The organism is Streptomyces sp. NPDC026062 (assembly GCF_055568375.1).
Window position 1 is genome coordinate 170,608 of sequence record NZ_JBVHOQ010000008.1, and the last position, 55,056, is coordinate 225,663.

A 55,056-nucleotide genomic window follows, 5' to 3' on the forward strand; every position below is an offset into this window, starting at 1 on the left:
GCCAAGGACGACTCCTGCGAGGTCTCGAAGACCGAGCTGCCGGCCGGGCACATCGAGCTGGCCGTGCGGAACAAGGGCTCCAAGGTCACCGAGGTCTACGTCCTGTTCCCGGACGACCGCATCGTCGCCGAGCGCGAGAACATCGGGCCGGGCACCAAGGCCACCATCACCGCCGAGATCAAGGCCGGTTCGTACGAGATCGCCTGCAAGCCCGGCATGAAGGGCCACGGCATCCGGCAGAAGATCGAGATCAGCGGAGGCAAGGCGGCCAAGCGCAGCCCGGAGATGGACAAGGCCGTCGCCGCCTACCGCACCTACGTCCAGGCGCAGGCCGACGAGACGCTGCCGAAGGTCAAGGTCTTCACGGACGCCGTCGCCGCCGGTGACATCGAGGCCGCGAAGAAGGCGTACGCCGGCTCCCGTATCGGCTGGGAACGCACCGAGCCGGTCGCCGAGTCCTTCGGCGACATCGACCCGAAGGTCGACGTCCGCGAGGACGGTCTGGAGGACGGCCAGAAGTGGACCGGCTGGCACCGTCTGGAGAAGGCGCTGTGGCAGGACAGGAAGCTGGGCACCGAGGAGAAGGCTCTGGCGCCCGCTCTCTACAAGGACCTGCTCGACTGGCAGAAGCGGGTCGGCACGGCGGAGATCACCCCGACCTCGATGGCCAACGGCGCCAAGGAGCTTCTCGACGAGGTCGCCACCGGCAAGGTCACCGGTGAGGAGGAGCGCTACAGCCACACCGACCTGGTCGACTTCAAGGCCAACGTCGAAGGTGCGGAGAAGTCCTACGCGCTGCTGAAGCCGATCGCCACGAAGAACGACGCGGCGCTGACCTCCAGCCTGGACAAGCAGTTCGCGGCGCTGAACACGCTGCTCGACCAGTACCGGACGGACAAGAGCTCCTACGTGTTCACCTCGTACGAGAAGGTCGGCAAGGCGGACCGCAAGGAGCTGTCGGACGCGGTCAACGCCCTGGCCGAGCCCCTCTCGCGGCTCGCCGCCGCGGTGACGAAGTAACCGGCCGGGGAGAGGTTCCGGGCATGAGCGAGCAGTCCGAGAAGAACGGGCAGGCGCCGGCCGGCACCGCCCCGTCCCGTCGGGCGCTGCTCGGCTGGGGCGGTGCCGGGCTCGCACTCGGCGCGGTGGCGGCCGGCGGCGCGGTCGCGGCCGTGGGTTCCGGCGACACCCCGGTGACGGCTGCGGACAGCGGTGCGGCGGTGCCGTTCCACGGTGCGCACCAGGCCGGTATCGCCACGGCCGTCCAGGACCGGCTGCACTTCGCGGCGTTCGACGTGACGACCGAGGAGCGGGCCGAGCTGGTCGCGCTGCTCAAGGAGTGGACCAGGGCGGCCGAGCGGATGACGGCCGGCCACGCGGTCGGCGACGGCGCGTTCGGGGGTCTCCCCGAGGCGCCGCCGGACGACACGGGCGAGGCCCTGGGGCTCAAGCCGTCCCGGCTGACGCTGACGATCGGCTTCGGTCCGTCGCTGTTCGCCAAGGGGCGGTTCGGTCTGGAGGGCCGGCGCCCCGAGGCGCTGGTCGATCTGCCGAAGTTCCCGGGCGACAACCTCGACAAGGCCCGCAGCGGCGGCGATCTGTGCGTCCAGGCCTGTGCGGACGACCCGCAGGTGGCGGTGCACGCCATCCGCAATCTCGCCAGGATCGGCATGGGCCGCACCGCGATCCGCTGGTCCCAGCTGGGTTTCGGCAAGACGTCGTCGACGACGCCCGACGCCCAGACCCCGCGCAACATGATGGGTTTCAAGGACGGCACCAGGAACATCTCCGGCACCGACACCGCGGCCCTCGACCAGCACGTGTGGGTCGGCGAGAAGGACAAGGGCGGCTGGATGACCGGGGGTTCCTACCTGGTGGCCCGGCGCATCCGGATGCACATCGAGACCTGGGACCGGACCGGGCTCCAGGAGCAGGAGGACGTCTTCGGCCGCGACAAGGGCGAGGGCGCGCCGGTCGGGAAGGCCGCGGAGCGTGACGAGCCCTTCCTGAAGGCGATGCTGCCGACGGCGCATGTGCGGCTCGCGCACCCCGACACCAACGACGGGGCGACGATCCTGCGGCGCGGCTACTCCTTCACCGACGGCACCGACGGTCTGGGCCGGCTCGACGCCGGGCTGTTCTTCCTCGCCTACCAGCGCGACACCCGCAAGGCGTTCGTACCGCTGCAGCGGCGCCTGGCGGCACACGACGCACTCAACGAGTACATCCAGCACGTGGGTTCGGCGCACTTCGCCGTCCCGCCGGGCGTCCGCGACAAGGACGACTGGTGGGGCCGGGCGCTGTTCTCGTAACGGGACTCGAAGCGGAAAGGGAACCGAAACGTGTTCAGTAACTTCCTGATCGGCCTGCGCGAGGGCCTTGAGGCCAGCCTGGTCGTCTGCATTCTCATCGCGTACCTGGTGAAGACCGGCAACCGGAGCAAGCTGCTGCCGATCTGGGCCGGTGTCGGCAGCGCGGTCGTCGTCAGTCTGGCCTTCGGTGCCGGTCTCGAATTCGGCTCGCAGGAGATGACGTTCAAGGCCCAGGAGGCGCTGGGCGGTTCGCTGTCCATCCTCTCGGTCGGCCTGGTCACCTGGATGGTCTTCTGGATGCGGCGCACGGCGCGGCATCTGAAGACGGAGCTGCACGGCAAGCTCGACGCCGCGCTCGCGATGGGCACCGGCGCCCTGGTGGCCACGGCGCTGCTCGCGGTGGGCCGTGAGGGCCTGGAGACCTCGCTGTTCGTGTGGCGCGCGGTGCACGCGGCGGACGACGGCTGGCATCCGATGATCGGGGCGGTGCTGGGCATCGCCACGGCCGTCGTGCTGGGCTGGCTGTTCTACCGGGGTGCGCTGAGGATCAACCTGGCGAAGTTCTTCACCTGGACCGGCGGCATGCTGGTGGTCGTCGCGGCGGGTGTGCTCGCGTACGGCGTCCACGATCTCCAGGAGGCGGAGTTCCTGGGCGGCCTGCGGAACCGCGCGTTCGACATCAGTGCCACGATTCCGCCGGACAGCTGGTACGGCACGCTGCTCAAGGGGACGTTCAACTTCCAGCCCGACCCGACCGTTCTCCAGGTCACGGTGTGGGCGCTGTATCTGATCCCCACACTCGCGCTGTTCCTCTCCCCGGTAGGGTTCGGACGGTCAGTGGGAGCGACGGATCAGAAGGTGCGGAAAGCAACGGATGAGAAGCGTGAGGCCGGTTCGGCTGGCGACGGGGCTCGCGGCGGCGACGGTGCTGACCATGACGGCGAGCGGGTGCGTGACGGTGCACGGCGAGCTGGAAGTCGTACCGGCGGCGACGCGGTCTGAGGCCGCGCAGGCCCTGAAGGCCTTCACGGCCGCGTACAACTCGGCCGACAAGGCCTACGATCCCGCGCTGGACGCGGACCGGGTCACCGGTGCGCTCGGCGCGATCAACCAGGCGGGGCTGCGCGCACGGCGGAAGAACCACCCGGACGGCAACGCGAACCACCGGCCGCTGGAACTGACCGACGTGAACTACGTCATCCCGAAGAAGGCCGGCTGGCCCCGGTGGTTCCTCGCGGACACGGACTCCAACCGTGACCAGGACAGCGGGAAGCTGGACACCCGCTGGCTGTTCGTCTTCGTCAAGTCCGGTCCCGACGCGGGCTGGAAGGCCGCCTATCTGTCGGTCGTCACCCCGTCCCAGCTCCCGGGCTTCGCCGAGGACGGCGAGGGACGGGCTGTGCCGGTGGCCTCGGACAGTACGGAACTGGCGGTGGCTCCGAAGGACTTGAGCACGCACTACACGGGATACCTGCAGAACGGCGCACCGGACGTGTTCACGCCCGGAGGGGCCACGTCGCAATGGCGTGAAGCCCGCCGGAACACCCGCCGGGCCGGCTTCTCGTACCAGTACATCGACCAGCCGCTGAACAGCGGAACGTTCGGGCCGCTCGGCCTGGAGACGGCCGACGGCGGCGCGCTGGTCTTCTTCAGCAGCAAGCACTTCGAGCAGCAGACCGCGGCGAAGGGGCTGCGTCCGACGGTCTCCCAGGACGTCGCGGCGCTGCTGAGCGGTGAGGTCAGGAGCACGCTCACGAAGGAGCGCACCTCCAGCCAGCTGGTGTACGTCCCGAAGAAGGGCGCCGGGACGGGCAAGGTGACCGTGCTGAACCGCGTACCGGGGCTGACGGCGGCGAAGGGGTCCTGAGCGGATCCCGTACCGGGGCGGGCTGCGGCGAAGAGTCCCGGCGGATCCCGTACCGACCGGGGCCGGCTGCGGCGAAGGGTCCCGTGGGGACCCCTCTCCTCGCGCCCGCCCCGGCCAGGGCGTGTTTCGAAGCGTGCCCTAAGGGCTGTCCCGCAATACCTGGCGGGCGCACGACGACAGCTACGGCACCTCGCCGCGTTGTCGGAACGCCCGAATACATCCAGTATGCGGGCGCCCCTCCGCCTTGCGATGCACCGCATCTGACGCCGCGCGCTGATCCACCAGGTATTGCGGGACAGCCCTTAGCGGCTCAGCGGCCAGGCCACCGACTCGTGGTCGACATCACTCTGCTCCGCGGAGCCCACGAACCGCGCACACGCGTCCGTCAGGGTCTCCAGCAGGGTCAGCGGGTCGGGCAGCGGATTCTCCGGCCCCCGCACCCAGCGCACGTCCAGCTCACCCGGGAGCATGGCCGGCGGCAGCAGCACATAGCTGCCCCGGCAGTGCCACCGCAGTCCGGGGTGCTCGTCCATCGTCTCGGGGTGGCAGTCCAGCTCGCACGGCCACCACTCGTCCTCGTCCTCCGGCGTGCCGCGCGTCGCCGTGAAGAAGAGCATCCGGTCGTCGCCGGACCTGGCCACCGGTCCGACCTCGATACCGGCGGCGAGGAGCCGTTCCAGCGCCTGCGTGCCCGCCGAGAGCGGGACGTCGAGCACGTCGTGGATCATGCCGGTCGCCGTGATGAAGTTGGCCTGCGGCTGGCTGCGGGCCCAGCGCTCGATCTGTGCGCGGTCAGTCGTGGACTGCGTCTGCCAGGCGAAGGAGACGGGGTGCCTGGCGGGGGTGGGACAGCCGACGCGTTCGCACGAACATCGGTAGCCGACCGGATGGGCGGCGGGCGCGATCGGCATCCCGGCCTCGGCGACAGCCAGGAGCAGCGCCTCCCGTGCGGCGCCGTCGACATCGCTCTGCTGTGCTTTGGGCCGTCGGCGCAGCCAGTGGGAAAACCTGTTCTCTGAGCCGCGACCGCGGCTGAAATCGGCGCCCATCTATCCCCTTACCTCAAGCGTTGCTCCTGCCCATGGTCCCACCATCCTGCGCTTCGGGTGGCCAGAGTCCGGAAGCGGGGTAGGACGGCCGATGCCCCACAGCGGCCGAAGCTGCACCTTTTGTCATGAAATGGAAGATGAATCTCAGGTGACCGGGGCCCTGGAAGGGAGTGGCCACGGCCCTCGCGCGAAACGGCGCGCTCACAGGTCGCACTGCCGCGCGGAACCACCCGATCGGTCCACTGTGCCCAAGGCCCGAAACGGCGCACTATGGGCTCACGCACATACCCGTGCGACGCACCGGCCGCAGCGGTCACCAACGCCGCAGCGACGATTCGTGAGGAGCCCCTGTTGCCTCGTGAAGCCTCACCCCGCCGCTATCTCATGTGCCCCCCGACGCACTTCAAGGTGACGTACTCCATCAACCCCTGGATGGACCCCACCAAAACCGTCGACCTCCCGCTGGCACTGACCCAGTGGGAGGACCTGGTGGGCCGCTACCGCGCTCTCGGCCACACCGTCGAGCTGCTCACCCCCCATCCGGAGCTGCCGGACATGGTCTTCGCCGCCAACGGGGCCACCGTCATCGACGGCCGGGTGCTCGGGGCCCGCTTCGCGTACGAGGAACGGTTCCCGGAGGCGGCCGCCCACCGCGACTGGTTCCTCGGCCGCGGCTTCACCGAGATCCATGAACCGGTCCACGTCAACGAGGGCGAGGGCGACTTCGCGGTGACGTCCACGTACGTCCTGGCGGGGCGGGGTTTCCGGTCGAGTCCGCTCTCGCACGACGAGGCGCAGGAGTTCTTCGGACGGCCGGTGATCGGCCTCGATCTGGTCGACCCCCGCTACTACCACCTGGACACGGCGCTGAGCGTCCTGGACGACGCGGCCGACGAGATCATGTACTACCCGCCCGCCTTCTCGCCCGGCAGCAGGGCCGTGCTGAAGCGGCTCTACCCGGACGCGCTGATCGCCGGTGAGAAGGACGCGGCCGCGCTCGGCATGAACGCGGTGAGCGACGGGCTCCACGTCCTGCTGCCGCAGGCCGCCACGGGCCTGTTCGACCCTCTGCGGGAGCGCGGCTTCGAACCGGTGCCGATGGATCTCGGCGAGCTGCTCAAGGGCGGCGGCAGCGTGAAGTGCTGCACCCAGGAGCTGCGCGGCTAGCCGCCCGGCGGATCAGGGGCCGGCGGGCTCCTGGTCCGGGTCCTGCGGGGGCGGCCACGCGTCGCCCCAGTCGGTGTCCCGGGCGGCGCGGTACAGCTCGCCGTGCCGCTTGGTGACCGTGGCCCGCCGCAGCGCCTCGTCCCGGGTGCAGAGCTCCAGCAGCACCTGTCCCTTGCGGATCTGCGGCCTGCGCGTGACCCGCGCGTCCACGGGCCGGGGGGTGAAGCGGGTGGCCACGACGTAGCTGAACTTCTCGTCCTCGTACGGCAGCGAGCCACCCTTCACCTTCCGGTGCAGCGAGGAGCGGCTGACGCGGGCCGAGAAGTGGCACCAGTCCGTGCCCGGCTCGATGGGGCAGGCGTCGCTGTGCGGGCAGGGCGCGGCGACGGTGAGGCCGGCGGCGATCAGCCGGTCGCGGGCCTCGATGACGCGGGCGTAGCCGTCGGGGGTGCCGGGCTCGACGATCACGACGGCCTGCGCCGCGCGGGCCGCGGTGTCGACGAGGGCGGCGCGGGCCTCGGGGGTGAGTTCGTTGAGCACGTAGGAGACGGTCACCAGGTCGGTGGCGTCCAGGCCGAGGTCCTCGCCGATCCGGGCCCGGCGCCACTCGGCGTCGCGCAGTCCCGGGAGACCGGAGGCCCCGGCCAGTTCGCGGCCGAGCGCGAGGGCGGGCTCGGCCCAGTCCAGGACGGTGGTCCGCGGCCCCTCCCAGGCCCCGGCGACCGCCCAGCTCGCCGCTCCGGTGCCGCCGCCCACATCGGTGTGCGTGGCCGGCGCCCAGTCCGGGGCGGCGTCGCGCAGGGCGTCGAGTGCGGACCGTACCGCCTCGAAGGTCGCGGGCATCCGGTACGCGGCGTACGCGGCGACGTCCGAGCGGTCGCGGAGCAGCGGGGCGTCGGTGGGAGTGGTCCCCCGGTAGTTGGCGATGAGCCGGTCGACGGCCTGGGCGGCCTGCTTGGGCGGCAGCCCGTCGAGGAGTCCGGCCAGGGCCGCGCGCAGGGATTCCGCGGTGGGGAGGGTGACGTTCACCGAGGAAGTGTAGGCGGACGTGGGCAGGTCCGGGCTCCACGCTGGATCGGGACTGAATGGAAACGGAACCGAACTGTAAACGCATACACGCCAGTTGCTACGCTGACCGCCGCGAGGTCGTGTCGTGCCCATCGGGGGGACCATGAGACTGAAGTTCGGACGTCTGACTCCGGTCAGCGGTACTGGCACGAGGCTGCGGTTCGTGCGCCGGGCTCCGGTCGGCGGCAGCGGCGGCAGGAGGCAGCGGGTCGTGCGCCTGGCTCTGGTCGGCGGGCTGGTGGTGCTCGTTCTGCTGCTCCTGCTGTCCGCCGGCGGTGGTGACAGCGGCAACCGGAAGACCGACGCCAGGCCGAAGAAGCCGATTGCGCAGAGCGCGGGCCCCGCGACGCAGCTGACCGTCCCGTCCAGGTATACGACCCGACGCGGCTGGGAGCTCATCGGCACCTCTCCCGACTACGCGCTCTCCCGGACGACCGGGCGCCTCGCCTATCTGGTGCGGACGGCCGAGGGCGAGTACCAGCTGCGGACCATCGACCCGGAGACCGGGCGGGCCGGCTGGCGAGGGGATGCCTGGCGCCCGCCGGCCGCGCTGCACTTCCCGAAGCTGCTGACGGTGGCCACGGACGACCAGGAGTACTTCGTGACCTGGGCGTACGGGAAGGTCGGCGAGGACGCCCCGGCACCGGCCGACCGGATCGTCTCTCTCGACGTGTACAGCGTGGAGGACGGCAGCAGGCAGCGTGTCGAGGTGCCGTGGACCTCGGTGCCCACCATCAGCGTCACCGGCCCCGGGATCGTCATCGGCGACGGCCGGGCCACCAGTGTGGTCGTGGACCCGGAGACCGGCAGGATCACCAAGGTGCCCGCCAAGGCGCTGAAGTATCCGAAGGGCTGCACGGCCTGCAAGCAGCTCACCGAGGTGCGCGGCCTGACGTCGAAGGGCCTGCTGGTGAGCGGGGCGCGGGAGTTCTGGGTGCAGGGCGGCTGGTACAGCCGGAACGTGGCGCCCAAGGGCACCGACAAGAAGAGTGGCGTCCCGACGTCCGTGGCCCCCGGTGTGGTGCTGGCGCGGTGGCAGCTGGCGAAGGGCGCGAAGCTGGCCGCCAGCCATGAGCTGTGGACCGTGCACGACACGAAGACGGGCAAGGCGCTGGTCTCCGTGCAGTGCCACAAACCGGCGATCGCGCCGGGGCAGTACCCGCAGGCGGTCGTCTCGTCATCGGGCGACTACCTGGTGGCCGGGAACCTGGCCTTCGATCTGCAGGCCGGCAAGGGCTACTGCTTCGAGGACACCGAGGGGTCGAAGACCCTCGTGCTGGCGTCCGTGACCGACGGCGGAACGGCGTACGGGGCGACGAACGTGCGGAACGCGGGCGATGTGCTGGCCGGCGGCGGCTTCCCGGTCGAGGCGGACATCTCCTCGGGTGCGACGGAGATGCTGTCCCCGAATGTGCGGGTGCCGGGCGCGGAGGCCGCGGAGGGGGTCGGGCTGTTCCGCTGGACCGATGACAAGGACCGGCTGCATCTGATCGGCTACCCGCAGGCGGACTGACACCGGTGCCGGGCCCGGGGCGGACTGACACCGGTGCCGGGCCCGGCACTCCCGGTCGAGGCGGGCTGACACCCGCGGAGCGGGGCCGGCACTCCTTGTCGGGACGGGCGTCGGGCCCGCGCGGCCGGGCCCGACGCCCGCGTCCGGCCGGTTCAGGGCCGCACGGCCGCCTGCTGCCGGGGCCGGCACATGCCCAGGAAGCACGCCATCGCGCCCACCGCGCACACCAGCTGCACGACGGCCATCGGCACGGCCGTCGCCTCCCCGGCGATCCCGACGAGCGGCGAGGCGACGGCCCCGATCAGGAACTGGGAGGTGCCGAGCAGCGCCGAAGCGGAACCGGCGGCGTGCTTGGTGCGCATCAGCGCCTGTGTGTTGGTGTTCGGCATCGCCAGGCCCATCGCCGACATCAGCACGAAGAGTCCGGTCGCCACCGGTACGAGTCCGACGTCCCCGAAGACCCCGGACGTCATCAGCAGCAGCGCCGTGGCGGCCAGGACGATGACCACGAGCCCGAAACCGAGTGCCTTGTCGAGGCTGACCCGGCCGACCAGGATCTTGCCGTTGATCTGGCCCACGGCGATCAGCCCGACCGAGTTGATGCCGAAGAGCAGGCTGAAGGTCTGCGGCGAGGCGCCGTAGATCTCCTGGATGACGAACGGTGACGCGCTCACATAGGCGAAGAGCGCGGCGAAGGCGAGACTGCCCGCGATCATGTAACCGCTGAAGACCCGGTCGGCGAGCAGCCCGCGCATGGTGCGCAGCGCGTCCGGGATGCCGCCGGTGTGGCGTTCCGCGGGAGGCAGGGTCTCGTGCAGCCACTTCCAGACGACCAGGGTGAGCAGGACGCCGATGACGGTGAGTACGGCGAAGATGCCCCGCCAGTCGGTGAGCCGCAGGACCTGTCCGCCGATGACGGGGGCGATGACCGGGGCAACGCCGGAGATGAGCATCAGGGTCGAGAAGAACCTGGCCATCTCCACGCCGTCGTACAGGTCGCGCACGACGGCTCGGGCGATGACGATGCCGGCCGCGCCCGCGAGGCCCTGGATCAGGCGGAAGCCGATGAGAAGTCCGGCGGTCGGGGCGAAGACGCAGATGGCGGTGGCGAGTACGTAGACGATCATGCCGATGAGCAGCGGGCGGCGCCTGCCCCAGCGGTCGCTCATCGGGCCGACGACGACCTGGCCGAGCGCCATGCCGGTGAGGCAGGCGGTCAGGGTGAGCTGGACCGTCGCGGCGGGTGCGTGCAGCGCGTCGGTGACGGCGGGGAGCGCCGGGAGGTACATGTCCATGGACAGCGGCGGCAGCGCGGTCAGTCCGCCGAGGACCAGGGTGACGAGGAGTCCGGTGCGCCGGGCGGTGGCGGCGGGACCGGGGGAAAGGGGGGCGGGCCTGCCGGGAAGTCCGGTTCCGGCCCCGGTGACGGGCGTGGGTATCTGCTGGGCTCGGCTGACGCCGCTCTCCGGCATTCTCATCTCCATAGTTGTTGAATCCGCCTCTATGCTCTCAGCTCAGCCGGAATGGTCGACACATTTGTGGGAGCGTGCATGAGCAGGACAGTCCGTTGGGGCGTGCTGGCGACGGGTGGGATCGCGGCGACCTTCACCGCAGACCTGCTGGCGATGCCCGGTGCCGAGGTGGTGGCCGTGGCCTCCCGTACGGACGCCTCGGCGCAGGCGTTCGCGGAGCGTTTCGGGATCCCCCGGGCGTACGGGAACTGGGCGGCGCTCGTCGCCGACGAGGACGTCGACGTGGTGTACGTGGCGACGCCGCACTCCGCGCACCGGGAGGCGACCGCCCTCGCCCTGGAGGCCGGAAAGCACGTGCTGTGCGAGAAGGCGTTCACGATCAACGAGCGCGAGGCCCAGGAGCTGGTGAAGCTCGCCCGGGACCGGGGCCTCTTCCTGATGGAAGCCATGTGGACGTACTGCAACCCGGTCATCCGGCGGATGACGGAACTGGTGCGGGACGGGGCGATCGGCGAGATCCGCACCGTGCAGGCCGACTTCGGCTTCGCCGGCGACATCGGCCCCGGCCACCGGCTGCGCGATCCCGCGCTGGGCGGCGGGGCGCTGCTGGACCTCGGGGTCTATCCGGTGTCGTTCGCGCAGCTGCTGCTGGGCGAGCCGGACCGGGTGCAGGCCGACGCGCTGCTGTCACCGGAGGGCGTCGACCTGAGCACCGGCATGCTGCTGGGCTGGGAGTCGGGCGCGAACGCCCTGCTCTCCTGCTCGATCGTCGGGCACCACCCGACGACTGCCACGGTCATCGGGACGGCCGGCCGGATCGACTTCCCGGAGAGCTTCTTCTATCCGCGGCGCTTCGTGCTGAACCGGGCGGGCAAGGAGCCGGAGGAGATCACCTCGGGACCCGGGCCGCAGGGCCTGTCGGGGATGCAGTTCGAGGCGGCCGAGGTGATGCGGGCGGTCCGGGCGGGCGAGACGGAGTCCCCGCTGGTGCCGCTGGACGGTTCACTCGCGGTGATGCGGACGCTCGACGCGGTACGTGACCGCATCGGCGTCCGCTACCCCGTGGACGGCGTGGCGTCGTAGGACGTCCGGGCCGAGGCCGGGCCGGGCGCCGGATCATGCCCGGTCAGGCCGCCGGGTGGGACCGGGGCCGGACCGGCGTCGGACCTGCGTCGGGCCGGGGCCGGGCCGGAGTCAGGCCGGGGTCAGGCCCTGGTCGCCCACCTCCGTGACGAACGAGGCGGCCGTCGTCACGGGGGCGCCGGGCGTGGTGACGGCGGACACCGTGCGGTAGTCGGCGCGCGCCTGACGCTCCTGGAGGGTGACGAGGACGTAGCCACGGCGCCCGTTGTAGAACTTCATGTGCGGGTTGGCGGTCATCTGGTTCGTCCAGTTGGCCGGCTTCTCCGCGCCGTTCTTGCCGCTGGCGATGGAGGTGGCGACGATCTCGGTGCCGACCGTGCGGGAGGCGGGGTCGTCGAAGTCCCGCTTCAGGTCGAAGGCGTAGCCGACGTGCACATCACCGGTCAGCACCATGAGGTTGTCCACCCCGGCGGCCTCGGCGCCTCTCAGGACGCGGTCGCGGGACGCGGGGTAGCCGTCCCAGGAGTCCATGGAGAGCTTGAAGGCCTCGGTCGGCACGTCGCGGCGCTGGGCGAAGGTGACCTGCTGCGGGACGACGTTCCAGGTGGCCTTCGAGTGGCGCCAGCCGTCGATCAGCCAGCGCTCCTGGGCGGCGCCGGTCAGGGTGCGCGAGGGGTCCTCGGACTCGGGTCCGGGGGTCTGCCAGCCGTCGCCGTACGCCTGGTCGCTGCGGTACTGGCGGGTGTCGAGGATGTCGAACTGGGCGAGCCGGCCGAACTGCAGGCGGCGGTAGAGCTTCATGTCCGGGCCGTCCGGCCGCTGCGGGGTGCGCAGCGGCTGGTTCTCCCAGTACGCGCGGTAGGCGGCGGCCCGGCGGATCAGGAACTCCTCGGGCGGCACGCTGTTCTCGGGGATCTCACCCGCGTAGTTGTTCTCGGTCTCGTGGTCGTCCCAGGTGACGACGAAGGGGTGCGCGGCGTGGGCGGCGCGCAGATCGGGGTCGGACTTGTAGAGGGCGTACCGCAGCCGGTAGTCCTCCAGCGTGGTCGTCTCCCGGTTGAAGAGGGCGGGCAGGGTGCGGTCGGTGTAGTTGCGGGCCCCGCCGGTCGCGGTCACGGCGTACTCGTAGAGGTAGTCGCCGAGGTGGAAGACGGCGTCGACGTCCTCGTCGGCGAGGTGCTTGTACGCGGTGAAGTAGCCGTCGTGGTAGGCCTGGCAGGAGACGGCGGCCAGGCTCAGCTCGCGCTTGTGGGCGCCGGGGGCGGGGGCGGTGCGGGTCCGTCCGGCCGGGCTGGTCCACTGTCCGGCGCGGAAGCGGTAGTAGAGGAAGCGGTCCGGGGCGAGGCCCTTGACCTCCACATGGACGCTGTGGTGGAACTCCGGGTGGGCGATGGCGGTGCCGCGCCGGACGATGTGCCGGAAGCGCTCGTCGCGGGCCAGCTCCCAGCGCACCTCGACACGGGCGGCGGGCAGTCCGCTGTCGGGTTCGAACGGGCGGGGCGCGAGCCGCGTCCACAGCAGGACGGAGTCGGGCAGCGGGTCGCCGGACGCGACGCCGAGGGTGAACGGGTCCTCGACGATCTTCCGGGTGTCGAGCTCGGCGGCGCTCGCCGCTCCCGCGGCCGGCAGTCCGACGGAGAACGCGAGTGCGGCAGCGGCTCCGGTGACGGTGAGAAAGCGGCGGCGGCCGGTGTGCCGGGCCGCGTCGCGCAGCTCCTGCTGGTGCGATGAGTGCGTCATCTGTCCCTCCCCTGACTGGTGATGTGGGGGAAGTCCACCGGGCCGGCACATCGGGCGGTTGTCGTGCTCGCGTCGCACGGGCGTCGCCTGGATGAGGAATACGGCAGGAATGGATCCCCAGGGGCAAACTCCGCGTATGCGGCCGAAGCCATGATGATCAACTCCGGGCGGGGCGGCCCGGGAATCGCCGGAACCGGATGAGGCAATCACTCGCGGGACGCGAACACCCCACCCGGACGCGCCGTTTCCCCCCGTCCGCTCCCTCCGGAACGCGCCGCGTACGCTGCCGCACCATGAGCGACGAACCGTTGAACTCCATGACGAAGACGGCTGTGGTCACCGGCGCGGGCTCCGGGATCGGCCGCGCGGTGGCACTCGCCCTGAGCGGCGCCGGCTGGTCGGTGGCGCTCGCGGGCCGCCGCCCGGAGCCGCTCGCCGGGACCGCCGCACTGGCCGGGCCGGACGCCCGGGTGATCACCGTCCCCGCCGACGTGTCCCGCCCCGATGACGTGAACGCCCTGTTCTCCGTCGTACGGGAGAGCTTCGGCCGCCTCGATCTGCTCTTCAACAACGCGGGCACGTTCGGGCCGCGCGCGGTGCCGGTCGAGGACCTCTCGTACGACGACTGGCGCGCGGTGGTCGACGTGAACCTGACGGGAGCGTTCCTGTGCGCGCAGGCGGCGTACCGGCAGATGAAGGAACAGGACCCGCAGGGCGGGCGGATCATCAACAACGGCTCGGTCTCCGCTCACGCGCCGCGCCCGCACTCGGCCGCCTACACCGCGACCAAGCACGCGATGACCGGCCTCACGAAGTCGCTGTCGCTGGACGGCCGTCCGTACCGGATCGCCTGCGGGCAGATCGACATCGGCAACGCCGCGAGCGAGATGACGGAGCGGATGCGGACCGGGACACTCCAGGCCAACGGCGAACTGGCCGTGGAGCCGGTGATGGCGGCCGAGGACGTGGCCCGCACGGTGGTCCACATGGCGGAGCTGCCGCTGGAGGCCAACATCCCCTTCGTGACGGTGATGGCGACGGCGATGCCGTACGTGGGCCGGGGCTGACCGGTCCGCCGGGCGAGGGGCCGGGGCCGACCGGCCCGCCGGGAACACCACTGAGGGAATACCCCGGACCCCGGCTCGGTTGTGCCGCACATGACTGATCCCGCCAAGGCCGAGGTCCTGCGCTACACCGCCTTCTCCGCCGACCCCGAGGGCGGGAATCCCGCCGGGGTCGTGCTGGACGCCTCAGGTCTGGACGCGGCTGGCATGCTCGCCGTCGCGGCGGAGCTCGGCTACAGCGAGTCGGCGTTCCTGACCGGCCGGACCGAGGCGTCGGAGCCCGGTGCGCGCGGTTACGCGATCCGTTACTTCAGCCCGAAGGCCGAGGTCCCGTTCTGCGGCCACGCCACCGTGGCGACGGCCCTGGCCCTCGCCGAGCGGGACGGCCCCGGTGACGTGGAGTTCGCGACCGCGGCGGGCCCGGTGCCGGTCACCGTCGTCCGTGAGGGGAGCGAGCTGCGGGCGACCCTCACCAGCGTGGAACCGCACGTCGTGGACGTCGCGCCGGAGGACGTCACGGAAGCGCTGGCCGCACTGGACTGGCCGGCCACAGACCTCGACCCGGCCCTGCCGCCCCGGATCGCCTACGCGGGCGCCCGCCATCTGGTGCTGGCCGCCGCGAGCCGTGAGCGACTGGCCACGCTCTCCTACGACTTCGCGCGGCTCGAAGCCCTGATGCACCGACTGGACCTGACGACCGTTCAGCTGGCGTGGCGCGCGTCGGAGACCGTCTTCCACGTCCGGGACCCGTTCCCGGTCGGCGGTGTGGTCGAGGACCCGGCGACGGGCGCGGCGGCGGCCGCCTTCGGCGCGTACCTGCGCACCCTGTCCCTGGTGCCGGAGGCCGCCGTGCTCACCCTGCACCAGGGTGAGGACATGGGCCGCCCCGGCACACTGACCGTCACCCTGCGGGCGGGCGACGCGCGGGTACGGGTGAGCGGGACGGGCACCCGCATCCCGGACCCGGCTGACGGCTGACGGCTGACGGCTGACGGCGCGGATGTGTCGGAGGCGCTCGCGGCTCCAACACATCAACGGCGCCTGAACGCCCTCAACTCCCCAACTCCTCCAACTCCCTCTCCCTCTCCCTCTCCCTCTCCCTCAACGGCTGAGGAACTCCCGGTACCAGGGGGCGTGCTCCGCGAAGGAGGTCCGGAAGTCGGCGCCCGGGGCGCAGCCGAGGTCCTGACGGATCCGTTCGTCGGCGAACCAGTGGTCCACGGTGAGCATCCCGAAGTGGTGTGTGGCGTACGGGACGCCTGCCAGCCGGGCACGCGCCTCGTCCAGGGCGATCTCCGTGCCCGCCCAGGGCAGATCGAGCTCGCCGAGCACCGTGGACAGCAGGTCCGAGCAGGTCACGGGCTCGGGGTGATTGACGTGGTAGACGCCGGACGGCGGCTTCGGCGCGAGCGCCGCCCCGAGCAGCGCCCGGCCCAGGCTCGCCACGTCGATCATCGAATGGCGGGCGTCGCAGCCGGCCGGCGCCGCCTCCAGGTGGCGCAGCAGGGCGACCAGCCCGGGAATCGCCCACCGGTCCCCCGCCCCGTACACGATGTGCGGGCGCAGGACGGCCCCCCCGCCCGCAAGGACATGCTGTTCGGCGGCGACCCGGGTCAGGCTGGTGGCGGAGGCGGGGGCGGGCTCGGCCGCGCCGGGGAGCATCGCGGTGAAGGGGCCGCGGCCGTAGACGGAAGCGGTGCTCAACTGGACGATCCGGCCGACTCCGCTGCGTACGGCCTCGTCGACCAGCGCACGGGTTCCGTGATCGTTGACGGTCCGGGCGCTCTGTTCGTCGGAGCCGATCCGGGAGGCGCAGTGGATCACGGCGTCGACACCCTCGCAACTGCCGCGCAGCGATCCGGGGTCGGCGAGATCTCCGTACACCGTCTCGCAGCCGGAACCGGCCGCGGCGGCGTCGGGTTCGGTCCTGTGGGCCATCAGGCGCAGCCGGACCCCGGGGGTCGCACGGGCGGCGGCGGTCACCCGGCTGCCGATGAAGCCGGTGGCGCCGGTGATGAGGATGAGGGGGGTCATGAGAGATCGCTCCGGGCGTTGCCGGGCCCGGCCGGGCGGGAGGCCGGCGGGCGGAGGGCACAGGTGAAGGCGGGTTCGCCGTCCTGGACGGCCCGTACGAACACTCCCGCGGGCGAGAGGGCGTCGGCCGGGAGGGGTGCGGCCTCGATCCGGCAGGGCCGGTCGAGCTCCACGTACTGGAGGAAGTCTGCCTGAAGAGCCGTCGGCAGGAAGGCCGTGCCGGTGGCGGCGTGTGCGGCCTGGCGGGCAGCCTCCAGCAGCAGAATGCCCGGCACATGGTCGTTGGGGCGGCCGAAGAGTGTCGGGTGCCGGGTGTCGACGCGCAGCAGCCAGGTGCCCGGTTGCGCGCCGGGCGAGAGAACGACGTCCCGTTCGGAGGTCCTGCCGACCGTGCGCGGCGCGACGGCGGGCAGGACGGGTATCGGGGTGCCGAGCACGGTGCCGAGATGGCCGCGCAGCCGCTGGTACGCCGCTGCCGAGGTGCAGCTGATCCGGCCGCCGCCGGAGGCGAGCACGGTGCCGCGGCGGTGCAGGAGGAGTTCGACACGCATGGAGCCGAGGCTCCGGCCGCGGAGACGGATCCGGGAACAGGACACGTCCACCGTGATGTCCCACGGGTCGTCGCCCAGTTCGAGCCGGGCGGACGCGGAGGTGTACCGCAGTTCCCACATCACGAAGGCATCGCCGACCGGCACACCGAAATGGGCATGGGCGACCAGCATCGTCGTCTGGCGCATGGTCTCGGCTATGAGCAGGGGGTCCTGGTGGCGGCCGCCGACGGGGGCGAAGAAGCGATGGGTCCGCGGCCAGTGCGCCGAAACCGAGAACTGGGTGTCGGTGAGCCGGGTGAGGCCGGTGGGAAAGACGTCCTGGGGGTCGGTCCGGTGGACCAGCTGTCTCAGCCGGTCGGGCGACCCTCCTCTCGGGCCCGGATCCTCCCCGCCGACGGAGGCCGCCCCCGGAACGCCGGAGGAGCTGCCGGCGCCGTCGGCACCAGCGAAGGACCCGGCGTTCCCGACGCCGTCCACCGGCACCGCCCCTGCCACCGACACCGAAGCGCTGCGGGAGGTGAGCTGAACCATGACGTTCCCCCAGGAGGATCGGTGTCAGAGGGCCGAGCCGCCCCGCAGTAAGATACTGACAGCCCGGTTTTCCTTTCCAGCCAACCCCTTGTGGCACGATTCAAGCCACCATTAGAGAGAAGCTGATGGCACAGCAGGCGCGCGCGATCCAGACCCGTCGGTCGATCCTGGTGGCGGCTGCCGACGTGTTCGACGAGCGCGGTTACAGCAGCGCGACCATCAGCGAGATCCTGGCCCGGGCGGGGGCGACCAAGGGCGCGTTGTACTTCCACTTCGCCTCCAAGGAAGACCTCGCGCTCGGGGTGATGGACATACAGCTGGACAGCGATCCGCTGCCGCCCCAGCTGACCAAGCTTCAGGAACTGGTGGACCAGGGCATGCTCCTGGCCTACCGCCTGCGCCATGAGCCGCTGGTCCGTGCCAGTGTCGGCCTGGCCATGGACCAGGCCGTGGAAGGTCTGGACCGGGGCACGCCGTTCCGAGGCTGGATAGACCGGCTCGAACACATCCTGCTGGCCGCCAAGGGGCAGGGTGAGCTGCTGCCGCACGTCAATCCGCGCGAGGCGGCGGAAATGCTGGCGGGGTCCTTCTCGGGCATCCAGGTGATGTCCCAGGTCCTGTCCAACCGCGAGGACCTGGGCCGACGGATCTCGGTCCTGCTCCATTACATCCTGCCGAGCATCTCGACGCCGGCCGTTCTGGCCACGCTGGACATGGCCGAAGACCGCGGTGAGCGTCTGCTCCACAGCCTCGAAAACGTACCCAGCCAGGCCGGCGCCCCCAGTTGAGCGCCTGAGGTGGCCTCTCCTCCACCACATGCGGACCGACCGGTCCGCGATTGGCCGCCGCACCGCATGCGCGGCGCACCCGGCCACGCACCCTGCTGTCCGGCCCCATCGGCGTGCGCCGTTTCTTCGTACGCGGTCCGAGCGGGCGCGTCGTCGATGTCCTGAGCCACCGCTGATCCGGACGGCGTAAGCACACACACGCGGTCAACGCCCACCCGGTGGCATCACCCCGGCCCGACCGTCCCGGCAGGACCGCCGCAAGGCCGTGCCCTGGCACCACGGACCTGGCACCTGGCACCTGGCACCACGCCGGACAACGGATCCGCCGCCCCTGGGCATCGCCCTCTGTGGAGCGCCCCGGAGCGCCTACGTCTTCCACGGCACCGTCACCGCCGCAGGGATCCGGCTCTGGATCCGCCAGTGATCCACCGGCCGGGAGCTCCGTCGGACTGGCCTGACGCGACGGAACCTTCTCCACCCCCGCGTCTGCGTCACCGTCACCCGGCAGCGATTCGGCTGTGGCTCGTATCGTGATCTTCCGTGCGTCGCCGACCGCATCAAGTCACTTTGTCCGCTGTTCCGGCCTGCTCTTCGCGCTCAGCGCGGAGGACGCGAGGAGGACGACCAGTCCAGCTGCGGGGAAAGCGAGCAGTCCCACCCGGAGGGAGGACGCGTCCGCAGCCTCAACCGCGGGCTCGGGCTGGTTATGCATCGCATGGCTCGGGATATCAATCGGACGCTCATGGGGTTCTCGTCCAGGACATGGCGGATGCGTGGGCCTCCGAAGTGGCCGGCCGCGGTGGATGAGGCGGACCGGCCGCAATGGGCAGAGGCGAAAGCGGTACAACTCGCTTCTCCTACAGGAACCTTGCGCACTCCCGTGGATCCGCCGGCCGGGCGGGGGTACCGCGTGAGCCGGCGAAGAGCGACGCCAACGCCTACCCGACGCCAATGGCCGCCGGACGCTTCCGACAGCGTCCAGCGGTACACCCGGCGCGACCGTGACCCGTGCATTGCGGCCCGGTCGGGCTGTGCGGCTGACAGCAGGGCGACGCCGGTGGGACACTCCGAGGCAAGGGACAGTTGACCGGGGAGTGGTGAGGCGAAGCGAGCGGCGGGGGCGCAACCATGGACCAAGGGAATGTGCATCAGCGGAAGATCATCGCCGGGGTGAACAACGCCACGCGAATCCTGACGGTGGGGTCGCTGCTGGTGGTCTCCATCACTGCCATTCGCCTCTTGTCGGGCGGCAAGTCCGTGACGGTGGCACAGGTTTCGGTCTCGGTGGACCGAGCATGGACCATCTTCGGCGCTCTCGCGGTCGCGCATCTGTTCATCGCTGTTTTCCTTGTCCGAACCATTGAGGACTATCGCTGCCTATTGCCTTCGGGCGATCGGGCGGGATGGGTCTTCGATGAAGTCGCGGCGGGAAGCAACGGCTTTGTGCACGGGCTGGTGTCCAGAGCGCTCCCGCGGAAGCCTGGTGGGCACTACTACCCGATGTCGTGGGCCGATCCGTCAGCCTGGGTCGCCCGTGGCACCGCACTGCTCGCAGTCACCGCCATGTCGCCCTGGTGGTGGGAGGAGACCGGGCTCACTTGGCGCGGACCGTGGTGGGTGGCACCGGTCGGGCTGATCATCGTTGTCGTCCATTGGAAGGCCGGCAGTCACTGGCTGATCGCCCTGTCCCAGCTGGATCAAATTCGGCTCAACGAACGAAAGGCAAGAGGGCATCCGGTCAGCGAAGAGGACATGCTGCGCATCCTTTCCATGCACAATGCCATGCAAGAACCGGGGCTTACCTGTTCCGAGTTCGAATGGCTGACCCTGGGCTACCGCAGCCTCATCGCGCATGACTTTCGCATCCAGACCGGTTTACAAGGACAGACGCAGGTCGCATACGGCATCCGAATGCGATCCATGTCCCCGCCCGAGCACATTTCAATCACACATCACTACGGAGCTGTCAGGCGAGAGTTCCCGGACTGCGATCTCCCCGAGGAACCCTGGACTGACGCGGGCAACAGAACGTCGCCAAACGCCGGACGGCAGGGTGAACCCACATGAGACGACTTCCTGTCCACCGCCTTCTCGCACCGTCGGCCAGCCGACTTCAGCGGTCCCGCTCGAACTCCGTGCGCGAGCAGAGACGCGCACCCCAAAGACGGGTCCAGCCCAGACTGACGCGCCCGGAGCGGCAGTTAAGGGGAATAGTGCAGATAGTGAGAGCAATTTGGGAAATACTCAGGTCCGGTTCCTGACAACTGCCGTCTCCATGCACAGGAACGGAAGCGGGGTGCTCGGGCGGATGCCGGGCCGAGCCACCCCGCAAGGGCCTCCGACGCAGGTCAGAGGCCCTTCGCAGGTAAAGCCGCAGGTAGCGGCAGACGAGTCGGGCTGTACGCCGGGTTCTGTCGCCCGGTCGCCTCGCGGCGGCCGGGGAGACGGCCATCCATCTAGGACCGGCATTGCTGCCGGTCTCGTGCGGTCTACCCGCGAACTCGGGCGGGCCGCCCTCGAACGTTCGCGCAGGGCCGTCTTGCGACGGCCCCTCTTGACCTTGCTCCGGGTGGGGTTTACCTAGCCGCCTGAGTCGCCTCAGGCGCTGGTGGTCTCTTACACCACCGTTTCACCCTTACCGGGGACCGGAGTCCCAGGCGGTCTGTTTTCTGTGGCACTGTCCCGCGGGTCACCCCGGGTGGCCGTTAGCCATCACCCTGCCCTGTGGAGCCCGGACGTTCCTCGGGAGGGTCCGAAGATCCTCACGCGGCCGTCCGCCCGGCTCGTCTGCCGTGGCGCCCATGCTACCCGTCCGGCCGGGGCCGCCGGACAGGGCGGGAGCCGGCGGGCTCTGGGGGCCGGGGGCTCCAAGGGCCCGGCGGCTCCGGGGCGCTCCAGGGCGCTCAGGCCGGGTCCGTCGCAGGCCGGGGCGCGGAAGGGGCGGCGGTCCGTTGCGCTTGACCTTGCCGCAGCGTCAGGGTTTCTACTGGGGCCATGCGCATCGGAGAGATCGCCGCGCTCGTCGGGCTCACCCCCAGGGCCGTGCGGCACTACCACCAGATCGGTCTGCTGGCCGAGCCTGCCCGCCGTGCCAACGGCTACCGCTCCTACGGCGTGCGCGACGCCGTGCTGCTCGCCCGGATCCGGCGGCTCACCGAGCTGGGGCTCGGGCTGGAGGAGGTACGGGAGGTGCTTGCCGGGGACGCCGGGCGGCCGCTCGGGGACGTACTGCGGGAGCTGGATGCCGATCTGGCGCGGCAGGAGCGGGAGATCCGGGAGCGGCGGCTGCGGCTCGCGCAGTTGCGGGAGGGGCCGCTGACCGGTGTCGGGCCCGTGTCGCCCGCGCTGGCCGAGCTGCTGGCCGCCGGGCCCGTCACCGACTCCCCCAGCGCCGCCAGGGACCGGGAGCATATGGCGCTGCTGGACACGGCGGGCGGCGGGGGCAGCGAGGTCTACGCCGTGCTGGGGAAGCTGGCCGGTGATCCGGCGGTACTCGCGCTGTACGAGGAGCTGGACGCGCTCGACGCGGCGCCCGTGGACGATCCGCGCGTCGCGCCGCTGGCCGCCCGGATGGCCGCGCTCGTGCCGGACGAGGTACTGGCGGCCGTCCCGGACCAGGGGCCGGCGATGACGGGGTTCGGGGAGGCACTGCTGGCGGACTACCCGCCCGCGCAGGCCGAAGTGGTGCGCCGGGTGATGGTGGCCCTGACGGAGCGGGTGAAGGAAAGGAAGGGGATGGAGGGGATGAAGGGGATGGACCGGTGACCGGAGGGGTGCGGGGGACGCGGCTCGTGGTCGCGGCCGTGCTGCCCGTCGAGGCGGCGGTGGGCGTGTGCCTGGTGGCCGGGGTACGGATACCGGGGGCCGTACTCGTCGGTGCGGAGGCAGTGGTCCTGGCGGCGCTCGTGCTGGAGGCCGTCGTGCTGGGGCGGCTGTGGCGGGCGGGACGCCGGGAGGGTGCGGGGCGGCGGGCGGCGGCGGTCTCGGCGTTGCGGACGGTCGTGCCGGTGCCGGTGCGACGGCTCGTCGCCCACGAACTGCGGGCCCTGCACAGCCTGGGGCTGTGGGTGCTGCGGCGGCGTCACGCCGTGCCGGAGGGCGCGCGGGCCGCCCCGTACACCGGGCCGCAGACCGCGATGATGTACGGCCTGGTCTTCGTCTCGGTGGTGGAGACGGTGATGATGGCACTGCTGATCCCGTGGCCGGTCGTGCACCGGATTCTGCTCGTACTTGATGTGTACGGGGTGCTGCTGGTGCTCGCCCTGCACGCCGCGTGTGTGACCCGGCCGCATGTCGTGGGTCCGGACGGGTCGCTGCGCATCCGCTACGGGGCGCTCTTCGATCTGCGGATACCGGCCGCCTCGATCGCCGCCGCGCGGGTCGAGCGGCGTTTCCCCCAGGGCCGGCTGGTTCAGCTCACCCCGGACGGCGTGCTCGATCTCGCGGTCGGCGGTCAGACGACGGTGGCGGTGGAACTGACCGCGGCGGTGGATTTCGTACGGCCGCTCGGCGGTCGCGGGCGGACGGCCTCCGTCCGGTTCCACGCCGATGATCCGCGGGCCGTCGTGGCCGCGCTCACGCGGGCGCGAACAGCACCTTCGACGAGCCCGGGTCCGCCTGGGTGAGCCGGACCCGCAGCCGCTCCCCCAGGGGCAGTTCGGCGGTGCCGCCCTCGATGCGGGCGACGATGGCCGGGTCGTCGATGTGGACGGTTCCGACGGTCGGCTCGTGTTCCTTCACGTCCACCACGTACGCGTCGAAGACCGCGCCGACCCGGTCCTTGAGCAGTGCCGCCTCGACGAGGTCGACGCACTCGCGCTCCACCGTGTTGGCGCGCCGGGTCCCGTCCGCCATCTCCTTGGGCAGGGCGGGCAGCGCGGCCAGGGTCCACTCGGGGGGTTCGCGGTCCGCGGCCGCCGCGACGCAGAGTTCGGCCGCGTACCGGTCGACGAGGCGGCGCAGCGGCGCCGTGCAGTGGGTGTAGAGCTCGGCGACCGCGGCGTGCACGGCGGGGGTGGGCAGTTCGCCGTGCTCGAACACGGTGTAGCCGGCGCCGCGCAGCAGCGTGGTGCACTCCTGGAGGAACGCCGCGTGGCCGGTCCGCCTCGGGTCGAGGGAGCGGACGACCTGTGCGTACGGGACGTGGTGCGGCCAGTCGATGTGCAGGGCCTCGGCCGAGCGACGCAGACGGGCCACCGCGCCGTCGGGGGCGACGGGGAGCGTGCGCAGGATGCCGGTGCCGGACTCCCGCATCAGTCCGGCCGCCGCCATGCCGGTGAGCAGGGAGATCTGGGCGTTCCAGCCGTCGGCGGGCAGCGGGGCGCGGTATTCGAGGCCGTAGCCGCCGTTCCGCTCGACGATCTCCTGTTCGGGCACGTCGAGGGAGATGCCGCCCCGGGCGATCTCCTGCTCCTCACGCAGCGTGCCGATGTCCTTGAGCAGGGCGAGGGATTCCTCGGCGGTGCCGGTGTCGATCCGGTGCTGTACGCCCGCGTAGTCGAGCTTCGCGCGGCTGCGTACGAGGGCCCTGCGTACCCGGGTGGCGACGGCGCGGCCCTCGGCGTCCAGGTCGATCTCCCAGAGCACGGCGGGGCGCGTCTCGCCGGGCAGCAGACTGGCGGCGCCCTCGGAGAGCGATTCGGGGTGGAGCGGCACCTTGCCGTCGGGGAAGTAGAGCGTGTTCACCCGGCGGTGGGCCTCCGTGTCGAGCGCGCCGCCCGGACGGACGAAGGCCGCGACGTCGGCGATGGCGTAGTGCACGCGATAGCCGTGGGCCCGGCGTTCCAGGTGCATGGCCTGGTCGAGGTCGGTGGAGGCGGGCGGGTCGATGGTGAGGAACGGCAGGTCCGTGGCGTCCTCGTGTGCGGAGATTTCCGGGTGCCGCGCCGCTTCGGCCGCCTCGGCGAGCACGTCGGCCGGGAAGCGGTCGGGGAGTCCGAGTTCGGTGCGCAGCGCGCGCAGGGCCGCTCGCAGCGGGGTGTCGGCTGCGCCGGTCATATGGAGATGGCGGCGGGGCATGGACCGAGCGTATGGCGGGGCGGGACGGGCGGCATCCCGGGTGGAGAACGGAGAGGTGCCACTGCCCCGTACGCTGGCGCGAGGGGTGGTGAGCCGCTGGCGGGCCACTGCTCCGGGAGATCCGTGCGCAGGCCGGAGGCCCCCTTTTCCGTACGTACGAAGGAGAACCGCCGTGCTCGTGCTGTTGCCGCCCTCCGAAGGAAAGGCCGCCTCGGGACGCGGAGCACCCCTGAAGCCCGAGTCGCTGTCGCTTCCCGGTCTGGCCGGGGCGCGGGCCGCCGTGCTGGACGGGCTGGTGGAGCTGTGCGCGGCGGACGAGGAGAAGGCCCGCGTGGTGCTGGGGCTCAGCGAGGGGCTGCGCGGCGAGATCGCGAAGAACGTCGAGCTGCGTACCGCGGGTGCCCGTCCGGCCGGGGAGCTCTACACCGGGGTGCTGTACGACGCGCTGGACCTGGCATCCCTGGACACGGCGGCCCGCCGCCTGGCCGGGAAGTCGTTGCTGGTCTTCTCCGGGCTGTGGGGCGCGGTGCGGGTGGGCGACCGGATTCCGCCGTACCGCTGCTCGATGGGGGTGAAGCTGCCTGGGCTCGGGGCTCTCGGTCCGTACTGGCGTGCACCGATGGCGGAGGTCATGCCGGAGGCGGCGGGGGACGGCCTGGTGCTGGACCTGCGGTCGTCCGCCTACGCGGCGGCGTGGAAGCCGAAGGGGGCGGTGGCGGAGCGTACGGCGAGCGTGCGGGTCCTGCACTCCCAGTTGGTGGACGGGGTGGAGAAGCGGTCGGTGGTCAGCCATTTCAACAAGGCGACGAAGGGCCGGATGGTCCGCGACCTGCTGGGAGCGGGGGCCCGGCCGAAGGACCCGGCGGAGCTGGTGACGGCCCTGCGGGACCTGGGGTACGTGGTGGAGGCCCAGGCGCCCGCGCGGTCCGGGCGGTCGTGGGAGCTCGATGTCGTGGTGACGGAGATCCACTGACCGGGTCCACGGACAGGGCCCGCCGGACAGGGAACCACGGACCCGGGCTCGGGCCCACGGACCCGGCACGTCGGACAGGAATGTGCCGGCGTGGGCACGTGCACACCATCGGGTTCATTGCATCATGCGCAACGCTCGTTGCGTACGGTGCGGCGCACGGGCAGGATGAGGGCATGACCTCCTCCGTACTGGACCTTGCCCCCGTCGTGCCCGTCGTCGTGCTGGAGGACGCCGCCGACGCGGTGCCGCTCGCCCGGGCCCTGGTCGCGGGCGGGCTTCCGGCCATCGAGGTGACGCTGCGGACCGCCGCTGCCCTCGACGCGATCAAGGCGATCGCGGCGGAGGTCCCGGACGCGGTGGTCGGCGCGGGCACGGTGATCTCGCCGGCGAACGTCTCGGAGACCGTGGCCGCGGGCGCCCGGTTCCTGGTGAGTCCCGGCTGGACGGACGCGCTGCTGGACGCGATGAAGGCGTCCGGGGTGCCGTTCCTGCCGGGTGTCTCGACGACGTCCGAGGTCGTCGCACTGCTGGAACGCGGAGTCACCGAGATGAAGTTCTTCCCGGCCGAGGCGGCGGGCGGCACGGCCTGTCTGAAGGCCCTGTCCGCCCCGCTTCCCCAGGCCAGGTTCTGCCCGACGGGCGGCATCTCGCTCGCCTCCGCCCCCTCCTACTTGTCCCTGCCGAACGTCGGCTGCGTGGGCGGCAGTTGGATGGTGCCCGGCGATGCGGTGGCGGCCCGGGACTGGGGCCGGGTGGAGCGGCTGGCCGCCGAGGCTGCGGCGCTGCGCGGCTGATCCGGGCAAAGTCGCGCGGTTTCGCGTGCATGCTCCCCGTCAGCCGGGGCAACAGACTTTCAGGGACACGTGACCCGGCCTCCGGGTGACCCGGGTTCCGGCAGGCAATCCCCCGGCCTCCCGGAACCGCCTCGGCCCCGTCGGCTTCCCCCCGCCGACGGGGCCGAGCGCTGTCCGGAAGGCTTTACCGCAGGTGGGACGTGTCGTTGAGCAGACGTACGGAGGCGTTGCCGTCCGCGTAGTAGGCCACGGCCGACACGGACGCCGCCGAGAGCTCCATCCGGAACAGCGACTCCGGCGGTGCGCCCAGCGCCAGCCGGACGAGGGTCTTGATGGGCGTGACGTGCGTGACCATGAGGACCGTACGGCCGGCGTACCGGGTGACGAGACGGTCCCGGGCCGCCGCGACGCGGCGGGACACCTCGGCGAAGCTCTCGCCGCCTCCGGTGGGGGCCGCCTTCGCGGAGGCGAGCCAGGCGTCGAGATCGGCGCCGTACCGCTCCCTGACCTCGCCGAAGGTCAGGCCCTCCCAGGCGCCGAAGTCCGTCTCGCGCAGCCCTTCCTCGATCCGGACCTCCAGGCCCAGCCGGGCCGCGACCGCGCCGGCCGTCTCACGGCAGCGGCGGAGCGGGGAGCTGACGATCTCCTGCACGGTCCCACGGGCGGCGAAGGCCTCGGCGGCGCGCTCGGCCTGCCCCCGGCCGGTGGCGGAGAGTTCGGGGTCGGTGCCGCCGCTGCCGGAGAACCGCTTCTCGGGGGTGAGCGCGGTCTCGCCGTGGCGCAGCAGCACGAAGGTGGCGGGTGCGCCGAGGTCCGGAGCGGCGCCCCAGCCGGTCTGCGGGGTCCTGGCGCCGGACGGCGAGGTCCTGACACCGGCCTGCGCGGCTTCGGCGACGGGCTGCGAGGCTTCGGCTGCGGGCCGGTTGAGCGCCGCTCTCGCCCTCGCCGCGCCGGCCGCCGCGTCACCGGGCGGACCGGAGACCGGCGGCAGAGCGGCGGACACCGAGGACCGCGGGGTGTCGAGGGCGGCCGTCGAGGACGACGGCTCCCACTGCTTGCCGCGCCGGCCCGCGTCCATCGCCTCGTTGGCGAGCCGGTCCGCGTGCTTGTTCCTCTCGCGCGGGATCCACTCGTAGGTGACGGCGGACGCCGGAAGGATCCGGGCGGCCTCGGCCGCGAGCGGCTTCATGTCGGGGTGCTTGATCTTCCAGCGGCCCGACATCTGTTCCACGACCAGTTTGGAGTCCATCCGGACGTGCACGCGGAGCCCGCCGCCGGCCGAGGCGTCCGGCATCAGCGCCTTCGCGGCCCGCAGTCCGGCGATGAGGCCCTTGTACTCGGCGACGTTGTTCGTCGCGACGCCGATGTACTCGGCCGCCTCGGCCAGGGTCTCCCCCGTCGCCGGGTCGATCACGACCGCGCCGTAACCGGCGGGCCCCGGGTTGCCCCGGGAACCGCCGTCGGCCTCGACGACGAACTGGCGCGGCTGCGTCATTACAGACCCGAGTCCGAGGTACGGACCAGGATGCGGTGGCAGTTCTCGCAGCGCAGCACCGTTTCGGGCGACGCGGCCTTCACGTCGTTGATCTCGGTGATGTTGAGTTCGAGGCGGCAGCCCTCGCAGCGGCGCTGGTAGAGGCGGGCGGCGCCCACCCCGCCCTGCTGGGAGCGGAGCTTGTCGTACAGCTTGAGCAGGTCGGCGGGGACGGAGCCGGCGACGACCTCGCGTTCCTTGGCGACCGTCGCGCTCTCCGTGTCGATCTCCTGGGTCGCGGCGTCCCGGCGGCCGGTGGCGTCGTCGACCTTGGCCTGCACGGCCGAGACCCGGTCGGTCAGCTCGGCGACCCGCTCCTGGGCGGACTCGCGGCGCTCCATGATTTCGAGGACGACGTCCTCCAGGTCGCCCTGGCGCTTGGCGAGGGAGACGATCTCGCGCTGGAGGCTCTCCAGGTCCTTGGGCGAGGTGACCGCGCCCGAGTCCAGGCGCTGCTGGTCGCGGGCGGCGCGCTGGCGCACCTGGTCGACGTCGTGCTCCGCCTTGGTCTGCTCGCGGGCGGTGTCGCTCTCCTCGGTCGTCGAGGCGACGAGGAGGTCACGGAGCTGGGCGAGGTCAGCCGTCAGCGACTCGATCTCGGCGTGCTCGGGCAGCGAGTTGCGGCGGTGCGCGAGCTGGGAGAGACGCTGGTCGAGGGCCTGGACGTCGAGGAGTCGGATCTGGTCGGCGGGCGCGGCGTTCAGTTGGGGGCTCCAGAAGAGTGGTGGGTGGTCCAGGGGTCGGTGACCTGCTTCGAGACATGGACCCGCAGGTCCCATCCGTGGCGGTCGGAAATCGCGTCGAGCTGTGCGGCGGCCTGCTCGCACCACGGCCACTCGGTGGCCCAGTGTGCGGCATCGACCAGGCCGAGCGGCGAGTGCTGGACGGCCTCGGAGGCCGGGTGGTGGCGCAGGTCCGCGGTGAGGAAGGCGTCCACGCCCGCTGCCCGGACCGCGTCGAAGAGGCTGTCGCCCGATCCGCCGCTCACCGCGACGGTCCGTACGGGCGCCTCCGGGTCGCCGGCCAGGCGGATGCCCTGCGCGGTGGCGGGCAGCCGGGCGGCGGCCCGTGCGGCGAACGCGCCGAGGGTCTCGGGGTGGTCGAGCGCGCAGATCCTGCCGAGGCCGCGACGGCCGGAGGGATCCGTGGGGTCCGGTACGAGGGGGCGCTCGACGCGCAGGTCGAGGGCGCCGGCCAGGGCGTCGGACACGCCGGGGTCCGCGGTGTCCGCGTTGGTGTGGGCCACGTGCAGCGCGATGTCGTGCTTGATCAGGGTGTGCACCACCCGGCCCTTGAAGGTGCCGGCCGCGACCGTCGTCGTACCGCGCAGATAGAGCGGGTGGTGGGTGACGATCAGCTGGGCGCCGAGCACCATCGCCTCGTCGGCGACCTCCTGTACGGGGTCGACGGCGAAGAGCACCCGGCCGACCTCGGCGTCCGGGTCACCACAGACGGTGCCGACGGCGTCCCATCCTTCGGCCCGCTCGGGCGGCCACAGGGCGTCGAGCTCGGCGATGACTTCAGACAGACGGGGCACGGGGGAAAGGCTACCTGGCCTCCGTGCCCCGCATCCATGGCCGGTCGGACCCGGGACACCGGGCGGCCGGCCGGTCATGAATCGTTACGCGGCGCCGCGCCGGACAGCTGCGCGGCGCCGCCCGCCCCTGTGGGGCGGATCGCTACTTGACCAGGTCCGCGCGCAGGTCGTCGAGGACCAGGTTCGCGGCCGTGACGCCGAGACCGAGGTACCAGGTCTCGTCGGAGACGTTCTTCGCCCGGCCCTCCTTGACGGCCGTCAGGTTCTTCCACAGCGGGTTGGCCTGGGTGGTGTCGCGCTTGGTGGCCTTCACGTCGCCGTAGACACCGGTGAAGATCCAGTCGGCGTCCGCCTCGTCGATCTTCTCCGGGCTGATCTCCGCGGCCAGCTCGTCGATCTGCTGGTTCTTGGGCCTCGGCAGGCCGGCGTCGTCGAGGATGGTGCCGATGAAGGAGGCCTTGGCGTAGAGGCGGATCTTGTCCGGCAGGTAACGGACCATGGAGATGGTCGGCTTCTTCGGGCCGATGTCCTCGCCGAGCTTCTTCGCGTTCGTCTCGTAGGCGTCGAGCGCCGACTTCGCCTTGGCGGTCTTGTCCAGCGCCGCGGCGTTGAGGAGGTAGTTCTCCTTCCAGGTGAAGCCCGGACGGATGGAGAACACGGTCGGCGCGATCTTGGACAGCTCGTCGTACTTGTCCGCGGCGCGCAGCTGGCTGCCGAGGATCAGGTCGGGCTTCAGTCCGGCGATGGCCTCAAGGTTGAGGTTGTTGATCGTACCGACGTTCTTGGGGTCGCCCGCGGCCTTCTTCAGGTACGACGGGATCGCCGCGTCGCCCTCCGAGGGGGCGTAGCCGACCGGCTTCACACCCAGCGACACGACGTTGTCGAACTCGCCGACGTCGAGCACGACGACCCGCTTCGGGGCCGCCTTGAGCTCGGTCTTGCCCATGGCGTGGGTGAGGGTACGGGGGAACGTGCCCGCCGGGGCGTCGGTGCCGTACGCCGCGGTCTTCTCCGCCGCGTCGCCGAAGTCCTTGCCGCCCGTCGCGACCGCGGCCTTCTTGTCGGCACCGGATCCGGTCTTGCCCGTGGCGTCGGACCCGTCGTCGTCGCTCCCGCAGGCCGAAAGGGACAGGGCGGCCACTACAGCCAGGCCGACTGCGGCGGTGCCGCGGCGACGAAGGGACATCACTTGCTCCAGTCGAGGATCACACAGATAACACTTAGGAATGCCTAACCTTAGACACCCGCATCCCGGGATGCACAGCCACCCCCGCCCTCTCAGGCGAATCCGGGCATCACCACCCTTATGTGTGAAGTGACGTGGCTCGTGTTGTTCGGCAGGAAGTGCGAAAACTAGCTTCGGTTGCCGGAGGTGATGCGTCGATGACTGTCTGTGCCATCGAGAACGGGACCGCTGAGGCGGCCGGAACCGGAGAGACGGTGGAGCCGGGGTCCGACGAGCCGGCGGATCCGGGGGCCGACGAGCCCTCGGGAGCCGAGGGGGTGGTGCCGGATCCGGCAGTGCCCCCGGCCCGAGCGGAGGGTGGGGCGGCTCTTCCGGGGCCGCTGGGGTCACTGGGGTCATGGGGGCCGCCGGACCCGACTGCCTCTGCGGAGAAGGCGCTTGGGCCGTTCCCCGGCCTCGGGCCGGTCCCTGGGCTTCAGCAGGTCCCTGGGCTTGAGCCGGTCCCCGGCGAAACGGTCCTGCCCGCGTTCACGATCGCTGCCGACGGCGCCTACGCCGCGCGGCTCACGACCGCCCGCGACACCGCCGCCGGGGCGGGAGCGGGAACACAGGACGCCTGGTTCACGGAGCGCTGGACGCTGGACGGTCCCGAGCCGTACGCCGTACCGCTCCCGCTGGACCAGCCGGAGGAGGCCGCCTCGCAGGTGCTGCCGCTCGCCGACGGCCGCGTGCTGATCCGGCGCCGGGCGGCCGGGCGCCACGCCTTCTCGCTGCTCTACCCGACCGGGCCCGGCACCGGTGAACTCCCGCTGGGCGCCGTCGAATGCGCCGAGATGACGCTGCTGCCGCCGTCGCCGGACGGCGTCAGCGCGTACGCCCTGGCTGCCGGTGTGTACTCCACCGGGCTCTGGCTGGTGGCGGGCGGCGCGTTCGGGCCGGAGCACATCGCGGACCTGCCGGGGCGCTGTACCGGCGGGGTCTGGCTGGACCGGGCGGGCCGTCTGCTGGCCCTGGACCGGGAACCCGCGGGGGGCGGGCCGGTGAAGGCGGTCACCGTGGACCTGGAGCGCGGCGCCGAGATGACTCCCCTGCTCCAGATCGCGCCGGACAGCAACGACCGGCTGCTGCTTGCCGACCCGGACAGCGGTCTGCTGCTGGTCCGCTCGGACGCGCCGGGGCACGACCGGCTCGGCTGGGGGGTGCTGGGCAGCTGTCTGCCGGTGCGCTTCCCCGAGTGCCTGCGTCTGCCGGACGCCGCCGTGACACCGTTCGCGGTGCAGCCGGGGCAGATGCTGATGCCGGAGAGCTGCGCGGTGGCCCTGCGGATCGACGGTGCCGCCGGCAGCTGGGCCGGGATCTGGCGCCCGTCGGGCCGTCGGCTGCACCACCTCGCCGTGCCCGAGGGCTGGCTGGCCGGCAGCGGGGTCTGGTCGCGCGACGGTGTGCTCAAACTGCCGTACGCGAACGGGGAAACGGCCTGCGCGGTGGCGTTCCTGACGGCCCCTTCAGACGTGGAGCCGACCGGGCGCACGGCTCCGCACGCGACCCCGGCGGGCTGCATGGAAAGCGGCAGGCAACCTTCCGCCACCGTGACGCATCCTCCTGTGTGCAGACCCGTTCCCCTGGGGCAGGCGCCTCTCGTGGGACGTACGGCACGTGCCTGGGACCGGCCGTCACGCGGAAGGCGGCCGGACTAGAGTTGAGCCGGGGATCTCACGCAGTCGCGCACCGCGGTCGCCGGCGGTGACCGTTCCCGGGCGGTGGTGCGAGAGTCCCGGAGACCAGCAGGTAAACGATCACAACGGGGTGACTTCTCAGATGTCCGAGGCGCGATCCGACACGACCCAGACGCGTCCGCCGGGGGCGGACGCACAACGGGCCGAGGCCGACGGATCCGGAAAGCACCGAGGGGGTGTGGCGACGGACGACACGGCGGCGCAACCGCACGGCCGTCACCGCCGCCCCTCCGAAGGTGGCAGCAGGGCGGCCTGACACCGCTGCCCGGAAAGAGCAACAGGGGAGGAGGGCCCCGCAGCCGGTCTCGGCTGCGGGGCCCTCCTCCCTTGTTCCCGTATGCGGGGCAGGTGCGCCCCGGTGCGGGACAGTGCCCGTGTGCGGGGCAGGTGCGCCCGTGGGGGCAGATTTCAGCCGCGTTTGAGGCCGAGCACCTCGGCCGCCGCGAACGTCTCGTTCGGCGGCCGGTCCGCGTAGTACGGAGTGATCAGCTCGTCCAGCTCGTCGAAGGAGAAGGTCTCCTTCGTCGCGTCGAACTTCGCCGCCACCTTGGGGCGTTCGACGATCGCGACCATCCCGCCGTGCACCACGAGCAGCTGCCCGTTGACCTTGGCGGCCGCCGGGGAGGCCAGATAGCCGACGAGGGGCGAGACATGCTCGGGCGCGAGTGCGTCGAGCCGCCCGTCCTGCGGTTCCTGGAAGCCCGCGAAGACGTCCTCGGTCATCCGGGTCCGGGCACGCGGGCAGATGGCGTTGGCCGTGACGCCGTACTTGGCCAGGGCCAGCGCGGTGGACGTGGTCAGACCGACGATGCCGCCCTTGGCCGCCGCGTAGTTGGGCTGCCCCGCCGAGCCGGCCAGGAAGGCCTCCGACGAGGTGTTGACGATCCGGCCGTAGACCGGGCCGCCGGACTCCTTCGACCTCGACCGCCAGTGGGCGGCGGCGAAGTGCGTGGTGTTGAAGTGGCCCTTGAGGTGCACCCGCAGGACCGAGTCCCACTCGTCCTCGGTCATCGAGAAGATCATCCGGTCGCGCAGGATGCCCGCGTTGTTGACCAGGATGTCGAGCCGGCCGTACGTCTCGACGGCCAGCGCCACCAGGGCGCGGGCCTGCTCGTGGTCGGCGACGTCGCCGAGGTGGGCGACCGCCCGGCCGCCGGCGGCGCGGATCTCCTCGGCGACCTCCTCGGCGGGCGTGGCGGACGCCTCGCCCGAGCCGTCGCGGCCGGGCTGCCCGTAGTCGTTGACGACGACGGCCGCGCCGAGCCGCGCCAGTTCCAGCGCTTCGGCCCGTCCGAGGCCGCGGCCCGCGCCGGTGACGATCGCGGACAGTCCGTCCAGGGGAAGTGACATCGGTTCTCGGGTTCCTCTCGGAAAGGGGCGGGACTGTGCCGCGGGGGTCAGAGCTCGATGCAGGTACGCAGCGACTCGCCGGTCCGCATCTGGTCGAGGGCGTCGTTGATGCCGTCGAGGCGTACCCGGTGGGTGATCATCGATTCCAGGTCGATGCGGCCGGCCCGCCAGAGCGCGATGGCCCGCTCGTACGACCGGAGCACGTCCCCGCCTCCGTACATGGAGGGCAGGATCCGCTTCTCGTCGAAGAACAGCTCGAACATGTTGACCTGGAAGTTGTCGTCCATGGCGCCCGCGCCGACGATGCAGAGGGTGCCGCCGCGCCGGGTCTGCTCGTAGGCGGTGCGGGCCGTGGCGGACTTGCCGACGACCTCGAAGACGTAGTCGAAGCCCTCGCCCGCGGTGATCCGCTGTTTGGCGTCGGCGAACTCGTCGGGCGAGACCGCCTCCGTCGCGCCGAACCGCAGGGCCGCCTCGCGCCGGGAGGCCACCGGGTCCACGGCGACGATCTGGGCGGCGCCCCGCACTCTGGCGCCCTGGATGGTGGAGATGCCCACACCGCCGCAGCCGATCACGGCGACCGACGAACCGGCCTCCACCTGCGCGGTGTTGATGGCGGCGCCGAGCCCGGTGGTGACCCCGCAGCCGATCAGCGCGGCGATCTCGAACGGCACGTCATCGGGGATGGGCACCGCGCAGCCCGCGCCGACGACGACCTCCTCGGTGAAGGTTCCGGTTCCGGCGAACCCGAAGACATCGCCGCCCGGACGCTTGAAGTTGGGGGTGCCCGCGTTCATGAAGCCGGCCAGACACAGGTGGGTCTGGCCGCGTTTGCAGGACTGGCAGCTGCCGCAGGCCGGCAGCCAGCAGACCAGCACCCGGTCTCCCGCGCTGAGCCCGGTCACCCCGTCACCGACGTCGATGACCTCGCCGGCGCCCTCGTGGCCGGGGATGAAGGGAGCGGGCTGCGGCAGCACCCCGCTCATCGCGGAGATGTCGGAATGGCACAGCCCGGTGGCGCGGACCCGAAGCCTGACCTTTCCGGGGCCGAAGCCCACCGCCTCGACGTCGTCGAGCACTTCGAGTTTGTCCTGGCCTATCTCGTGCAGTACGGCTGCGCGCATGGTGCGGCTCCCCTCACGGGCCTGCGGTGCTTACGGAGTGGGTTCGGAATCGGAATCGGAGTCGGAGTCGGGTCGGGGTACGGAGTCCGGTCCGGGGTTCGGGTTCGGGTCGGGGTACGGAGTCGGGTCCGGTTCGGGCCGGGGGCCGGGTCCGGAGTCCGTTCCGGATCACGAGACGCCCGGCTCGGGTTCAGGTGTGCCGGGCGGATTCAGGAATGCTCGACGAAGGTGTCACCGAGGACCGTGGCGTTGTCCCGTTCCACGGCCTTCACCTCGACCCGTACCTGGTCGGCGGCGGTCCACATCTCGATGCGGAGGGTCTCGCCGGGGAGGACGACCCCGGTGAAACGGGTGCGGTAGGAGCGGATACGGGTCACATCGCCGCCGAGAACCGTGTCGGTGACGGCCTTGAGCGTCATGCCGTACGTGCACAGTCCGTGCAGGATCGGCCGGCCGAAGCCCGCCTTCGCGGCGAAGTCCGGGTCGGCGTGGAGCGGGTTCCAGTCGCCGGAGAGGCGGTACAGCAGCGCCTGGTCGGGGCGGACCGGGCGTTCCACGACGTGGTTGGGGGCGACGGCGGGGTAGGCCATCCGCTCGGACGGGCCGCGCTCGCCGCCGAACCCGCCCTCGCCGCGCACGAAGATCTGGGAGTCGCTGGTCCACAGCGGTCCCTCCTCGTCGGCGGCCTCGGTACGCAGCACCAGCACGGCCGCCTTGACCTTGTCGTACACCGCGGCCACCTTCGAAGTCACCGTCGCACTGCCCTGCGCCGGGAGCGGCCGGTGCACGCGGACGCTCTGTCCGCCGTGCAGGACGGCCGCGAGGTCGATGTCGACACCGGGCGCGGAGAGGCCGCCGGCCATGGCCGTGCCCGCACCCGCGACCGTCGCGAAGGACGGCAGCACATGGAGCCGGGACTCCAGTGTGTAGCGCAGCTCGCCGGGGTCGACGGCGGGGTCGGCGAGGTCGGGGCGGGCTCCCGCCCCGATCCCCAGGTGGTAGAGCTGGACATCCTTGTGGCCCCAGTCGATATGGCTGGTCCGGGGTTCGGCGGCGAGAGCTTTTTCGGCATCAATGGGCATGGGGAAGCTGCTCCTCGACGGTGAAAGACCTCGGCGCGGCCGTCCGCACCGTCGGCCGCACCGAGGTCGTGCGGGGACCGGAGACCACGCCCGTTCTAGAACGCGTTCTAGCCGGTTGGCCCTATGTATAACGCAGCTCCCAGCACTTGTGAAGACTGCTGACGTTTCGTCAGATTCCCTTTCCATGGGCTTCGTTCACCCACACCGCCCGACCATGACATTTGTCATCGCCGAGTCCGTACATGCGCCTCTGCCGAGGCACGGTCCGGCTCCGTAGCGTCGTATGCATGACGCAGACAACGGGGAAAGAGGCCGCGGTGACCTTCACCGGGGCGGTGAAGACCTTCGGCCGGGCCGAGCAGCGGGTGCGGGCCGTGGACGGGATCCGGCTGACCGTGGAAAGGGGCGAGACCGTCGCCCTGCTCGGACGCAACGGCGCGGGAAAGTCAACCGCGATCAGCCTGCTGCTCGGGCTGAACGAGCCGGACGCCGGACGTGTGCGCGTGCTGGGCCGCACCCCCGAGCAGGCGGTGCGGGCGGGCCTGGTCGGGGCCATGCTCCAGGACGGGCGCCCCATCCAGCGGGTCACCGTCCGCGAACTGATCACGTTCGTCGCCTCCACCTACCCGAGGCCCCTGCCGGTGGCCGAGGCGCTGAACCTGGCGGGTGTCGCGGAGTACGCGAACCGGCGGATCGACAAGCTCTCCGGCGGCCAGATCCAGCGGGTCAGGTTCGCCGTCGCACTGGCCGGAAATCCTGGGCTGATCGTGCTGGACGAGCCGACGGCCGCCCTGGACGTGGAGGGGCGGCACGCGTTCTGGGAGTCCATGCGGGCCTACGCCCGGCGCGGCAACACCGTGCTCTTCTCCACCCACTATCTGGAGGAGGCCGACGAGAACGCCGACCGGATCGTCGTCATCGACCGGGGCCGGATCGTCGCGGACGGCAGCGGCGAGGCCATCAAGGCGGCGGCCGGCCACAGCCAGGTCTCCTTCGACCTGGCGGGCCGTTCCACCGGGGGCCTGGAACTGCTGCCCGGCGTCGTGACCGTCGAGGTGACCGGCGACCGGGCGGTGCTGCACACCACCGACTCGGACGCCGCCGTCATGGAGCTCGCCCGGCTCGGCCTGGTCCGGGGGCTCCAGGTGTCCCTGGCCACGCTGGAGGCCGCGTTCCTCTCCCTCACCGCGCCGGCATCCGGCGCCGCCCTTCCCGCCGAGGAGACCGTCTGATGTTCCGCTACATCGTGCTCGAAATCCGCCGGACCCTGCGCGACACCACCTTCCTGCTCTTCGGTGCCGGAATGCCCGTGATGATGTACCTGATCTTCACGAACATCGGCGGCGGCGACGGGGTCGACGGCTGGAAGACCGCCTCGATGGTCGGCATGGCCGCATACGGCGCGCTCGGCTCGGCCATGGCGATCGGTACGGGCGTCGCGTCCGACAAGTCCCTCGGCTGGATGCAGCAGTTGAGGGTGACTCCGCTCTCCCCCACGCACGCGGTCGTGGGCCGTGCGGTCAGTGGTTCGGTGACCGTGCTGCCGACGATCCTGGCGGTGCTGCTGGCCGGCGGTCTGCTCAACGGCGTGCGGATGGCGGCCTGGCAGTGGGCCGCCCTGGTGCTGCTGCTGTGGATCGGCGCACTGCCCTTCACCCTGCTCGGCCTGGGCAACGGCTACCGGCTCACGCCGCAGGGCACCGGAGTCGTCAACGTCGCTTGTCTGATGGGCTTCGGTGTCGTCGGAGGGCTGTGGTTCCCGCTGGAGCTCCTGCCCGAGTGGCTGCGTTCCCTCGGCCGGTTCACGCCCGCCAACCGGTTCGCGGACCTGGGATGGGCGACCACCGAGGGCCACTCGCCCGGCGCCACGACCGTCGCCGTACTCTCCGCGTGGCTGCTTCTGTTCGGCACGTACGCCGTGATCTCGTACCGTCGGTCCGCGAGGACCGTGTGACGGGAGCGGACATGGCGGAAATCGGTCCGTGACGGGAGCGGACGTGCCGGAAGTGGGTCCGTGACAGAGGTGGACGTGCCGGAAATCGGTCCGTGACGGGAGTGGACATGCCGGAACGCGGAAGGCAGACGCGGAAGGAACGGCGACGGCTGCGGAAGGAAGGGCGCCGCCCCGGCCCGCCGGGACCGTACGCCCTGCTGCCCTGGCTGCTGATGGGCCTGGGATCCTTCTCCAACCTCTTCCAGGGCGAGACGGCCAACCCCTGGATCGGTGCCGTCGGACTGCTCGCCTTCAACTCCCTCTACATCTCCGTGGTGTTCCGGGGATTCGTGAAGGAGAAGCGCGAGAGCCCGGTGTCGTACGTCCTGCTGGGCGCGCTGGCCGCGATCACCTTCGGTCTGGCGATCGGGTACGGCGGCAGCTGGCTGCTCTTCTTCCCGCTGCTCTCGCTGGCCTGCGGGACCATCCTGCGCCGCAGGCAGCTGGCGGCCGGGCTGTTCGGCCTCGCCGTGGCCGCGAGCCTGATCGCCGTGTGGCGCGGGGACGGTGCCTCGACACCGTGGACGCTGGGCTACGGAACGTTCATCTCCGGTGCGGTGACGGCCGCGATCCTCACCCTGTCGGAGACCGTGATGGAACTGCGCTCCACCCGGCAGGAGCTGGCCCGTACCGCCGTCGAGAAGGAGCGGCTGAGGTTCTCCCGGGACCTGCACGACCTGCTGGGCCACACGCTCTCGGTGATCGTCGTCAAGTCGGAGGCCGCGCGCAGGCTCGCACCGCGCGACATGGACGCCGCGCTGTCCCAGGTCGCCGACATCGAGTCGGTCGGCCGGCAGGCACTCACCGAGATCCGCGAGGCGGTCACCGGCTACCGCGAGGGCAGCCTGGCCACCGAGCTCGACCGCGCAAGGTCGGCGTTGACCGCCGCCGGAATCGAGCCGGCCGTGCGCCGCTCGGGACCGCCGCTCACCCCGCAGGGCGAGGCGCTGCTGGGCTGGGTGGTGCGCGAGGCCGTCACCAACGTGGTGCGCCACTCCACCGCCACCCGCTGCTCGTTCGTCGTCGACGGCACCCCCGACCGGGTCCGCCTCACGGTCACCGACGACGGCCGCACCCCGGCCGCCCCGCCCGCCCCGGGCATCGGCGGCACCGGCCTGAAGGGCCTCACCGAGCGCCTGGCCACAGCGGGCGGCTCCCTGGAAGCGGGCCCCGGCCCGGCGGGCGGCTTCGTGGTGACGGCGGAGCTTCCGGCGGACGGCTTCGTGGTCACGGCGGAGCTCACCGCGGACATGGCGGAGGGGGCGGGCGGGAAGAGCGGGACCGGAGCGTGACGCGGCCGGACGCCTGAGGGCGGCGTGCTCCCTGTGCTCGGCTCGGCCAGGCCCCGCGGTCAGCGGCCTTCAGCGCAGTCAGCGGCGCAGGGTGACGGACGGCAGCTCACCGAATCGTCTCCGGTAGCGCGCGGAGAACCGGGCGGCGTGCAGGAACCCCCACCGCAGGGCGATGGCGGTGACGGTGGTACCGGCCGGGTCGGCGGCCAGAAGGTCCTCGCGTGCGTGCTGGAGCCTGACCTCCCAGAGGTACCCCATCGGCGTGGTGCCCCGGAACTGCCGGAAGCCCGCTTGGAGGGTGCGCACGCTGAGACCGGTCGCGCGGGCCAGGTCCTCCACCGTGAACTGATCCGCGGCGCGTGCCTCGATGAGCGCGGCTGCGCGCCGTACGGCCCCCGAGGTCGTGCCGCGCGGCTCCTCGTGCAGCAGGGCGGAGTAGTTGCTGTGCTGCGCCAGCAGCAGCTGCCCCAGCAGCAGGCGCTCCAACTCCCTCATGGCCAGAGGGTGCTGGGGGATCATTCCGCCGCCGTCGATCTCGTCGAGGAAGAGGCAGACCACTCTCCGCCACGACCGGAGGGCGGGCACCGCCATGTCCATTCCCAGCCCGAAGCGAATCGGTTCGGTCAGCGGCCGGGCCAGCATCGAGCGCAGGTGTTCCTCCAGGCCGTCGCGCTCGATCCGCACCACGAGGTGCGGGCTGCCCGCGCTCACCTCGATGTCGTACGGGCGGTCCACCGGAGGCACCCCGGCGCCGCGGAAGCCGTACCGGGCCCGCTGGCCGGCGAGGCGGAGCTCCGCCTCGCCGGCCAGCGGGATCAGCACCAGGTAGAAGCTCTCCTGCGGATAGGGCGCGATGTGCACGCGTCCCCCGTAGTCCAGGTAGCACAGGCTCACCTGGCGGGTGCGTACCGCGTGGAACCGGGTCTCGAACCGGTGCGTCCGGTCCAGCACGGTGAGCCGGTGCGGGCAGAAGGCATCGGCCACCGTCTGCCGGGCCTGGTCCACATCCAGCGTGTGGATCTGCTCGAACCGGAACAGCGGCAGGCCCGAGTCCGTCCTTGGCGATGGATCGGAGTTCATCGACACGGCGCTCTTCTTCCCCCCGGACCGTCGCATAAATCGTATAAGGAAATGCGTGAAGTGGATATACCTGCGCATGGCGCTCTATCAACACTGGAATCGCGAGCATCACGGCATTCCACGAACCGGAATTCCACGAGCCCTCGTTCCATGATCTCGCGTTCCATACCCGTTCCATGAGCCCGCGTTCCATGAGCGCATCGCAGGAGGAGAGATGGGCACTGACAGGTACGACAGCGGTCCACCGGACCCGGTGATCGCCGCCACGGCCGCCGCGGTCGCCGGCACGGCCGACGGGTGTGCGCCGGAGATCGACGTGCCCGGCATCGTCCTGCGGATCGCCGAAGGCGTCGCACAGGGGGAACTCGTCGCGCGCAGGCACCCGGTCGGCTTTCTGCACATCGATGTCTCCGCGCTCGGCGGAGCACCGCCCGGAGTGCAGTACCGGTTCCATCTGTGGGACCACCTGCCACCGCGTACGGACGGGCTGGGAAATCTGCACAATCACGGTTGGACCATGGCGAGTGCGGTTCTGATCGGCGAACTGGAGGACCGCAACTTCGCCGCCACCGAGGCCTCCGACGGCGACGCCGCCTTTGTGCGCGTCACCTATACGGAGGGAGGAAACGATTTCACTCCGGCGGGGAATTTCGCCCTGACCGAGCTCCGCCGAAGGCGCATAGCGGCTCCCCGGGTCTACTGGCTCGACCCGCACACCATGCATATGACGGCCGTGCTGAAATCCCCTGCCGTCACCTTCGTCGTCGCGGACCGGCGGGCCTGCGACCCCTACCAGCCTCTCGTCAAGGTCGAGCGACAGGCGCCGGAGCAGGTGGGGCCGCGTCCGCTCATCCCGCCGCAGGACGCCGTCGACGCGCTGCGGTCAGCGCTTTGCGTCTGAGCCCGGCCGCCCACGTCGTAGTCACGGTCCCGGTCCGGTCACGGTCCCGGTCCGGTCACGGTCCCGGTCCGGTCACGTTCCTGGCCCTGACCCTGCCCCTGCCCCTGGCCGGAGAAGTGAGGAAACCCCATGAGGAAGCTCCACCACTGGCTCGTGTCGAACGAGCGCTGGCTCAGCGTCATCGCGGCCGCCGCGTCCGCGGTGCTGTTCAGCATCTACACCGGCCTCGCCACCACCGCACCACCCGGCAGCGGGACGGGCCCGGCCGCCCTGGCCGACCGGCTGGCCCGGCTCGGCGGAATCAACCTTCTCGCCCTCGCGGGGCTCCTGGCACTGGCCGCCCAGGCGGCTCTGGCCAGGGCGGGAACGCAGTCGCAGCGCCACCACCAGCGGGCGGACGGCGTACAGCTCACCGGAAGGCTCCTCGAAGGCCTCACCGATCTCCTGGGCGCCCAGAACCCCGGACCCATCTACCGAAGCCGGGTCACCGTCGCGGCCAAGGACATGAAGCACCGCATCACCGTGGCCGGGGTCAACAACGACACCGACTCGGATTCCCGTATCGAGAAGCCGCTGGATTTCGGCGTCGCGGGCGAAGCCTTCACGACCCGCACGATGCACGCGGCCGACATCAACGACTCGAACCGCGATCGCCTTCCGGACGGCAGCCGGTTTCCCGGGGTCTGGGAGAAGACGCGCTGTGTCCTCGCCTATCCGCTGCTCGACTCGGACGGCAACGCGTACGGGACGCTCAACTTCGACAGCGACAAACGGCTGGCGCAGGCCGGGCTGGCCGACCGTGAAGTCCAGGCGAGCATAGGGAAGATCAGCCAGGTGGTGAACTTCCTGATGCGTGGCTACAGCGCCTCCGGCGACGTACGCCTGCCGGGTGCCTGAGCACCGGAGCACTCCGAGCGTGTGGTGTGCGGGCGGGCCATGGGTGCGCGCTCGCTACGGCCGAGAACCACGGCGCCCGAGGGACGCGGCGGCTGCGGGGCGCGATGACCGAAGGGCCCGCGGGCGGGTCCGTGCCGATCGTGAGACCGGCCGTGTACGTGCCGGCCGCGGGGACGGCGCCGCCCCACCGTGCGGGACACGATGGGGCGGCGGCGTCGGATGGCTTGCTCAGGCGGTGCCGAAGTCTCCGGCCTTGAGGCTCTCCGTGAAGGAGGCGAACGCGTGGACGGGGATGTCCAGGACCGGGCCACTCAGATTCTTGGAGTCGCGGACGGGGACCACGCCGCGCGAGACGGCAAGGTTGGCCGCGACCTCGACGCACTGGCCGCCGTTGCTGCTGTAGGAGGACTTGAACCAGCGGGGGGATTCGGTCGTCACGAGGTGCCCTTTCTTACCTTCTGGATCATGGCCACTGATGCCGCTTGGGACGGCGCTTCGGCCTGTAGCTGATGGTAGGCCGTCAACAAGGGCTGCACGAACCTCATATCGCGCTCCAAGTGGCCTTGCTGGGCAGACTCCGCGTAGGCCATGTGGGACCGGTCAGGCATGGACAGCAGCGTTACCGGCAGATCGAACGCCCGCCACTCACCAAGATCGAACGGAGCGACTTGCACGACGGTGGATGGCAGCTCGGCGAACGCGGCGAGCCGGTCGAGCTGTTCGGCCATGACACGGGGACCGCCCACCACCCGCCGAATGCAGCTCTCGTCAAGGACGACATGCACAAACGGTGGAGGCGTCCGCTCCAGCGATGCCTGCCTCTTCACGAGGAGCGTGAGCCGTTCCTCCGCCTGCTGTTCCGTGATGGCTCCACGTCGCACGGCACCGGCGGTGATCGCGGCCGCGTACTCGGGAGTCTGGAGAAGTCCTGGAACGATCCCGAGCTCGAACAGCCTGATCTCTGCGGCTCGTACCTCCTGGGTGACGAAGTCCGTGAACCCCTCCAGTAGTGAGGTGTTCTTGAGTGCGCGGGTCATCCTCTCGAACTTGTCTCCGGTACCGAGTGCTTTGTCCGCACTGCGCGCGAACCGGTTAGTTGGTGGCCGACGGCCAGTTTCGACGGCGGAAACATGCGACCCGGTCAGGCCCATACGTACGGCCAGCTCGTCCTGGGTCCACCCGCGCTCATCCCTCGCTTGCCGTAAGCGCTGGCCAAACGCCTGCGCCGGCGAAGTCTCGGGATCCAAGGCCTTCCGGTTGACCACGTGCGTTCCTAACTCATCAAGCAAATCAGCCAAGTTGAGGACAGTCCCACTGTAGGCCACTCTGAACGCCTTGAGTAGCGAATGCGCTACGGAGAGGAGCGGCGATGAGTGCGCGATTCGTTCCCCCGGGACCTCCGGGAAGACAGGAACCGGCCCCCGCACCCGCCCTCGGCACGCTCATGGTGGACATCGGCCGAGGCAACCGGGTGGGCGAGTTCCGGGGCCTCGCCGGGCCGTACTGGTCGCTGCGACCGGTCTGCGGCGGACAGGAATGGGAGGCCGAGCCCGAGCACGTACGGCGTGCGGACCCGATAGAGCGGCTGCGGGCCGAGAACGCGCGGTGCAACGCGCGGAGCCGGGGTGAGGTGCTGTGAGGGTCCCGGCGCACGACCTGGACGCCGAGTTGGACCGTATCGCTTCGGACCCCGAAACCCGGGCGTTGTTCCGCGCGGAGCTGGACCGTGCGATTGCCGAACGCTGCCTGGAGGCAGCCCAGTTCACAGCGGTCATCGAGGCGGCGGCCGAAGCGCTCCGGGCGCTGGTCCGCCTCCCGGCCACGGAGCCGGCCGCGTGAACGGCTTCCGCTACATGGCAGAGATCATCGCGACAACGGGCGGAAGGGCCGTCCCGCTCGGCAGGGCCTCCCTGCCGAACCGCCGACTCGCGCTCCGATGGCTGCGACAGCAGGCGCATCGGCTCACGGACGGGCTCGGGGCCCCCGGCCCCCAACCGTCCATCAGCTTCCGCAGCCCCACCGTTCCGGACGGGCTACGGGCGTGGGCAGAGGACCCGGACCAGCAGGAGCACGCGATAGCACGGCTGGCGGCCGGAGGCCCCGATGTGCTCACCCTGCTCGACCCCGCGGCCGGGCTGCTGGTGACGCTCGCCGGGTGGCCCGTCCGAACACGCCGCGCCGTCGCCGGGCGCGGCGCTCCCGAACCCCCTCCCCACCCGTACGTAGCCGCGCGTGGCACGGAACGGGCCCCACGTCCCCTCAACCGGAGGCCATACGGTGATCCACTGCAATTCCCGCGCCTGTCCACCCTGGTTCGAGACCGCGCAGGCTCATCGGCAAGCGGGTAGTACCGGCCTGCCCCACTCCCTGGTCTGCGAACTGGTCCAGGGGCATGCCGACGAACACGCAGGCCATCTGGAGGACATGGGGCGCGGCACGTTCGACGTATGGGTGCGCTGGAAGGGCGACGTCTTCACCTACTTCTGTGCCGCGCCGTGCGAGATGGTGGACCCTGTCCTCGCTCCCCACCGGCAACAGGCCTGCATGCTGTTCGTCGGCCATGAGCCGGGACACTCCTGGGAGTTCGAGGATCTCCTGCACGACTGAAGCCCGCCACATGAGGCCCTGCACCTCCGCCCTCTTGCGCCACTCATGCGCAAGGGTGACGCTCGCGGGGACTGTAAAATGTTCGGCTCTGCCCCGTAGTCGGCAGTGACGACATGTGACGACATGTGACGAGTCTCGTTGACATCACATGTGCGATGTCAACTCCCTTGCGAAAACAGCGCTTTCGGGGCTCGCGACGCCGGTCATCGAGGAGGTGGCGGATGGCGGTGAGGTGATCCGGATCGTGGCCCGGGATGTTCCTTTGCCCTGCCCCGTGTGCGGGGTACTGACGGGGCAGGCGCACGGGTACCACAGCCGGACCGTGGCGGATGTGCCGGTCGACGGCCGAAAAGTCGTGGTTCACGTCCAGGTACGACGCTTGGTCCGCCCCGTCCTGGGACCCTTGGTCCCGGTGTGAATGCCGCGGATCTGTTCGGTCAACGCCGCCTCGGCCGCCGCCCTGGCCGCCCGGGCGGGCCCGGCGGCCCGCCAGCGGTAGAAACCGGACCGGGAGACGCCGAAGATTCTGCATAGCCGCTGTATGCCGTACTCCATGTGGTGGTCGGAGATGAATCGCCAGCGGCCGGTCATCGACCCATCTCCTTCGCAAAATACTGCGCCGCCTTCTTGAGGATCTCCTTCTCCAGCTCCAGTTCACGCACCTGCTTGCGCAGCCGCTTCAGTTCCTCACGCTCCACCGGGGTCATCTGCTCACCACCCCCGCTGGCCTGGACCGCCTCGGCCGCACGCACCCACTGCCGCAGGGACTCGGCGTTGACGCCGAGGTCCTTGGCCACCGAGTTGACGGACCGGCCGGTGGAGGCCACCAGCTTGACCGCGTCCTGCTTGAACTCTTCCGAATACCGGGCTGTACCCACCACGACACCTCCATGCCAGATCCCACGATCTGACCCTCAAGAGATGTCCACAAACGCGGGCAAACCCCAGTACATGGATAGCCCTTTATTTGACCAAAACTCTGCGCGAGGTATCAATTCCCGTCGAGCTCGCGAGCACAGATCTGCCCCTTTTGTATGAATTGCGTTGGCTTTATCAAGCAATAGCGGGTCCTGGTGCACATTCCTTGAAAATGGGCAAGAGGATCTGCGGCGGTAACGTACTGTCATCGGGGATCGCAGAGCGGTGTGATGACCGCATAGAATGCTGCTTCTGCACTGCGTCGCAGCTCTGGCTAGTACTTCAGAGAGCGCGGCGTAGTGAACATTCTGGCGAGCCCTCGGCACCGGCAGGGCTCCACGCCCAGACCATGAGCTTCCGTGCGGCCTTCAGTATCGGCACCGACCGACCCGCGCCCACCACAGCCCGCGAAATCTCTCCCACAACGACGCCCGGACGCATCGGCATCCCACACAAACGCCTCAACGAGGGTCTGGAGGTCAGGCACAAGATCGAGTGCCGGATCGGCCGAGCCGACACAGTGCGCTGGCGCGGTACTCGGGCAGCGCGGACTCCACAGTTTGGAGTGCGGTGAAGGCGAGCACGGCAGCCAGTTCGTTCGGCTCGATCATCACCTTGAACTGGCCCTGTGCCTTGGAGGTGTCGGCCGTCAGCAATTCCCGGACGTGGTCGGTGACGACCGCGACACCAACCGCGTCGCGTCAGATCGGCTGCCCAAGCCGCGGCTACATTCCCGGTCTCCACGATCAGGCCTTGACCTCGTCGCCCAGCGGCGGGGCCTCACGAATACGACGGCACGTTCACCAACGTCGCAGCGGGTGAAGACGTACGTTGGCTACCTCGTTCGCAGGCCCGCGGCCTGTTGCTCCCTGCTTTGGACGGTTGGGTCATGGACGAGGAAACCGTGATCCCGCACCACTTCAGCGGCGAGGGCCGGCACACCGGCGCCGCACTCCGAAGCACCGCTACCCGGCGCCGTGGTCTGTTCCGTCCCCGTCCGGACCGGGGGTGTCCCGTCCCAGGCCCCGGCGGATCGCGATCTCCACGGGTGAGTACGCGCCGTCAGCCCGCTCCAGTTCGTACGCCGCCGCCGGCATCAGCGGCGGCTGGGCCATGAAGCGCGGCCGCACCCCATGGTGCGGTTGCGCCGCGTGCACCAGGAACGGATGGCACAGAAAGACGTCGCCCGGGGACCCGGTGACGAGGGCGAGGGGCCGGTGGTCGGACGCCGCCACCACATCGGGGGCGAGGGTCAGCCCGCTCGCCCCGTCCTCCCCGTACTTCTCCAGCACCTTCGGCACGTCGAGGTGTGAGCCGACCCGGATCCGGGTCGGGGCGTCCTCCTCACCAACCTCGCTGAACAGGAACAGCATCAGCAGTGCCCGGCCCTGGGAGCGCAGATTCGTGAAGTACCAGCTCTCACCCTCCGGCAGATAGCTCCCCTCGATGTGCCAGCCCGCGTCGTCCGGCTCCTCTTCATGCGGGAAGCGCAACGGGAACGTACCGAGCGAGTAGCGCGGGTCCCAGCGTCCCTCACCGACGAGCAGGTCATACGCGTGCTGCAGAGAAGGGGAGTTGGGCGCGGCGGCGAACGGTCCCTGCGCCATGCCGCCCACCCGGTGCACGGGCTGCGTCCATGTCGCCGGGTCATCCGGATCGCAGCCCGTCTCCCGCCACAGCAGCCGTGCGCAGTCCGCGGCCACGCGCGGCGCGACGGCGCCCTCCAGCTTCACGAAGCCGTCGCGGAGGAATCGGGATACCAAGGTCGTGTCATCCATGCCCCCATCGTGCGGCGACACCGGCCCCGGTCACCCGACATTCTCCGCACCGCCTTTGTCGGGCGGGAGAAGGGACGTGTGGTCCCCGGTCACGCCGCCCGCTTGAGCTCGTGCCCGGAAGGGCCCCGGCCGCCGTGGCGGATCACGCGGGCCGGCCGGTGGCGGGACTCCTGGGAGTTCGAGGATCTCCCGCACGACCGAGGCCCGCCACCAGTACGTCGCGAGCGCTACGTGGTCAGGTCACCGAAGGCGGCGGACACCTGGTCGCTCAGCTGCTCGATCTGAGCGTCGGTGTACCAGGCCCTGCTGTAGGTGAGATCGACGGCCAGCCGTGCCTGGTAGCGGCTGACGACGGCGAAGATCATCGGTACGTGGCCGAGCGGAGCCAGGCGGACATCGCCGACCCGCAGGCCTTCGGGAAGGGTGGGTTCGGTGATCGTGCCCACGTTGGTGATGACGAGGCTGGGCGGGTGCTGGTCGAGCATGTAGGGGAAGGCCGCGAGTTCCATCGCCGCGGCGCCGCTGTCCAGGTCGTCCTTCAGCCGGGCGGCCAGGTCCTGCCCGACCGCGACGGGGTGGGCCTCCCCGCCGACCTCCAGGCGGATGGACGTGGTCGTCGCAGCCGACTGAAGGACCTCAGCGGGAAGGGGTGGGTCGAGCCGGCGGCGCATGTCGACCGCGGTGGTGCACAGCAGACGCGCCGGGCCGTCCTGGCCGGGCAGCAGGGAGCGCAGACTCGTGAGCAGGACACCCGAGACCAGGGAATTGACCGACAGCGAGGCCTCCCTCGCGCACCGCACCAGCCCCTCGCACCGGTCGCCGTCCAGATCGATCCCGATGACGCGGAGGCTCATGTCCTCCCCGGGCCCTGCGTCGCGTGCGGCGAGAGCGGGCACGAGCGCGGGAGGCCTCTCGGTGTCCAGCCGCGCGCGTTCGGCAACGAACTCCCGTAACTGCGCGGAGGTGAAGCGGGGGGCGAGGAGGTCGTCCAGGGCCGGTCCCAGCACCGGCTGGATCGGGTCGCCGGAGACGGGCCGGCCGGCGGCCAGCGAGGTGTAGGTGTCCCACAGGCGCTGGTGGAGGGACAGGTAGCTCATCCCGTCCGCGAACGCCCTCGGCAGAGTCAGCACCACCCGGGTACGTCCGGGCCCGCGCACCACAGTTGCCCGCAGCAGCGGACCCCGGTCCCAGGCGAGAGCAGCGTTGATCTCCTCGTCGAAATCGGCACCGTGCCCGAGAACCGGCCCCGCAGCCCCATCCTCGATGAGGACCAGCGGCTGGTTCCCCGGCCCCTGGGTGATCTTTCCGTTGAGCAGCGGGGTACGGGCTCGCAGATGGATCAGGGCCTGTGCGAGGACCGCGTCGTCCAGGTCACCCACCACGTCACAGGACAGGACAAGCCGCACACCGGCCGCGTCGATGGCCGCCTCGTGCGGCGCGAGCGAACGCTCCACGATGATCCCCTCTCGTAGGACCGCTGCACCCTCGCGCAACAGGACACCGCTTCGGAGCGGAAGAGCCGGATGTCCGCTCGAACGGGTGAACGCTCCGGCGATCGGGCACGGAGCGCGAGCCGTACTCGGTACGTCGAGGGCCTGCGCGGCCTGCGCGGGTCGCCCCGCCATCGGCCGAAGGCTCGCAGTCATCCACCCCACCGCCCCTACTCTGTTCCCCGTGAACGAGATGCCGCAGGATCACCGGCCGACCAAGTCCGTACGGGTACTCCTCGCCGAGGATCAGGGAATGATGCGCGGTGCGCTCGCCCTGCTGCTCGGGCTCGAACCGGACATCGAGGTCGTCGCCCAGGTCGGCGCGGGCGACGAGATCGTGGGGGCGGCACTGACATCGCGGCCCGATGTGGCGCTCCTGGACATCGAACTCCCGGGCCGCAGCGGCCTGGACGCCGCCGCCGACCTGCGCGAGGAGGTGCCGGACTGCCGGGTGCTGATCCTCACCACGTTCGGGCGGCCCGGGTATCTGCGGCGGGCCATGGAGGCGGGTGCGGCGGGGTTCCTGGTGAAGGACGGGCCCGTCGAGGAGCTGGCGGAGGCGATCCGCCGGGTGCTGGCCGGGGAGACCGTCATCGACCCGGCACTGGCCGCCGCCGCCCTGAGCGCAGGACCGAGCCCGCTGACCGCCCGGGAACGCGATGCGCTGGTCGCGTCGGTGGACGGGGCGACGGTCGCCGACATCGCGCAGCGGCTGCATCTGTCGGAGTCGACGGTCCGCAACTACCTGTCCTCCGCGATCGGGAAGACCGGCACCCGTAACCGGATGGAAGCGGTCCGGGCGGCGCGGCAGCAGGGGTGGCTCTGAGCGAGCGGTGTGCGGACGGTCCATGAGGGCGCGTTCGCGCCTTCATGGAACAGCCCCCGGGAGCCGGGCGGAACCGCCACCGCACGGACCGCCGGGTGAAGACCCCCGAGGGCCGGGCGGAACCGTCACCCTCACCGCGCCCGCGCCCGCGCCCGTGCCCGCGCCCGCGCCCGTCGGCGTCAGCGCTTCGCCGGCCCGTGGCGCGGCAGCCAGAGGACCATCAGCAGCAGTCCGGCGAGCAGTACCCCGCCCGCCGTCCGGAAGGCCTGTGCGTAGCCGGCGGTGAGTTCGACCGGGTCCGTGGAGCCGTCCGTGCGGGCGGCTGCGACCGTGGAGAGGACGGCGAGGCCGAGGGCGCCGCCCATCGTGCGGGAGGTGTTGACGAGGCCGGAGACCAGGCCGGCTTCTCCGGGCGCGGCGCCGGACGTGGCGAGGGACGCCAGCGGGGTGGCCGCGAGGCCGGTCCCGGCCATCATCAGCACCCCGGGCAGGCAGACCGCGGTGAGGTAGGAGCCGTCGGCGGTCATCGTGGACTGCCAGCCGAAGCCCGCCGCGGCCACCGCCGTGCCGATCAGCGCGAGGTTCTTCGCGCCGGTGAACGCCATCAGCCGGGGCGCGCACTTGGAGCCGACCACGACGGCCACCGAGGTGGGCATCAGGGCGAGTCCGGCCTCCAGGGCGGTGTACCCCAGCACGTTCTGGGCGTACACGGTCATGAAGTACCACATGGAGAACGTGGCCGAGCCGATCACGAGCATCGCCACGTTCGCCGAGGCCACCGCCCGCGCACCGAGCACCCGCAGGGGCATCAGGGGCTTCGCCGTGCGGGACTCCACCAGGACGAACAGCGCGAGGAGCGCCGCCCCGCCCACCAGCGGCACGAGGGTCTCCGGCGTCGTCCAGCCCGATGCCTCGGTCTGCACGATGCCGTAGGCGACCAGGGCCAGGCCCGCCGTCACGAGCATCGCGCCCAGGAGGTCGACGCGGCTGCGTTCGCCGGCCCGGCCCTCGGCGAGCACGAGCGCGGCACCGGCCAGCACGAGCACCCCGACGGGCACGTTGATGAGCAGCACCCACCGCCAGGACAGGGCGTCGGTGAGCACGCCGCCGATCAGGCCGCCGGCCGCACCGCCCCCCGCGCCGACGGCCATCCAGGTGCCGATGGCCCTGGCCCGTGCGGGGCCCTCCGGAACGGCGGCGGTGAGCAGGGTCAGGGTGGCGGGCGCGAGCACCGCGGCGCCGAGCCCCTGGGCGGCGCGGGCGGCCAGCAACTGCCAGCCCTCCTGGGCGAGTCCGCCGCAGAGTGAGGCGGCCGTGAACAGACCGAGGCCGACGAGGAACATCCGCTTGCGGCCGTAGAGGTCGGCGGCCCGCCCGCCGAGAAGCATGAACCCGGCGAACGCGATCGAGTACGCGTTGAGCACCCATTGCAGGCCCGAAGCACTGAGCCCGAGGTCGGTGCGCATGGACGGCAGAGCGACGTTGACGACGGACACGTCGAGTACGACCAGGAACTGGCCGGTGCAGGCGGCGAGGACGACCGCCCAGGTTCGGGTGCGGATGCGGGCGGTACGGCGTGTGGGCGTCGAGACGTCAACCATGGCGTCATACTCGCAGCCGCCCCGCACCCCGTACATCCGTTTCCGGACCGTACCGGCCTCGGCCCAGCGGCGTACGTCGTCGGCCCCACCGCACCCGCACCCGCCCCCGCCCCGCCTCAGCGGCGCAGGAGTGTCACCACCGCCGCGCCGCCGAGGCCGATGTTGTGGGCGAGGGCGGTGCGCGCGTCCGGGACCTGGCGGGCGCCGGCCTCTCCCCTGAGCTGCCAGGTCAGTTCGGCCGCCTGGGCGATTCCGGTGGCGCCGAGCGGGTGCCCCTTGGAGATCAGCCCGCCGGAGGGGTTGACCACCCAGCGGCCGCCGTGGGTGGTGGCGCCGGACTCGACGAGCGCGCCGGACTCCCCCTCGCCGCACAGGCCCAGCGCCTCGTAGGTGAGGAGTTCGTTGATGGAGAAGCAGTCATGGAGCTCGATGACGTCGAGGTCGGCGGCGGAGAGGCCGGAGGCTTCGTACACCTGCCGTGCCGCCTCCCTCGACATGGGCAGTCCGACGGCGTCGATGCAGGTGCCGGAGGCGAAGGAGGCTCCGGTGTCGGTGGTCATGGCCTGGGCGGCGATCTCGACGGCCCGGTCACCGAGGCCGCGTTCCTCGACGAAGCGCTCGGAGACGACCACGGCCGCGGCCGCCCCGTCGGAGGTCGGGGAGCACTGGAGCCGGGTGAGCGGGCGGTGGATCGGCTTGGCGGCCAGCACCTCGTCGACCGTGTACGGGTCCTGGAACTGGGCGTACGGGTTGCCGGCCGAGTGGCGGTGGTTCTTGGCGGCCACGGCGGCCAGCTGCGCCTCGGTGGTGCCGTACTTCTCCATGTGCTCGCGGGCGGCGTTGCCGAAGATCTGGGCGGTGGGCGGGGTCATCTCGAAGCCGTGCGCGGCGGCCATGATCCCGTAGTGCCGGGCGACCGGTGAGGTCTTGAAGTCGCCCGCCCCGCCGTCGGAACCGCCGCCGCCGAGCGATCCGCGCGCCATCTTCTCGAAGCCGAGCGCGAGGACGCAGTCGCCCGCGCCGCCCTCGACGAACTGGCGGGCCGTCATCAGGGCGGTGGAGCCGGTGGCGCAGTTGTTGTTGACGTTGTAGACGGGTACGCCGGTCAGTCCGAGTTCGTAGACGGCGCGCTGCCCGGCGGTGGAGGCCTGGAAGCAGTAGCCGACGACGGCCTGCCGGATGTCCCCGTACGTGAGCGAGGCGTCGGTGAGCGCGGCCGTTCCGGCCTCCCGGACCATGTCCCAGTACTGCCAGTCGCGGGTCTCGGGCTTCTCGAACTTCGTCATTCCGACGCCGACTATGTAGGCCTTCATACCGTTTCCTCTCAGTCCCTCGGCAGGCCGAGAATGCGCTCGGCGACGACATTGAGCTGAACCTGTGTGGTACCGCCCGCGATGGTGAGGCAGCGGGACATCAGGAAGCCGTGCACCGCCCGCTCCCCCACCCCTTCGCACACCGCCCCGTCCGGGCCGAGGAGTTCGAGGGCGAGTTCGGCGACCTTCTGCTGGTGGACGGTCTGGACGAGCTTGCGTACGGAGGCTCCGGCGCCCGGTTCCAGCCCGGAGACCTGCTGGAGTGTGGTGCGCAGGGTGATGCAGGCCAGCGCGTGCGCCTCGGCGGCCAGTGCCCCGATCCGGGCCCGGCCGGCGCCGTCGAGTCCTTCGGCACGTCCGATCAGGGCTTCCAGACCGGTGTCGAAGGCCACCTGGTCGGCCATGTGGACGCGTTCGTTGCCCAGGGTGTTGCGGGCGACCTGCCAGCCCCCGCCCGGTTCCCCGACCAGGGCGTCGGGCGGCAGCAGGACATCGTCGAAGTACACCTCGTTGAAGAGGGAGTCGCCGGTGATCTCCTTCAGGGGGCGGATGTCGATGCCCTCGGTGTGCTTCATGTCGACGAGGAAGTAGCCGAGCCCCTGGTGTTTGGGGGCGTCCGGGTCGGTCCTGGCGAGCAGGATCCCGTGGTCGGCCCACTGCGCGGCGCTCGTCCACACCTTCTGGCCGTTGATCCGCCAGCCCTCGGGGGTCCGTTCGGCCCGGGTGCGCAGCGAGGCGAGGTCGGAGCCGGCGCCGGGTTCGGAGAACAGCTGGCACCACAGGAGTTCGCCGCGCAGGGTGGGCAGGAGGTAGCGGTCCTGCTGGGCGGGGGTCCCGTGCGCGATGAGCGAGGGCACCACCCAGGTGGCGATCCCCAGGCCGCTCAGCCGCACACCCTGTTCGCTCAGCTCCTGCTGGACGGCGAGCTGCTGCACGGGCCCCGCACCCAGGCCGTAGGGCGCGGGCAGATGCGGGGCCGCGTAACCGGTGGGGGCGAGGGCGCGGCGGGCGGCTGCCGGGTCGAGGCCCCGGGCGGCGGCGACCGCCTCGCGGGCCGCCGTGCGGTGCGCCGCGGCCTGTGCGGGGAGTTCCAGGGCGAGTTCGCGGCGCGCTCCGCCGGTGGCCAGGCGGACGGCTTGCTGCCGGTGCTCGTCCCCGGCGCCGAGCAACTGCCGCGCCACCAGGGCGCGTCGCAGATACAGATGGGCGTCGTGCTCCCAGGTGAAGCCGATTCCGCCGAGGATCTGAATGGCGTCCTTGGCGCAGCTGTACGCGGCGTCCAGGGCGGTTCCCGCGGCGAGTGCGGCGACCAGGCCGCGCACCGCGTCGGGCTGCCGGGGCTCACCGGCCGCGCGGGCGGCGTCCCAGGTCAGGGCGCGGGCCTGTTCGACGCGCACGAGCATGTCGGCGCACAGGTGCTTGACGCCCTGGAACTGCCCGATGGGGCGGCCGAACTGTTCGCGGACCTTGGCGTGTTCGGCCGCGGTGTCCAGCGAGCGGGCCGCGGTGCCGCAGGCCTCGGCGGCGAGGAGGACGGCGGCGAGGTCGCGGACGAGGCCGGATTCGGTGAGCAGGGCCCGTCCGGCGGGGACCAGGACTCCGTCGGCGCGGACCGAGGCGGTGGGCCGGGTGGGGTCGGCGCTGCGGTGCGGGCGCACGGTCAGGCCCCGCACCTCGGTGTCGACGGCGAACCAGCGCAGTCCGGTGGCGGAGGCGGCGGGCAGCAGGAGCAGGTCGGCCTCGGCGCCGGAGAGCACCGGCGGCAGCTCGCCGTCCAGGAGGTGGCCGTCCCCGTGCTCGACGGCGGTGAGGCCGCCGGGGGTGAGGGCGACGGCGCCGATGCGCGTACCGGCCGCCAGCTCGCGCACCAGGTCCCCGTCGCCCGAGGCGTGCAGGACGGCCGAGGCGAGGGCGTTCGCCAGGTAGGGGCCCGGCAGTGCGGCACGGCCGGCCTCTTCGAGGACGACGGCGAGGTCGAGCAGATCGCCGCCCCCGCCCCCGTACGCCTCGGGCAGATGGATGCCGAGCAGCCCCTGCTCCACGAGTCCGTCCCAGTACGCGGGGCGCGCGCCGGGGACGGCGGGGCGTGCGCCGGGGGCGTCCGCGTCGAGCGTCTTGCGGATTTCTCCGGGAGGTACGGCACGTGCCAGCCACCCCCGCACGGCTTGCGCCAACTCCCTGTGTTCTTCGGTGATTCCGATGCCCATGCGGATCCTCGCCGGTCGCAGCCACTGGAACGGCGCAAGAGTAGAACACGTTCCAATCTGACGGAAGGTCAGACGAGCATCCACTTGCGACCGCGCCCGCAACCGGGCCGGCCGTCTTGACCTGTTCTTGCCTCATTCACCGGAATACCTCGTGCGTCCGGAAGGTTTCACCCTGCACGTACTTGGTGGTCAGCGCTGTCCGCCGCAGGGACCGCACTCCCGCCTCGACTTCCTTCCTCTCCTGCCGCCCGGAGGCCGCACGCATGCCACAGACGACGTACGAGAAGCCCGCCGCGGAGCTTCCTGATCCGCGGACATCGAAGACGGGCCGCGGGATCGTTCCCGTACTCGCCTTCGCGGGCATCACCGTCGCGGTGATGCAGACCCTGCTCGTCCCCGTCATCAAGGACCTGCCCACCCTTCTGCACACCGATCCGTCCAACGCGACCTGGGTGATGACCGCCACCCTGCTCGCCGGTGCCGTCGCCACCCCGATCATGGGGCGGCTCGGGGACCTCAACGGCAAGCGGAGGATGCTGCTGGCCAGCCTCGCCGTGATGGTGGTCGGCTCGCTGATCTG

Annotated in this window: 51 protein-coding genes, 1 other RNA gene and 2 pseudogenes (2 of these 54 cut by a window edge); 28 read left to right on the top strand and 26 right to left on the bottom strand. The window is 71.3% G+C overall.

All coding sequences use genetic code 11. The annotated features are described in order from the left end of the window. The 4 genes in view from efeO to ACZ4LX_RS09900 are tightly spaced (at most 30 nt apart) and all read left to right on the top strand, a layout consistent with a single transcriptional unit that may run on beyond the window. Positions 1-1,020, top strand: the 3' portion of a protein-coding gene (gene efeO / locus ACZ4LX_RS09885) for an iron uptake system protein EfeO (RefSeq protein WP_467634346.1). Its footprint begins 117 nt before the window's first position; only the last 1,020 of its 1,137 coding nucleotides appear in the window; its start codon lies off the left edge, out of view; it ends in the stop codon at positions 1,018-1,020. Positions 1,021-1,043: 23 nt separating this feature from the next. Then, positions 1,044-2,312: an iron uptake transporter deferrochelatase/peroxidase subunit gene (efeB, locus tag ACZ4LX_RS09890; protein WP_467634343.1), complete on the top strand. Its 1,269-nt coding sequence runs from the start codon at positions 1,044-1,046 to the stop codon at positions 2,310-2,312. Between the two features lie 30 nt (positions 2,313-2,342). Then, entirely contained in the window at positions 2,343-3,314 is a 972-nt protein-coding gene (efeU, locus tag ACZ4LX_RS09895) for an iron uptake transporter permease EfeU (RefSeq protein ID WP_467634340.1), read from the top strand. After that, positions 3,247-4,179 (top strand): SCO2278 family lipoprotein, encoded by a 933-nt coding sequence (locus ACZ4LX_RS09900; protein ID WP_467635674.1) that lies wholly within the window; start codon positions 3,247-3,249, stop codon positions 4,177-4,179. Before efeU ends, ACZ4LX_RS09900 begins: the two co-directional genes overlap by 68 nt. 302 nt (positions 4,180-4,481) lie before the next feature. On the opposite strand, the gene ACZ4LX_RS09905 is transcribed toward ACZ4LX_RS09900, so the two are convergent. Then, on the bottom strand, positions 4,482-5,228 hold the full coding sequence (locus ACZ4LX_RS09905) for a bifunctional DNA primase/polymerase (RefSeq protein ID WP_467634337.1): 747 nt from the start codon (positions 5,226-5,228) through the stop codon (positions 4,482-4,484). A 270-nt stretch (positions 5,229-5,498) separates the two neighbouring features. Between ACZ4LX_RS09905 and ddaH the strand changes: the two genes are divergently transcribed. Next, complete coding sequence (gene ddaH / locus ACZ4LX_RS09910; protein ID WP_467634334.1) at positions 5,499-6,395, top strand: dimethylargininase; 897 nt, start codon at positions 5,499-5,501, stop codon at positions 6,393-6,395. A gap of 12 nt (positions 6,396-6,407) precedes the next feature. Here the strand turns inward: ddaH and ACZ4LX_RS09915 are convergent, their stop codons facing one another. Continuing rightward, the gene (locus ACZ4LX_RS09915) at positions 6,408-7,424 is read right to left on the bottom strand and encodes a small ribosomal subunit Rsm22 family protein (RefSeq protein WP_467634331.1); all 1,017 of its coding nucleotides are present in this window, start codon (positions 7,422-7,424) and stop codon (positions 6,408-6,410) included. A 142-nt stretch (positions 7,425-7,566) separates the two neighbouring features. On the opposite strand from ACZ4LX_RS09915, the gene ACZ4LX_RS09920 reads away from it, so the two are divergent. After that, on the top strand, positions 7,567-8,976 hold the full coding sequence (locus ACZ4LX_RS09920; protein ID WP_467634328.1) for a hypothetical protein: 1,410 nt from the start codon (positions 7,567-7,569) through the stop codon (positions 8,974-8,976). A gap of 152 nt (positions 8,977-9,128) precedes the next feature. On the opposite strand, the gene ACZ4LX_RS09925 is transcribed toward ACZ4LX_RS09920, so the two are convergent. After that, entirely contained in the window at positions 9,129-10,448 is a 1,320-nt protein-coding gene (locus ACZ4LX_RS09925; protein WP_467634325.1) for a multidrug effflux MFS transporter, read from the bottom strand. Positions 10,449-10,526: 78 nt separating this feature from the next. On the opposite strand from ACZ4LX_RS09925, the gene ACZ4LX_RS09930 reads away from it, so the two are divergent. Beyond that, positions 10,527-11,531, top strand: coding sequence for a Gfo/Idh/MocA family protein (locus ACZ4LX_RS09930; RefSeq protein ID WP_467634322.1), 1,005 nt, complete (start codon positions 10,527-10,529; stop codon positions 11,529-11,531). A 111-nt stretch (positions 11,532-11,642) separates the two neighbouring features. Here the strand turns inward: ACZ4LX_RS09930 and ACZ4LX_RS09935 are convergent, their stop codons facing one another. After that, the gene (locus tag ACZ4LX_RS09935; protein ID WP_467634319.1) at positions 11,643-13,271 is read right to left on the bottom strand and encodes an alkaline phosphatase D family protein; all 1,629 of its coding nucleotides are present in this window, start codon (positions 13,269-13,271) and stop codon (positions 11,643-11,645) included. 293 nt (positions 13,272-13,564) lie between these two features. On the opposite strand from ACZ4LX_RS09935, the gene ACZ4LX_RS09940 reads away from it, so the two are divergent. Together ACZ4LX_RS09940 and ACZ4LX_RS09945 are read left to right on the top strand one after the other, a co-directional pair. Next, positions 13,565-14,338, top strand: a complete 774-nt coding sequence (locus ACZ4LX_RS09940) for an SDR family oxidoreductase (protein WP_467634316.1) — start codon at positions 13,565-13,567, stop codon at positions 14,336-14,338. Between the two features lie 90 nt (positions 14,339-14,428). Beyond that, the gene (locus ACZ4LX_RS09945; RefSeq protein ID WP_467634313.1) at positions 14,429-15,313 is read left to right on the top strand and encodes a PhzF family phenazine biosynthesis protein; all 885 of its coding nucleotides are present in this window, start codon (positions 14,429-14,431) and stop codon (positions 15,311-15,313) included. 123 nt (positions 15,314-15,436) lie between these two features. On the opposite strand, the gene ACZ4LX_RS09950 is transcribed toward ACZ4LX_RS09945, so the two are convergent. After that, complete coding sequence (locus tag ACZ4LX_RS09950; RefSeq protein WP_467634310.1) at positions 15,437-16,369, bottom strand: NAD-dependent epimerase/dehydratase family protein; 933 nt, start codon at positions 16,367-16,369, stop codon at positions 15,437-15,439. Beyond that, positions 16,366-17,451, bottom strand: coding sequence for a ScbA/BarX family gamma-butyrolactone biosynthesis protein (locus tag ACZ4LX_RS09955; protein ID WP_467634307.1), 1,086 nt, complete (start codon positions 17,449-17,451; stop codon positions 16,366-16,368). The genes ACZ4LX_RS09950 and ACZ4LX_RS09955 overlap by 4 nt, the downstream gene beginning before the upstream one ends. Before the next feature lie 125 nt (positions 17,452-17,576). Here ACZ4LX_RS09955 and ACZ4LX_RS09960 point away from each other — a divergent pair, with 125 nt between their 5' ends. Next, positions 17,577-18,239, top strand: a complete 663-nt coding sequence (locus ACZ4LX_RS09960) for a ScbR family autoregulator-binding transcription factor (protein ID WP_467634304.1) — start codon at positions 17,577-17,579, stop codon at positions 18,237-18,239. Between the two features lie 1,170 nt (positions 18,240-19,409). Further along, positions 19,410-20,306 carry a hypothetical protein gene (locus tag ACZ4LX_RS09965; protein WP_467634301.1) on the top strand — a complete coding sequence of 299 codons (897 nt, stop codon included), beginning with the start codon at positions 19,410-19,412 and terminating at the stop codon, positions 20,304-20,306. A gap of 317 nt (positions 20,307-20,623) precedes the next feature. On the opposite strand, the gene rnpB is transcribed toward ACZ4LX_RS09965, so the two are convergent. After that, an RNA gene (rnpB, locus tag ACZ4LX_RS09970) (RNase P RNA component class A) lies at positions 20,624-21,025 on the bottom strand. Between the two features lie 208 nt (positions 21,026-21,233). Here rnpB and ACZ4LX_RS09975 point away from each other — a divergent pair. After that, positions 21,234-22,004 (top strand): MerR family transcriptional regulator, encoded by a 771-nt coding sequence (locus ACZ4LX_RS09975; RefSeq protein WP_467634298.1) that lies wholly within the window; start codon positions 21,234-21,236, stop codon positions 22,002-22,004. Then, positions 22,001-22,864, top strand: a complete 864-nt coding sequence (locus ACZ4LX_RS09980; RefSeq protein ID WP_467634295.1) for a hypothetical protein — start codon at positions 22,001-22,003, stop codon at positions 22,862-22,864. Before ACZ4LX_RS09975 ends, ACZ4LX_RS09980 begins: the two co-directional genes overlap by 4 nt. On the opposite strand, the gene ACZ4LX_RS09985 is transcribed toward ACZ4LX_RS09980, so the two are convergent. Beyond that, positions 22,815-24,236 carry an RNB domain-containing ribonuclease gene (locus tag ACZ4LX_RS09985; RefSeq protein ID WP_467635671.1) on the bottom strand — a complete coding sequence of 474 codons (1,422 nt, stop codon included), beginning with the start codon at positions 24,234-24,236 and terminating at the stop codon, positions 22,815-22,817. The two genes, ACZ4LX_RS09980 and ACZ4LX_RS09985, sit on opposite strands and share 50 nt — an antisense overlap. Positions 24,237-24,429: 193 nt before the next feature. Between ACZ4LX_RS09985 and yaaA the strand changes: the two genes are divergently transcribed. Both yaaA and eda read left to right on the top strand, forming a co-directional pair. Next, positions 24,430-25,230, top strand: coding sequence for a peroxide stress protein YaaA (gene yaaA / locus ACZ4LX_RS09990; RefSeq protein WP_467634293.1), 801 nt, complete (start codon positions 24,430-24,432; stop codon positions 25,228-25,230). Positions 25,231-25,403: 173 nt separating this feature from the next. Continuing rightward, the gene (eda, locus tag ACZ4LX_RS09995; protein ID WP_467634291.1) at positions 25,404-26,024 is read left to right on the top strand and encodes a bifunctional 4-hydroxy-2-oxoglutarate aldolase/2-dehydro-3-deoxy-phosphogluconate aldolase; all 621 of its coding nucleotides are present in this window, start codon (positions 25,404-25,406) and stop codon (positions 26,022-26,024) included. Positions 26,025-26,208: 184 nt separating this feature from the next. Here the strand turns inward: eda and ACZ4LX_RS10000 are convergent, their stop codons facing one another. From ACZ4LX_RS10000 to ACZ4LX_RS10015, 4 genes are all read right to left on the bottom strand, one after another. Next, the gene (locus tag ACZ4LX_RS10000) at positions 26,209-27,519 is read right to left on the bottom strand and encodes a bifunctional RNase H/acid phosphatase (protein WP_467634288.1); all 1,311 of its coding nucleotides are present in this window, start codon (positions 27,517-27,519) and stop codon (positions 26,209-26,211) included. Continuing rightward, on the bottom strand, positions 27,519-28,262 hold the full coding sequence (locus tag ACZ4LX_RS10005; protein ID WP_467635667.1) for a zinc ribbon domain-containing protein: 744 nt from the start codon (positions 28,260-28,262) through the stop codon (positions 27,519-27,521). Before ACZ4LX_RS10005 ends, ACZ4LX_RS10000 begins: the two co-directional genes overlap by 1 nt. Then, complete coding sequence (locus tag ACZ4LX_RS10010; protein ID WP_467634283.1) at positions 28,259-29,095, bottom strand: Nif3-like dinuclear metal center hexameric protein; 837 nt, start codon at positions 29,093-29,095, stop codon at positions 28,259-28,261. Before ACZ4LX_RS10010 ends, ACZ4LX_RS10005 begins: the two co-directional genes overlap by 4 nt. A gap of 142 nt (positions 29,096-29,237) precedes the next feature. Further along, positions 29,238-30,281 (bottom strand): ABC transporter substrate-binding protein, encoded by a 1,044-nt coding sequence (locus ACZ4LX_RS10015; protein WP_467634280.1) that lies wholly within the window; start codon positions 30,279-30,281, stop codon positions 29,238-29,240. 197 nt (positions 30,282-30,478) lie between these two features. On the opposite strand from ACZ4LX_RS10015, the gene ACZ4LX_RS10020 reads away from it, so the two are divergent. After that, a complete protein-coding gene (locus ACZ4LX_RS10020; protein WP_467634277.1) occupies positions 30,479-31,978 on the top strand; it encodes a hypothetical protein in 1,500 nt (499 codons plus the stop codon). Positions 31,979-32,425: 447 nt separating this feature from the next. On the opposite strand, the gene ACZ4LX_RS10025 is transcribed toward ACZ4LX_RS10020, so the two are convergent. The 3 genes from ACZ4LX_RS10025 to ACZ4LX_RS10035 form a co-directional block, all read right to left on the bottom strand. Further along, entirely contained in the window at positions 32,426-33,367 is a 942-nt protein-coding gene (locus ACZ4LX_RS10025) for a 3-oxoacyl-ACP reductase (protein ID WP_467634274.1), read from the bottom strand. A 47-nt stretch (positions 33,368-33,414) separates the two neighbouring features. Beyond that, positions 33,415-34,491: a Zn-dependent alcohol dehydrogenase gene (locus ACZ4LX_RS10030; RefSeq protein ID WP_467634271.1), complete on the bottom strand. Its 1,077-nt coding sequence runs from the start codon at positions 34,489-34,491 to the stop codon at positions 33,415-33,417. 209 nt (positions 34,492-34,700) lie between these two features. Then, a complete protein-coding gene (locus tag ACZ4LX_RS10035; RefSeq protein WP_467634268.1) occupies positions 34,701-35,573 on the bottom strand; it encodes a MaoC/PaaZ C-terminal domain-containing protein in 873 nt (290 codons plus the stop codon). Between the two features lie 287 nt (positions 35,574-35,860). Between ACZ4LX_RS10035 and ACZ4LX_RS10040 the strand changes: the two genes are divergently transcribed. The 3 genes from ACZ4LX_RS10040 to ACZ4LX_RS10050 all read left to right on the top strand — a co-directional run bounded on the left by ACZ4LX_RS10040 (position 35,861) and on the right by ACZ4LX_RS10050 (position 38,858). After that, the gene (locus ACZ4LX_RS10040; RefSeq protein ID WP_467634265.1) at positions 35,861-36,805 is read left to right on the top strand and encodes an ABC transporter ATP-binding protein; all 945 of its coding nucleotides are present in this window, start codon (positions 35,861-35,863) and stop codon (positions 36,803-36,805) included. After that, positions 36,805-37,527 carry an ABC transporter permease gene (locus tag ACZ4LX_RS10045; protein WP_467634262.1) on the top strand — a complete coding sequence of 241 codons (723 nt, stop codon included), beginning with the start codon at positions 36,805-36,807 and terminating at the stop codon, positions 37,525-37,527. Before ACZ4LX_RS10040 ends, ACZ4LX_RS10045 begins: the two co-directional genes overlap by 1 nt. 107 nt (positions 37,528-37,634) lie before the next feature. Further along, on the top strand, positions 37,635-38,858 hold the full coding sequence (locus ACZ4LX_RS10050) for a sensor histidine kinase (protein WP_467634258.1): 1,224 nt from the start codon (positions 37,635-37,637) through the stop codon (positions 38,856-38,858). A 78-nt stretch (positions 38,859-38,936) separates the two neighbouring features. Here ACZ4LX_RS10050 and ACZ4LX_RS10055 read toward each other — a convergent pair whose 3' ends face one another. Further along, complete coding sequence (locus ACZ4LX_RS10055) at positions 38,937-39,938, bottom strand: AraC family transcriptional regulator (RefSeq protein WP_467634255.1); 1,002 nt, start codon at positions 39,936-39,938, stop codon at positions 38,937-38,939. Between the two features lie 214 nt (positions 39,939-40,152). On the opposite strand from ACZ4LX_RS10055, the gene ACZ4LX_RS10060 reads away from it, so the two are divergent. Together ACZ4LX_RS10060 and ACZ4LX_RS10065 are read left to right on the top strand one after the other, a co-directional pair. Continuing rightward, on the top strand, positions 40,153-40,839 hold the full coding sequence (locus tag ACZ4LX_RS10060; RefSeq protein WP_467634252.1) for a hypothetical protein: 687 nt from the start codon (positions 40,153-40,155) through the stop codon (positions 40,837-40,839). A 129-nt stretch (positions 40,840-40,968) separates the two neighbouring features. Continuing rightward, positions 40,969-41,736: a hypothetical protein gene (locus ACZ4LX_RS10065; RefSeq protein WP_467634249.1), complete on the top strand. Its 768-nt coding sequence runs from the start codon at positions 40,969-40,971 to the stop codon at positions 41,734-41,736. A gap of 228 nt (positions 41,737-41,964) precedes the next feature. Here the strand turns inward: ACZ4LX_RS10065 and ACZ4LX_RS10070 are convergent, their stop codons facing one another. Together ACZ4LX_RS10070 and ACZ4LX_RS10075 are read right to left on the bottom strand one after the other, a co-directional pair. Next, on the bottom strand, positions 41,965-42,174 hold the full coding sequence (locus ACZ4LX_RS10070) for a DUF397 domain-containing protein (RefSeq protein WP_467634246.1): 210 nt from the start codon (positions 42,172-42,174) through the stop codon (positions 41,965-41,967). Further along, on the bottom strand, positions 42,171-43,001 hold the full coding sequence (locus tag ACZ4LX_RS10075) for a helix-turn-helix domain-containing protein (RefSeq protein WP_467635663.1): 831 nt from the start codon (positions 42,999-43,001) through the stop codon (positions 42,171-42,173). Before ACZ4LX_RS10075 ends, ACZ4LX_RS10070 begins: the two co-directional genes overlap by 4 nt. A gap of 104 nt (positions 43,002-43,105) precedes the next feature. Between ACZ4LX_RS10075 and ACZ4LX_RS10080 the strand changes: the two genes are divergently transcribed. From ACZ4LX_RS10080 to ACZ4LX_RS10095, 4 genes and pseudogenes are all read left to right on the top strand, one after another. Further along, on the top strand, positions 43,106-43,375 hold the full coding sequence (locus ACZ4LX_RS10080; protein WP_467634243.1) for a hypothetical protein: 270 nt from the start codon (positions 43,106-43,108) through the stop codon (positions 43,373-43,375). Continuing rightward, positions 43,372-43,575: a hypothetical protein gene (locus tag ACZ4LX_RS10085; RefSeq protein ID WP_467634240.1), complete on the top strand. Its 204-nt coding sequence runs from the start codon at positions 43,372-43,374 to the stop codon at positions 43,573-43,575. The genes ACZ4LX_RS10080 and ACZ4LX_RS10085 overlap by 4 nt, the downstream gene beginning before the upstream one ends. A 438-nt stretch (positions 43,576-44,013) precedes the next feature. Further along, positions 44,014-44,343, top strand: coding sequence for a hypothetical protein (locus ACZ4LX_RS10090; protein WP_467634237.1), 330 nt, complete (start codon positions 44,014-44,016; stop codon positions 44,341-44,343). 148 nt (positions 44,344-44,491) lie between these two features. Continuing rightward, positions 44,492-44,740 (top strand): annotated as a pseudogene (locus tag ACZ4LX_RS10095) (transposase family protein); the annotation flags it as partial. On the opposite strand, the gene ACZ4LX_RS10100 reads toward ACZ4LX_RS10095, so the two are convergent. From ACZ4LX_RS10100 to ACZ4LX_RS10110, 3 genes are all read right to left on the bottom strand, one after another. Beyond that, positions 44,704-44,934: a hypothetical protein gene (locus tag ACZ4LX_RS10100; RefSeq protein WP_467635789.1), complete on the bottom strand. Its 231-nt coding sequence runs from the start codon at positions 44,932-44,934 to the stop codon at positions 44,704-44,706. The pseudogene ACZ4LX_RS10095 and the gene ACZ4LX_RS10100 sit on opposite strands and share 37 nt — an antisense overlap. After that, positions 44,931-45,224 carry a transposase gene (locus ACZ4LX_RS10105; protein ID WP_467634234.1) on the bottom strand — a complete coding sequence of 98 codons (294 nt, stop codon included), beginning with the start codon at positions 45,222-45,224 and terminating at the stop codon, positions 44,931-44,933. Before ACZ4LX_RS10105 ends, ACZ4LX_RS10100 begins: the two co-directional genes overlap by 4 nt. Positions 45,225-45,740: 516 nt before the next feature. Next, positions 45,741-45,917, bottom strand: coding sequence for a hypothetical protein (locus ACZ4LX_RS10110; protein ID WP_467634231.1), 177 nt, complete (start codon positions 45,915-45,917; stop codon positions 45,741-45,743). 152 nt (positions 45,918-46,069) lie between these two features. Between ACZ4LX_RS10110 and ACZ4LX_RS10115 the strand changes: the two are divergent. After that, positions 46,070-46,207 (top strand): annotated as a pseudogene (locus ACZ4LX_RS10115) (DUF6879 family protein); the annotation flags it as partial. A gap of 19 nt (positions 46,208-46,226) precedes the next feature. Here the strand turns inward: ACZ4LX_RS10115 and ACZ4LX_RS10120 are convergent. Both ACZ4LX_RS10120 and ACZ4LX_RS10125 read right to left on the bottom strand, forming a co-directional pair. Next, on the bottom strand, positions 46,227-47,039 hold the full coding sequence (locus ACZ4LX_RS10120; protein ID WP_467634228.1) for a phytanoyl-CoA dioxygenase family protein: 813 nt from the start codon (positions 47,037-47,039) through the stop codon (positions 46,227-46,229). Between the two features lie 227 nt (positions 47,040-47,266). Then, complete coding sequence (locus ACZ4LX_RS10125; protein ID WP_467634224.1) at positions 47,267-48,493, bottom strand: phthiocerol/phthiodiolone dimycocerosyl transferase family protein; 1,227 nt, start codon at positions 48,491-48,493, stop codon at positions 47,267-47,269. A gap of 229 nt (positions 48,494-48,722) precedes the next feature. Between ACZ4LX_RS10125 and ACZ4LX_RS10130 the strand changes: the two genes are divergently transcribed. Further along, complete coding sequence (locus ACZ4LX_RS10130) at positions 48,723-49,355, top strand: response regulator (RefSeq protein ID WP_467635658.1); 633 nt, start codon at positions 48,723-48,725, stop codon at positions 49,353-49,355. 179 nt (positions 49,356-49,534) lie between these two features. On the opposite strand, the gene ACZ4LX_RS10135 is transcribed toward ACZ4LX_RS10130, so the two are convergent. The 3 genes from ACZ4LX_RS10135 to ACZ4LX_RS10145 form a co-directional block, all read right to left on the bottom strand. After that, complete coding sequence (locus ACZ4LX_RS10135; RefSeq protein ID WP_467634221.1) at positions 49,535-50,956, bottom strand: DHA2 family efflux MFS transporter permease subunit; 1,422 nt, start codon at positions 50,954-50,956, stop codon at positions 49,535-49,537. Between the two features lie 116 nt (positions 50,957-51,072). Continuing rightward, on the bottom strand, positions 51,073-52,269 hold the full coding sequence (locus ACZ4LX_RS10140; protein ID WP_467634218.1) for a lipid-transfer protein: 1,197 nt from the start codon (positions 52,267-52,269) through the stop codon (positions 51,073-51,075). A gap of 11 nt (positions 52,270-52,280) precedes the next feature. Further along, a complete protein-coding gene (locus tag ACZ4LX_RS10145; RefSeq protein WP_467634214.1) occupies positions 52,281-54,476 on the bottom strand; it encodes an acyl-CoA dehydrogenase in 2,196 nt (731 codons plus the stop codon). Positions 54,477-54,739: 263 nt separating this feature from the next. Here ACZ4LX_RS10145 and ACZ4LX_RS10150 point away from each other — a divergent pair, with 263 nt between their 5' ends. Then, on the top strand, positions 54,740-55,056 hold the 5' end (the start) of the coding sequence (locus tag ACZ4LX_RS10150; RefSeq protein WP_467634211.1) for an MFS transporter. The gene runs 1,495 nt beyond the window's last position; the window shows 317 of its 1,812 coding nt (coding positions 1-317); it begins with the start codon at positions 54,740-54,742; its stop codon lies beyond the right edge, outside the window.

Coding starts and splice junctions, on each gene's coding strand:
- ACZ4LX_RS10000 (WP_467634288.1), bottom strand. CDS start 27,519: ATGACGCAGCCGCGCCAGTTCGTCGTCGAGGCCGACGGCGGTTCCCGG.
- ACZ4LX_RS10055 (WP_467634255.1), bottom strand. CDS start 39,938: ATGAACTCCGATCCATCGCCAAGGACGGACTCGGGCCTGCCGCTGTTC.
- ACZ4LX_RS10040 (WP_467634265.1), top strand. CDS start 35,861: ATGACGCAGACAACGGGGAAAGAGGCCGCGGTGACCTTCACCGGGGCG.
- ACZ4LX_RS10130 (WP_467635658.1), top strand. CDS start 48,723: ATGCCGCAGGATCACCGGCCGACCAAGTCCGTACGGGTACTCCTCGCC.
- ACZ4LX_RS10100 (WP_467635789.1), bottom strand. CDS start 44,934: ATGACCGGCCGCTGGCGATTCATCTCCGACCACCACATGGAGTACGGC.
- eda (WP_467634291.1), top strand. CDS start 25,404: ATGACCTCCTCCGTACTGGACCTTGCCCCCGTCGTGCCCGTCGTCGTG.
- ACZ4LX_RS09975 (WP_467634298.1), top strand. CDS start 21,234: ATGCGCATCGGAGAGATCGCCGCGCTCGTCGGGCTCACCCCCAGGGCC.
- ACZ4LX_RS09955 (WP_467634307.1), bottom strand. CDS start 17,451: ATGGTTCAGCTCACCTCCCGCAGCGCTTCGGTGTCGGTGGCAGGGGCG.
- ACZ4LX_RS10035 (WP_467634268.1), bottom strand. CDS start 35,573: ATGCCCATTGATGCCGAAAAAGCTCTCGCCGCCGAACCCCGGACCAGC.
- ACZ4LX_RS10060 (WP_467634252.1), top strand. CDS start 40,153: ATGGGCACTGACAGGTACGACAGCGGTCCACCGGACCCGGTGATCGCC.
- ACZ4LX_RS09960 (WP_467634304.1), top strand. CDS start 17,577: ATGGCACAGCAGGCGCGCGCGATCCAGACCCGTCGGTCGATCCTGGTG.
- ACZ4LX_RS10020 (WP_467634277.1), top strand. CDS start 30,479: ATGACTGTCTGTGCCATCGAGAACGGGACCGCTGAGGCGGCCGGAACC.
- ddaH (WP_467634334.1), top strand. CDS start 5,499: ATGGGCTCACGCACATACCCGTGCGACGCACCGGCCGCAGCGGTCACC.
- ACZ4LX_RS10025 (WP_467634274.1), bottom strand. CDS start 33,367: ATGTCACTTCCCCTGGACGGACTGTCCGCGATCGTCACCGGCGCGGGC.
- ACZ4LX_RS10080 (WP_467634243.1), top strand. CDS start 43,106: ATGAGTGCGCGATTCGTTCCCCCGGGACCTCCGGGAAGACAGGAACCG.
- ACZ4LX_RS09925 (WP_467634325.1), bottom strand. CDS start 10,448: ATGCCGGAGAGCGGCGTCAGCCGAGCCCAGCAGATACCCACGCCCGTC.
- ACZ4LX_RS09930 (WP_467634322.1), top strand. CDS start 10,527: ATGAGCAGGACAGTCCGTTGGGGCGTGCTGGCGACGGGTGGGATCGCG.
- ACZ4LX_RS09935 (WP_467634319.1), bottom strand. CDS start 13,271: ATGACGCACTCATCGCACCAGCAGGAGCTGCGCGACGCGGCCCGGCAC.
- ACZ4LX_RS10030 (WP_467634271.1), bottom strand. CDS start 34,491: ATGCGCGCAGCCGTACTGCACGAGATAGGCCAGGACAAACTCGAAGTG.
- ACZ4LX_RS10045 (WP_467634262.1), top strand. CDS start 36,805: ATGTTCCGCTACATCGTGCTCGAAATCCGCCGGACCCTGCGCGACACC.
- ACZ4LX_RS09950 (WP_467634310.1), bottom strand. CDS start 16,369: ATGACCCCCCTCATCCTCATCACCGGCGCCACCGGCTTCATCGGCAGC.
- ACZ4LX_RS10065 (WP_467634249.1), top strand. CDS start 40,969: ATGAGGAAGCTCCACCACTGGCTCGTGTCGAACGAGCGCTGGCTCAGC.
- ACZ4LX_RS10135 (WP_467634221.1), bottom strand. CDS start 50,956: ATGGTTGACGTCTCGACGCCCACACGCCGTACCGCCCGCATCCGCACC.
- ACZ4LX_RS09945 (WP_467634313.1), top strand. CDS start 14,429: ATGACTGATCCCGCCAAGGCCGAGGTCCTGCGCTACACCGCCTTCTCC.
- ACZ4LX_RS09905 (WP_467634337.1), bottom strand. CDS start 5,228: ATGGGCGCCGATTTCAGCCGCGGTCGCGGCTCAGAGAACAGGTTTTCC.
- ACZ4LX_RS10050 (WP_467634258.1), top strand. CDS start 37,635: ATGCCGGAACGCGGAAGGCAGACGCGGAAGGAACGGCGACGGCTGCGG.
- ACZ4LX_RS09985 (WP_467635671.1), bottom strand. CDS start 24,236: ATGACCGGCGCAGCCGACACCCCGCTGCGAGCGGCCCTGCGCGCGCTG.
- ACZ4LX_RS10140 (WP_467634218.1), bottom strand. CDS start 52,269: ATGAAGGCCTACATAGTCGGCGTCGGAATGACGAAGTTCGAGAAGCCC.
- ACZ4LX_RS09940 (WP_467634316.1), top strand. CDS start 13,565: ATGAGCGACGAACCGTTGAACTCCATGACGAAGACGGCTGTGGTCACC.
- ACZ4LX_RS09900 (WP_467635674.1), top strand. CDS start 3,247: ATGACGGCGAGCGGGTGCGTGACGGTGCACGGCGAGCTGGAAGTCGTA.
- ACZ4LX_RS09920 (WP_467634328.1), top strand. CDS start 7,567: ATGAGACTGAAGTTCGGACGTCTGACTCCGGTCAGCGGTACTGGCACG.
- ACZ4LX_RS10015 (WP_467634280.1), bottom strand. CDS start 30,281: ATGTCCCTTCGTCGCCGCGGCACCGCCGCAGTCGGCCTGGCTGTAGTG.
- ACZ4LX_RS10120 (WP_467634228.1), bottom strand. CDS start 47,039: ATGGATGACACGACCTTGGTATCCCGATTCCTCCGCGACGGCTTCGTG.
- ACZ4LX_RS10145 (WP_467634214.1), bottom strand. CDS start 54,476: ATGGGCATCGGAATCACCGAAGAACACAGGGAGTTGGCGCAAGCCGTG.
- efeB (WP_467634343.1), top strand. CDS start 1,044: ATGAGCGAGCAGTCCGAGAAGAACGGGCAGGCGCCGGCCGGCACCGCC.